Genomic DNA, 54,631 nt, shown 5'->3' on the forward strand with positions numbered 1-54,631 from the left:
GTAGAACAGGATGGCCAGGCTGAAGATTTCGATCGGCCACCAGCCGAACGGGGCGAACGCGAACACGGCGGCCGCGCCGGCGGCGGCCGTGATGGTCATCCGGCCGCGGGTGCTGCGCTGGGGTTTGGGCGGGGCGTTGGGATCGGTGCGGCGAAAACGCATGTTACGCGTCTTGCTCCGGCGCGGCCGGCAGTTTTTCCACCAGCAGCACGTGCACCTGGCGTGCGTCGGCGCGCAGCACTTCGAAGCGCAGGCCGTCCAGGTCGAACACGTCGCCCTTGTGCGGCATGCGGGCCAGGTGCTTGGCCACCAGGCCGCCGATGGTGTCGACGTCATCGTCGGGCAGGGCGGTGTCGAGTTCCTCGTTGAACTGGGTGATTTCCGTCAGCGCCTTGATGCGCCAGCGGGGGCCGAACTGGCCTTCCTTGATGGACAGGATGTTGTCCTCTTCCTCGTCGAAATCGTATTCATCCTCGATGTCGCCGACGATCTGTTCCAGCACGTCCTCGATGGTGATCAGGCCGGCCACGCCGCTGTATTCATCGACCACGATGGCCATGTGGTTGTGGTTGGCGCGGAAGTCGCGCAGCAGCACATTGAGGCGCTTCGATTCGGGAATGAAGATGGCCGGGCGCAGCATGTCGCGCACGTCGAACGATTCCTCTGCGTAGTAGCGCAGCAAATCCTTGGCCAGCAGGATGCCGATCACCTTGTCGCGTTCGCCCTCGATGGCGGGGAAGCGCGAGTGGGCCGTCTGCAGCACGGACGGCATCCATTCCTCGATGGGCTTGGAGATGTCGATCACGTCCATCTGGGAACGGGGGATCATGATGTCGCGCGCCGACAGGTCCGACACCTGGAACACGCCTTCGATCATCGACAGGGCGTCGGCGTCGATCAGGTTGCGTTCGTGGGCGTCGTGCAGCACGTCGAGCAGTTCCGCGCGGTTTTCGGGCTCGGGGGAAATGAGGGCGGTCAGGCGTTCAAACAGTGACCGATGGGGCTTGGCGTCAGACTTGACGCCACTAGAGTGCTCTTGCATAGGAGGCGTGAGCCGTTGTTTCGAAGGGATATAGGATACACCAAACGGGATGAGGGGGCCGATTTTGCCATTTGCCATCAAGAAAAATCAGGGACGTACCCCGGTTTTCCCGCATGGGAAAACCGGGGTACGTCCCCGATTTTTCTTGGCGGGAAAACCGTGTTACGTCCCCGATTTTTCGGCGACGTAAGGGTCGGCGATGCCCAGCTTGGCCAGGATTTGCGTTTCCAGCCCTTCCATTTCGGCCGCTTCCTCGTCGTCCAGGTGGTCGTAGCCCTGGGCGTGCAGCACGCCATGTACGATCAGGTGGGCCGTGTGCTGTTCCACCGTCTTCTTCTGTTCGGCCGCCTCGCGCTCCAGCACGTCCGTGCACAGGATGATGTCGGCCTGGGTGGGCGCGTCGTCGGGCAGTTCTTCTTCCCCTTCGTTGTAGGCGAAGGTCAGCACGTTGGTGGCGTAGTCCTTGCCGCGGTAGTCGCGGTTCAACACGCGGCCTTCTTCGGCGTCGACAAAGCGGATGGTCAGTTCGGCCGGCGCCAGCAGCGCGGCCTGGACCCAGCGCCGTACCTTGGGACGGGTGATGCTCTGTTGCAGGCGGGGATCGGGATATTGCACCGACAGGCTCAGTTTATTTTTTTCGGACATTTTTGATGGCGGTGGCTTTGAGTAAAGGGGCGATTTCGGCGTGGTGCGCGTGCGCCGTCTCGTAGGCGTCGACGATGCGCGCCACCAGCGGATGACGCACCACGTCCTCGCTGGTGAACTGGGTGAAGGCGATGCCGCGTACGTCCTTGAGCACCTGCACGGCGTCCACCAGGCCGCTTTTCAGGGTCTTGTGCAGGTCGACCTGGGTCACGTCGCCCGTGACCACGGCCTTGCTGCCAAAGCCGATGCGGGTCAGGAACATCTTCATCTGTTCCACCGTCGTATTCTGGGCTTCGTCCAGGATCACGAACGCGTGGTTGAGCGTGCGGCCGCGCATGTAGGCCAGCGGGGCGATCTCGATCACCTGTTTTTCGAACATTTTTTGCGTGCGGTCAAAGCCCAGCAAATCGTACAGCGCGTCGTACAGGGGGCGCAGGTAGGGATCGACTTTCTGCGTCAGGTCGCCCGGCAGGAAGCCCAGCCGTTCGCCCGCTTCCACGGCCGGACGGGTCAGGATGATGCGCTTGACGGCGTCGCGTTCGAGCGCGTCCACGGCGCAGGCCACGGCCAGGTAAGTCTTGCCGGTGCCGGCCGGGCCGATGCCGAAGCTGATGTCATGCTCGAGCACGTTGCGCAGGTAGCGGATCTGGTGCGGCGTGCGCCCGCGCAGGTCACTGCGGCGGGTCTTGAGCACGGGGCTGGCGATGTCCGGTTCCACGAACGGCGCTTCCGGATGTTCCTCGACCACGCCAGCCAGGCCGGCCCGTTGTTCGACCAGGGCCAGCTGCACTTCCTCGATCGGCACCACCTTGTTGGCGACGGCGTAGAACTGTTCCAGGATCTGCACGGCCCGTTCGGCGTTGCTGCCGCTGACGATGAATTTTTCGCCGCGGCGGAAAATGGTGACGTCCAGCGCGGCCGAGATCTGGCGCAGGTTCTCGTCGAGCGGGCCGCACAGGTGGGCCAGCCGGGCGTTATCGAGCGGCTCGGGAATGAAATAGAAGGGCTGGACGGGGGTCTTGGTTTTCAATGGCTTGCTTGGTTGTGTTGCGGGATGGCGGGCCGGCGCGCGCCGGACATACAGGTGCTAGTTTACAGTAAATGCGCGTCCCATCGCGCAGCAAATCGCACCGCACGTGACGGCCCCCGGGTTCGATCCGGCCGTCAACTTTGCGTGCGCCGCAATTTTGCTTTGTGTGATGAAATGGCCATGTTGCTAAGTTTTTCGGCCGATGGTTGAGGTCAAACAATCTTCGCGCCGTCCACGACGGCTGAAACGTTGGGATTTAGGCATAAGATATTGCATGAAAGGCAAGCGCTCTGATGCCTTTGGAACCGGCGGCGCGCTAAGCGTGCCTTAAGTTCGTAGCAGCACCATTTCATCATCACCACAGACGAGGAACATCATGGCACACCACGCTCTCGCTTCCCAGGACAGCTACAACCCCAACCATCTGCTCGACATCCTGCTGGGCAAAATGCAGCTGAAGAACGATGCCGCATTGTCGCGCCTGCTGGAAGTGGCGCCGCCCGTCATCAGCAAGATCCGCCACCACCGGCTGCCGGTGGGCGCCTCGCTGCTGATCCGCATGCATGAAGTGACGGGCATGAGCATCCGCGACCTGCGCGACTTGATGGGCGATCGCCGCACCAAGTACCGTTTGTCCGACGCCCAGGGCCGCCCCAAGCCAGAGGACCGCGGCGACCGCCCCGACTCCAGCGGCTATGCGCGCCACTGATGGCGCCGCGCTTGCCTGCCGCGCCTGAACGGCGCCGGCAGGCCTGAGGCGGGCCGTCCGCGCCGACCCGGCACGGCCGCGTCGCTGCGCCTCATCGCGCCTTGACCGATCCCGCGGCCACCCGGCCGGCCCCGGACGGATCAGGACAGCAGCACCATCGCGATCTCCCCGAACTGCAGTTCCGTCTCGCGGAACAGCTGCAAACACGTTTCCTCATTCAGCGCCAGCGCCGTCCAGGCCACCGTCGACACGGGCGGCACCAGGCCGTCCGGCACCTGGGCCAGGTCCAGCGCGTGCACCATGGCGTCGGCCACGTGGATGATGGCGGCCAGGAAGCCGGCGCCCGGCGTTTCCGGGTCGTGGTGGCCGCCGATGGCCAGCCGCATGGTGTCGGAAAAATTCCAGTGTTCGGCCAGCGCCATGCCCGCGTCCACGTGGTCGATGCCCAGCACCGCCCGTTCCGCCTCCAGCAGCGTGCTGTCGTGCGCGGCGCGGTGCACGATCACCTGCGCGTACTGCTGCGGGAAGCAGGCCACCAGTACCAGCCGGCCGATGTCGTGCAGCAGGCCGGCCGTAAACGCATAGTCCTGGTTGAAGCGCATCTGGCGCGCCAGCACCTTGGCGCAGGCGGCCGTGGCGATCGAGTGGCGCCAGAAGCGTTTGTGGTCGAAGCCTTCGCAGCGGCCCTCGGCGAAGCAGCCCGTGACGGCGGCGGCCGTGATCAGGTTGCGCGTGGTCTGGAAACCGAGGAAGGTGATGGCCTGCTGGATGGTGGTCACCTTGACCTGCAAGCCGTACAGCGAGGAATTGGCCAGCCGCAGCGTCTTGGCCGTGAGCGCCGAGTCATGCGACACTTTTTTGGCCAGCACGGAGATATCCACCTCCTCCTGGTCTATGCTGTTGAGCAGCTCCATCACGACCGCCGGCAGCGAGGGCAGGTCGTCCAGGTTCTTGACGATGTCGTCGTAGGTCAGGGGCGTGCTCATTCGGGTATGTCCTCCATGCCCAACCGGAAGTCCGTCACGTAATGGCGCAGCAGGCCGGTGGCCCAGTCGGCGTCGTTGTCCGGGTCGTGCTTGCGGAACAGGTGGGCTATGCGTTGCTGGTAATGTTGGCGGGTGGCGGCCAGTTCGTCCTGCGACACGGGCGGGGTGGCGATGGGCAGCACGGCGATGCCGTGGCGCGGCATCAGCTCGAGCATGGCCTCGGTCAGCACGGTCCCCTGCGGCAGCAGCACATGGCCCTGCACGTCGAGCAGTTCGTCTGATAGCACCATGCCCGGTTCGACCTGGGCCAGCGGGATGTGATGGTAAGTGGCAGTCATGGCGCCTCCGGCGTTCTGTTGTCCCGATCTTACCATCGTCGCGGCGCGCTGTGTGCCGCTGGCCCGGCGGGCCACGCTGGTGGCGCCAGCCGTGCGCCCGAGACGTGAAAACGGCGTAAAACGACGTAAAAACGGAACCAAACGGGGCCGGCGGCGGGCAGTTCTTGCCAAGTTGCATGTCATACCGTACATTGGGGCGTTGCCGTCAAATCCACGTTTTGGTTCCGCCACGGGCGGAGCCCGGTGTTCCGGGGAGGTGTGTAGATGTTTGGTATCCAAGGTCGGCTGACGGCGCTGTTCGTGGTCATCGTCACGCTGGTGCTGGCTATTTCCGGCACGTATGCCCAATACAGCCTTGGCCATGAACTGGAAGTGAGCAACCAGCGCCTGCGCCAGGGCGTGCTGACGCGCTTGCAGACGAGCTTGCCATCGGCCCTGTGGGACTTGGACAAGGCCAAGGTCGACAACATCGTGGCGGCCGAGATGCTGCCGCCGGAACTGGTGGCCATCCGCGTCTATGACACGTCCGTCGGCCTGTTCTCCGGTAAATTGCGCAACGACGCCGGCGGTGTCGTCTCGATCGAGAACGACGCTCCCGTGGCCGGTGCGCCCGTGGTGGCCGACCTGGCCTACCGCGATTCAGGCGCGGCCGGCGCCTCGCTCAAGCCCGTCATCGTGGGTCGGGTGGTGGTCAACTTCAGCCGGGCCCAGATCGACGCCACGCTGGCGGCCGAAGTGCGGCGCAAGGTGACGGAAGTGCTGCTGCTGGACCTGATCCTGGTGGCGGCGCTGGCGCTGTCGCTGCGTATCGTGTTCGAGCCGCTCAAGCAGCTGCGCGACGGCTTGTTCGACCTGGCCACGCGCGGCAGCGACGAAGTGGAGGAACTGGCCGACAACCGCCACGACGAACTGGGCGAAGTGATCCGCGGCTTCAACGCCATCCAGCGCCGCGTGAAATCCATCATCGCCCGCATCCGCGAAGCCGAGGACGAGGCCCGCAAGTCGGCCCAGGAAACGGCCCGCGCGCTCGACGACTTGCGCCGCACCCAGGAATCGCTGCTGCAGGCCGAGCGCCTGGCGTCGCTGGGCGGGCTGGTGGCCGGGGTGGCGCACGAGATCAACACGCCCGTCGGCATCGCCCTCACCAGCGCCTCGGTGCTGATGGAAGCGACCGAGAAGGTGCACCAGGCCATCGAAGGTGGCAACATCAAGAAGTCCGACATCGTGCGCTACGTGGAGACGGCCGGCGAGAGCACGCGCCTGATCATGAACAACGCCTACCGCGCCGCGCACCTGATCCACAGCTTCAAGCAGATCGCGGTGGACCAGGTGAGCGAGGCGCGGCGCCGCTTCGAGCTGCGCGACTACATCACGGAAGTGGTGGCCAGCCTGCAGCCCAAGCTGAAGAAGACCCACATCCACGTCACCATCGCCTGCCCGCCCGACATCGTGCTCGACAGTTATCCGGGCGCGCTGGCCCAGGTCATCACCAACCTCACGCTCAACTGCGTGGAGCACGCGTTCGAGCCGGATGCGGAAGGCACCATCGCCATCAACGTGGTGCAGGATGGCGAGTGGATCGAGATGCAGGTGGTCGACAACGGCAAGGGCATCGCGCCCGACATGATCGACAAGGTGTTCGACCCGTTCGTCACCACGCGGCGCGGGCAGGGCGGCACGGGGCTGGGCCTGAACATCGTGTTCAACCTGATCGCCAAGCAGTTCGGCGGCAACATCACGGTCAGCAGCACGCTGGGCCACGGCGCCAGCTTCGTGTTGCGCATCCCGGTGGTGACGCCGGTGGACGAAGCCCATCCGGCCGCGCCGGCCCATCCGGACGGCCAGTTGCACGCCTGACGGTGCCGTGGTGGCGGCCATTGCGCGCCCGCGCCGGCGCGCGCTAGAATGGCCTCCCTCATCCACCAGGCCTGGCCCGCTCCATGAACAAAGACCTGATCAAAGGCATCCTGATCGTCGTTGGCGTATTGCTGGCGCTGGCCGTCTTCGCCACGGCCGCCACCGAAGATGGCGTCCAGAAGCTCAGCTGCATGGGCCGGGCCGCGCTGCACGGCGTCGCGCTGACCAATATTCACTCCGTCTGCGGCTTATAAGTGCCGGGGTCAGTGTGAGGCACCCCGGGTTTCACGAGGCGGGATGCAATTGACTGGCTGGGTTCTCAGGCGGAGAATTTGTCGCACTTTTCCTGCCGGGCCGAACGCAGTCCGAGCAGGACCACGCCGGCCAGCAGCATCAGGAATGGCGCGGGCTCGGGCACGGGGGCCGCATCAGCCGCCGGGATTGGCACCGCAGCGGGCGCGGGGACGTAGTCGTCCAGCGCCTGCAAGTCGTCACCGGGCAGATGGAACGGGTCATCGAGGGCATCACCGACATGGCTGGCCGGCGGCGCCAGGCTGGCGCTGCGGCATGGGCCGGCTTGCACGGCCGCGTGACATTGGGGCGCCGCGATCGTCACCACCGGCACGGCGGCTGCCTGTGCGGCGCCGCCCGCGCCAGCCAGCGACATGGCGAGCAGGATGGGCAGGTGGATCTTCATGTCAGCTCCCGGTTATACGGCCAGTCCGCTGCCGCTTGCTTGGGCGGCTAAAATTGTGAAACTTGGCCGTCCTCTCTGTTTACCATTAAAGCACAGGTAGTTTCAAAATAACACCAAAAATTGCAAGATAACACCATATATTTTTTCTATGCAACAATATCCGCCCCATGGTTGTGGCTATGCCGGGGGCGGGCCGGAGAGTGAAAATGGAAACCCAGTATCGGACGCAGGCCCCCACGCGGGATCAGATCGACGCCCTGCCAGGGGCCGTGCTGCTGGAATTTGGCGCCAACTGGTGCGGCCATTGCATGGCGGCGCAGCCGGCGCTGGCGGAAGCGTTCGCTGGCCATGGCGCGCTGACCCATATCAAGGTCGAGGATGGACCGGGGCGGCCGCTGGGCCGCTCGTTCCGGGTCAAGCTGTGGCCCACCCTGATCTTCCTGCGCGACGGCCAGGAGGTGGCGCGGCTGGTGCGGCCACTGGCGGCCGCGCCGATCGCGGACGCGCTGGCCCGCATAGCCGCGCCGCCGCCGTGAAGTTGTAAGAAAACGTATCAAAATGACCGTGGCGTCATGGCAGCTCCTGGCCGTGCAGGCGCACTGTCTTCGTCGCTGCGCCCAGCCACGCTCATTTTGAAACGCCCTCTAAGCGAATGTAACGGCGGCCGTGCGGAACGGGCGCCGCCGCCCCCGCGTTACACGCAACACAGTGCGTTACAAATCAGTCCGTTGGCACCCAGCGGAAATGGGAAACTGCGCCGTTAATCACTCTACCCCACCCAATTTTGCGAGGAGAACGGCATGGCAATCGATAGCGTGAGCGGCAGTGTGGCGGCCAGCTACACCCAATTTTCCAGCACCGGCGCCGTGGCGCCGCGTGGCCAGGACAGCGACGGCGACAACGACGGCAGCACCGGCAGGACGCGCGGTGTGGGCGGGGGTGTGGGCGGGGGCCGCATCGCCAATGCGATCGCCCAGGCACTGTCGCAACTGGGCGGCACCGCGTCCACCAGCGCAACGGGCGCGACGGGTGCAACGGACGCCACCGGCGCCAGCGGGGACACCAAACAGGCCGAGTCGGCGTTCGCGCAAAGCCTGTTCGCGGCCCTGCACGCGCAGTCGGCCAGCGCGGGCAACGGGCCGGGCGCCGCGCCAGGCGGCGCGCATCACCAGCATGGCGGCGGGGGCGGCCGGCTGGCGGCCGGCCTGCAAAGCCTGGCGCAGCAATTGTCGTCGTCCACCTCGTCCACCTCGGGCACGTCCGGCAGCGGCAGCTCGCAGGCGCTGAGCGACTTGCAGACCAGTTTCGACAAGCTGCTGGCGGCCAATGGGCAGTCCGGCTCCGGTGCAACGCTGTCGCAGTTCCTGCAGTCGCTGTCGCAGAACCTGCAGGGGGCGGCCAGTTCCGGCAACGTCGTCAGCACCAAGGCCTGAGGGCTGCGCCGCGGCCGGCTCGTTCGGTCAGAACAGGGCGCTGACGTCGGGCCGGTTGGCCAGCGCGCGCTGCACGATGGCCGTCACGCGCTCGCGCTCGGCCCCTTGCAGCGGCTGGCGCGGGCGGCGCACGTTCTCGTTGCCCACGCCGGCCAGGGTTTCGACCAGCTTGAGGTTCTGTACCAGCTTGTTCGACACGTCCAGGTGCATCAGCGGCATGAACCACTGGTACAGGGCCAGCGCCTCATCCCAGCGCCTGGCCTTCATCAGCTTGTACAGGGCCACCGTCTCTTTCGGGAACGCCACCACCAGGCCCGCCAGCAGGCCGTCCGCACCCACCGCCAGGCCTTCGAACGACAGGTCGTCCACGCCCATGAACAACTGGTAGCGGTGGCCGACGGCGTTGCGCAGGTCGGTGATGCGGCGCACATTGTCGGTCGATTCCTTGATCGCCACGATCCACTCGCAGTCGGCCAGTTCCTTGAAGTCGTCCGGCGTCAGGTCCACCTTGTATGAGACGGGATTGTTGTAGACCATGATGGGCAGCTGGGCCGCCTGGGCGATGGTGCGCAGGTTGTCGCGTGCCTCGCGCGCGTCGGCCGCGTACAGCACGGACGGCATCACCATCAGGCCCTGCACGCCCAGTTCGTGCGCCTGTTCGGCGAAGCGGCAGGCCGTCAGCGTGCGCGTCTCGCTCACGTTGACCAGCACCGGCACGCGGCCATCGGCCACCCGCAGCGCCGTGCGCGTCACGTCCAGCTTTTCCTCGAACGAGAGGGTGCTGGCCTCGCCCAGCGAGCCGCAGGTGAGCAGCGCGTGCACGCCGCTGTCGATCTGGAACGCGAAGTGGCGCTCCATGGCGGCGTGGTCCAGCTCCTCGTTCGGCTTGAATTTGGTGGTAACGGCGGGGAATACCCCTTCCCATTTTGCTGCGGCCATGCTGATCTCCTTGGTTAAAAACGGACGACGTGTCCCTTTATGCTTCGATGAAGCTGCTGATCCGGGCCGGCGACAGCGGCACCCGCACGGCGTCCGGCCGCCAGCCGTACAACAGGCCCGTGGCGCCGCCGCACACGCGGCCCTGGCAAGGGCCCATGCCGCAGCGCGTGTGCAGCTTGGCGCTGCGCCAGCTGGCGTGCCCGCGCAGCTCGCCGTGCCGCACATCCTCGCAGCGGCACACGATGGTGTCGTCGTCGGCCAGCCGCGCCAGTTCGGGGCGCGGCGCGAACGCACGGGCCAGGCGCGCGGCGAACTGGCGCCAGCGGGCCCGTTCGGCGAACAGCGCCGGCGCCGCTTGCGTGTGGCCGGCGGCGGCCAGCCCGGCGATGCGGCCCTCGGCCAGCGCCAGGTCCACGCCGCCCACGCCCGTGCCTTCGCCGGCGCACAGCACGTCCGGCACGCTGGTGCGCTGCCATGGGTCCACTTGCACGGCTTGCGGCGCCATGCCGTCGCTATCGACGGCGCAGCCCAGGGCCAGCGCCAGTTCCACGTTGGGCAGCAGGCCGTAGCCGCAGGCCAGCAGGTCGCAGTCCCATGGTTCGGTGCGGCCGCCGCGCTGCAGTACGACTGCGCGCAGCGTCTCGTCGCCGTGCGCGGACAGCACGTAGCTGTCGCGCAGATAGGGCACATCGCGCAACCGGCAAGCCAGTTGCAGCGCCTGTGTGACCTTGGATGGCGTGGCCAGCAGGCCCAGCGCGAATCGCGCCAGGCGTGGCCACGCCGCTTGTTCGATGATGGCGGCGATGTGCGCGCCCTGTTGTTTCAGCGTGGCGGCGGCGGCCAGCAGCAGCGGCCCGGAACCGGCCACGATCACGCGTTTGCCGGCCACGGGATAGCCACCCTTGGCCAGCGCCTGCAGGCCGCCCGCGCCCGTCACGCCCGGCAGGGTCCAGCCGGGGAAGGGCAGCAGCAGCTCGCGCGCGCCGGTGGCGATCACCAGCTTGCCGTAGTCGAGTTCGATGGCGCCGGCGGGCGTTTGCGCCAGCAGCCGCTTGCCCTCCAGCGGACAGAGGACGCGGCACTGGTGCAGCAACGTGATGTTGGGCGCGTTGGTCAACGCATGCCACAGGTCGCGCGCGCGTCCGTCCGCCTGCTGCGCGGGGCCGCCGCGCCAGATCTGGCCGCCCGCTTGCGGGTTATCGTCCACTACGCCCACGCTGATGCCGTGGGCCGCCGCCGCGTGCGCAGCGGCGAGGCCGGCCGGGCCGGCGCCGATCACGAGCACGTCGAAGGCGCGCTTCATGGCTGGCCTCCATCGCGTGCCGTGCGTACTTGCATGCCGGGCGCGCACGGGGTCTGGCATGACAGCTGGTGCGGGTGGCCGTCGATGGTTACCCGGCACTCCTGGCAGATGCCCATGCCGCACAGGGGCGCGCGCGCCATGCCGGTGACGGAGCGGCGGGTGACCATGCTGCCGGCCAGCGCGACGGCGGCCGCCACGCTGGCGCCGGGGGCCACGCTGACGGACTGGCCGTCGATAGTGAGGACGATGGCGTCAGGCATGGGCGCGGGCCGGCTTGTCGAAGCGGCTGGGCAGGTAGGGTTGGCAGGGAATGGCGCTGTGGGCGCCGACGATCTGGTCAGCCAGCAGCTGGGCCGTGGCCAGCGAGGTGGTGATGCCCAGCCCCTCGTGGCCGGTGGCCAGCCACAGGCCGCGCCGCACCGGGTAGGGGCCGATCAGGGGCAGGCCGTCGCTGCTGGCGGCGCGCAGGCCGGTCCAGCAGCGCAGCAGATTCAGTTGGGCCAGCCCGGGGGTAAAGCTGGCGGCATGGCGCAGCATACGCCGCATCATGCGTGGCTCCACGGCCAGGTCGATGGTGTCGAACTGGCGCGAGGAGCCGATCAGGATTTGTCCGGTTGGACGGGGTTGCAGGTTGAACGCCACCGATTCGCCGCTGGCCGCGTGGGCGCTCTTGATATAGCCCAGTTCCACCAGCTGGTGGCGGATGAAGCCGGGATAGCGGTCGGTGACGGCCACATGGCCTTTCTTGGGCTGCACCGGCAGTTCCGGCAGCAGGGTGGTGGAGCGCGAACCAGCCGCCAGCACCACGATGCTGGCCTGGTGGCGGCTGCCGTCGGCCAGCAGCACGCCGTTGTCCTCGATGCGCACCACGCTGCCGGCCACCAGCGTGGCGCCGTTGGTGCGGGCGCGCCCGAGCAGGATGTGGGCGCTCTTGGGCGGATAGACCAGGCCGTCGCCGGCCACCAGCAGGCCCCCGGCCAGGCCAGGGCGCAGTGCCGGTTCGCGGGCGTACAGGGCGGCCGGGTCCAGCAGCTCACAGGCCAGGCCGTGGCTGGCCAGGGTGTGCGCCTTGGCGCGCGCGGCGGCCAGTTCTTCCTCGTCGGCCGCGATCCAGATCGTGCCGCAGTTGCTGTATTCGTGGCGTTGCGCCTGGCCGGCGGCCAGTTCCCGCCACAGTGCCAGCGACCATGCCGTGAGCGCCAGTTCGGCCTCGTTGTCGTCCATGACCACCAGGTGGCCCATGCCGGCGGCGGTGGCGCCGCTGCCGATGGCGTCCTGCTCGATCACTGTCACGCGCAGGCCACGGGCGGCCAGCGCGTCGGCGCAGGCCGCGCCGACGATGCCGGCACCGATCACGATGGCGCTCTCGCGGGACGAAGTGGACATCAGCGTATGCCCCACACCAGCGGATCGCTGGGATCGAGGATCAGGGTGGATTGGGCGTTGACCCAGGCCTGGCCACGGATGCTGGGCAGCACGCGGCCATCCGCCGCACGGCGGTAGCTGCCTTCGAACACGCTGCCCACGATACTTTCCTGGCGCCACAGCGCGCCTTCGGCCAGCTTGCCGTCGGCCGCCAGGCAGGCCAGCTTGGCGCTGGTGCCGGTGCCGCAGGGGGAGCGGTCGTAGGCCTTGCCGGGGCAGAGCACGAAGTTCTGGCTGTCGGCGCCCGTGCGCGACGGGGCGAACAGTTCGATATGGTCGATCTCGGCGCCGTCGTCGCCCGTCACGCCGGCCTGTGCCAGCGCGGCGCGCACGGCCACCGTGTAGGCCGTCAGCTGGTCCACGTTGTCCACGCGCAGTTGCTGGCCATGCCCGGCCACCAGGAAGAACCAGTTGCCGCCCCAGGCTACGTCGCCCGTCACGGGGCCGTGGCCTGGCACGTCCACCGTCACCGCATGATGGCTGCGCCAGGCCGGTACGTTGTCGACCGTGACGCTGCCGTCTTCATGCAATTGCGCCTCCACCACGCCAACGGGGGTGTCGATGCGGTGGCGGCCGGCGCCGATGCGGCCCAGATAAGCCAGCGAAGCCACCAGGCCGATGGTGCCGTGGCCGCACATGCCGAGGTAGCCGACGTTGTTGAAGAAGATGACGCCGGCCGCACAATCGGGGGCGTGCGGGGCGCACAGCAGCGCGCCCACCAGCACATCCGACCCGCGCGGCTCGCAGACGACGGCGGAACGGAAGTTGTCGTGCTCGCGGCGCAGGATGGCGAGCCGCTCGTTGAGCGGGCCGGTGCCCAGTTCTGGGCCGCCGGCCGTCACCAGCCGGGTCGGTTCGCCGCCCGTGTGGGAATCGATGATGGAGATGGTTTTCATGGACTGAATGGTATGCCTGGCGTTGCCGCCTGTCTTGCACAAGCTGCGCATCGAAGATGACGAAATCTGCACAATTGCCGATGCGGCGCCGGGCCCTGTCCTGTGCGAGAATTGGCGGGCGGCCGCATGGGGCGGGGCGCACGGTAACGGATCAACGGAGCACAGGGGACGGCGGGCATGGCGGGAACGACGGCAACGGGAGGCGAGGCAGGACCAGGTGGGGCGGGGGGAGCGGCCGATGGCGGCCGCGCGGCGTTGGGCGCCCGTATCGCCGATGTGTTCTTCGCCGAGCCCCTGTTCGATGCGCTGCCGGACGTGGTGTTCTTCGTCAAGGACGTGGCGGGCCGCTACGTGGTGGTCAACCAGACCCTGGTCCAGCGCTGCGGCGTGAAGCACAAGGCGGCGCTGATCGGGCGCACCCCGGCCGACGTGTTCGCCCATCCGTTCGGCCAGACCTATTTGGCGCAGGACCTGGCGGTGCTGGCCGGCGGCGGCCAGATCGAGGACCAGCTGGAGCTGCACCTGTACCCCACGCGCGACCCCGGTTGGTGCCTGACCCGCAAGACGGCCCTGCGCGACGCCGATGGCACCATCGTCGGCCTGACCGGCGTGTCGCGCGACCTGGCCATGGCCGACCAGAAGAACCCCGCTTACGGCAAGGTGGCCGACGCCGTGCGCATGATCCATGAGCACTATGACCAGCCGCTGCACCTGCCGGCGCTGGCCCGCACGGCCCACATGTCGGTGGCCCAGATCGAGCGTTATTTTTTGCGCATCTTCCACCTCACGCCGCGCCAGATGATCATCAAGACCCGGCTCGACGCGGCCTCGCGCCTGCTGGCCGGGCCCGACAGCGTGGCCGACATCGCCCAGGCTTGCGGCTACGGCGACCATAGCGCCTTCACGCGCCAGTTCAAGGCCACGGTGGGTGTCACGCCCAGCCAGTACCGCCACCTGCTGCTGGCGTAAGGAAGCGGGGTCAGGTCCGGCAACCTGCCAACTTCATGGCGCGATGCCGGACCTGACCCCGCTTTTCGCACGGCATCAAGCCTGGCGCAAAAAATTTTGTTGTAATGGCGCGTCAGCGGCGGCCGCCAAAACCATCTTGCGGGCCGCTGGTCCGACCAATTCCGGCCGTCAGATGGTTCCTTGCGCCACGTGCACACGCACGAAATCGATATGGGTCTGCATGGCCGTGCGGGCTTCCTCCGGCTGGCTGGCGCAGATGGCCAGGCACACGCTGCGGTGCTGTTGCAACAACTGGTCCGAGGTGGCCGGGCTGATTTCGCGCAGGCCCGTGCCGTTGAGCGTGATGTGCTCGCGCAGCATGCTGATGATGCTCGTGTGCAGATGCAGGAACATGGAATTGTGCGAGGCCAGCGCGATCTGTTCGTGCAGTTGCGCGTCGACGGCCGCCTCCACCACCTTGTCGTCCACGGCGCGCGCCTGCTCCAGCTGCGCCATCAGTTCGGCGATGCGGGCCCGTTCGTCCGGGTCGGCCCGCAGGGCCGCGAAATAGGCCGTGGCCCCTTCCAGCACGCGGCGAAATTCCAGGATGTCGTCGCGCACGGCCGGGTGGTCGGCCACCAGCTGGCCCCATGGCGACGATGACATGCCCGTGCGCAGCTGGTCCGTCACGTAGACGCCGGCGCCGGGCCGGCTGCGCACCAGCCCCCGCGCGCTCAGGCGCTGGATGGCTTCCCGTATCGTGTTGCGCGATACGTCGTAGCGCTCGGCCAGCACGCGTTCGGCCGGCAGGCGCGCGTTGGCCGGCAGGCTGCCGTCGAGCAGCGCCTGTTCCAGCTTGCGCAGCACCGTCTCCACCCGTCCGCCGGTTTGCTTTTCCCGCATGTTTGCCTCCTCTGCACGTAAAACAGGCACTGGCCCAACCAATTTGTGCGACCCCGCCGTCGCTGGGATTATGGGCGCTATAAAACCAAACCGCAAACCGCGCCGCCAACGAGGAGACATCATGAAGGACCGCGACTACCCCGCCAAACCGGAGCAGGTGTACCTGTTCGGCACCTGCGTGATCGACCTGTTCATGCCCGAAGCCGGGCTCGATGCCGTGCGCCTGCTGGAGCGCGAAGGTTTGACTGTCCACTTCCCCCGCGGCCAGAGCTGCTGCGGCCAGCCCGCCTACAGCAGCGGCAACCCGGAACAGGCGCGCGCCGTGGCGCTGGCCCAGCTCGACCTGTTCGCCCAGCCCTGGCCCGTGATCGTGCCGTCCGGCTCCTGCGCCGGCATGATGCGCCACCACTGGCCCACCCTGTTCGAGGACGACCCGGTGGCCCACGCCAAGGCGCTCGACTTGTCCAACCGCGTCTTCGAGTTGACCGAATTCCTGTTGCTGGTGCTGAAGCTGTCCATCCCGACGCAAGCCCCGGCCGGCCAGTCGCCGGAGCGCGTGGTGCTGCACACATCCTGCGGCGCGCGCCGCGAGATGGGCACCCGTGCCCACGGCGTGGCCATGGTGGACGCACTGCCCGGCGTCACGCGCGCCGAACATGAACACGAGTCGGAGTGCTGCGGTTTCGGCGGCACCTTCTCGCTCAAGCATCCCGACATTTCCGGCGCCATGGTGCGCGACAAGGTGGCCGCCGCCTGCGCCACGGGCTGCGACCGGCTGGTGTCGGCCGACTGCGGCTGCCTGCTCAACATCGGCCACGCGGCCCGCCACATGGACGCGCCGCTGCCGGTCGAACACCTGGCCAGCTTCCTGTGGCGCCGCACGGGCGGCGACGAGGCGGCCGCACTGGAACCCGCACAAGCAGCGCAAGGAGCCGCCCAATGAGCACCATGAACGCCCGCGAACTGATGCTGGGCCGCCTGCGCGCGGCCGCTCCCGCCACGGCGCAACTGCATGCCGATGAACTGGACCAGCGCATCCGCGCCCATTATGAACAGCGCCGCGCCGAACAGACGCCCGCCGAACGGGTGGCCGCCATGCAGGCCGCGCTGACGGCTTCCCACGCCGACGTGTGGTGCGCCACCAGCGCCGAATGGCCGGCGCAACTGGCCAGCCGGCTGGCCACGCAAGGCGTGCGGCGCCTGCTGCTGGACCCGGCCGCCGCCGAAGGGGCGGCCTTGAAGCACATGCTGCCGCCGGCCGTGGAAGCGCTGCCGTTCGCGCGTCCGCTGGAAGCGTGGAAGGCCGAGCTGTTCGACAGCGTGGACGCCGGATTCACGGTGGCCCGTTCCGGCATCGCCGCCACCGGCACGCTGGTGCTGGCGCCGGACGCGGGCACGCCGCGCACCGTGTCGCTGGTGCCGCCGCTGCACGTGGCGCTGGTGTACGCCGACACGCTGCACGTGGACCTGCAGGCGGCGGCCCAGGCCGAACGCTGGGGCGAGGGCATGCCCACCAACGTGGTGCTGGCGTCCGGCCCGTCCAAGACTTCCGATATCCAGCAGACGCTGGCCTACGGCGCCCACGGTCCGCGCTGGATGTGGGTCATCATCGTCACCGACCGCCCAGCGCAGGAGTAACGCCATGAGCACCACCGCCCCCCTGCAATTCATGCCGTCGGCCGACTTCCGCGCCCGCGCCCGCGCGGCGCTGGACGACCCCAAGCTGCGCAAGAGCTTCCGCGGCGCCATGGACTTCCTGCAGACCAAGCGCAGCGTCCAGTTCCCCGATGGCGACGAGCTGGAACAGCTGCGCGACCTGGGCGAGGCGATCCGCCAGCACGCGCTGGCCAGGCTGCCCGACCTGCTGGTGCAGCTGGAAGCGAAGCTGACCGAAGCCGGGGTGCAGGTGCACTGGGCCGCCACGGCCGACGAGGCGAATGACATCATCCACCGCATCGCCCAATCGCACCAGGCGCAGCGCGTCATCAAGGGCAAGTCGATGGCCAGCGAGGAGATTGAACTCAATCACTACCTCGAAGAGCGCGGCGTGACGTGCCTGGAGTCGGACATGGGCGAATACATCGTCCAGCTGGCCGGCGAGAAGCCGTCGCACATCGTCATGCCGGCCGTGCACAAGACCAAGGCCGATATTGCCACCCTGTTCGAGCAGCACATCCCCGGCACGCCGTACACGGAAGACGTGGACCAGTTGATCCAGACGGGCCGGCGCGCCATGCGCCAGGCCTTCGTGGAAGCGGACATCGGCCTGTCCGGCGTGAACTTCGCGGCCGCCGACACGGGCACCCTGTGGCTGGTGGAGAACGAGGGCAATGGCCGCCTGAGCACCACGGTGCCGGACGTGCACATCGCCATCATGGGCATGGAAAAAGTGGTGGCCAAGCTGGAGCACATCGTGCCGCTGGCCAGCCTGCTCACGCGCTCGGCCACGGGCCAGGCCATCACCACCTACTTCAACCTGATTTCCGGCCCGCGCCGGCCCGGTGAAATGGACGGCCCGCGCGCCGTGCACCTGGTCCTGCTCGACAACGGCCGCAGCCAGGCTTACGCGGACGAACAACTGCGCGCCACCTTGCAATGCATCCGCTGCGGCGCCTGCATGAACCACTGCCCCGTGTACGCGCGCGTGGGCGGGCACGCCTACGGCACCACCTATCCGGGACCGATCGGCAAGATCATCTCGCCCCACCTGCTGGGACTGGACGCGACGGCCGACCTGGCGACGGCGTCCAGCCTGTGTGGCGCCTGCGGTGAAGTGTGCCCGGTGCGCATCCCCATTCCGCAGCTGCTGATCCGGCTGCGCACGGAAGCGAACCGCGATCCGGCGCAGCAGGTGGACCACCCGCTGCGCGGCCAGGGCGCCCAGTACAGCCGCATGGACAAGATGGTGTGGCGCTTCTGGAGCGGCGCCTACGCCAGCCCCACGGCCTACCGCGCATTCCGCTGGGCCGCCACGCGCCTGCGTGCGTTCACGCCGGCGCAGCAGATGGGCTGGACCCAGCACCGCGCGCCGCTCAAGCCGGCCCCGCGCAGCCTGGCCGATTTGTTGAAGGCGAAGGGCCAGCCCGAGTAGGGCAGCCAGGGCAGCAAAGGCAGCAAAGGCAGGAAGGGCAGCAAGGGCCGGCATGGACAAGCCGGCCCCCAGCGCAGCACCCATAAAAAGATTTTAACGAGTACCACCTTGGAGGAGTCACCATGCAAGCCTGGAATCAGATCTACACGCCGCTAGGCAGCTTGGGCCTGTCGGCCCTGGTCGCCGCGGTCCCCATCATTTTCTTCTTTGTCGCGCTGGCCGTATTGCGCATCAAGGGTCATATCGCGGCCGCCGTCACGCTGTTGCTGGCGCTGGTCGTCGCCATTTTCGCCTACGGTATGCCGGTGCAGCAGGCACTGGCCGCCGCCGGCTTCGGTTTCGCCTACGGCCTGTGGCCGGTGGCGTGGATCATCATCACGGCCGTGTTCCTGTACAAGATCGTCGACAAGACGGGCCAGCTCGACATCATCCGCGCCTCCGTGCTGTCGATCACGGACGACCAGCGGCTGCAGATGCTGTTGATCGGCTTCGCCTTCGGCGCCTTCCTGGAAGGGGCGGCCGGCTTCGGCGCGCCGGTGGCCATCACGGCCGCGCTGCTGGTGGGCCTGGGCTTCAACCCGCTGTACGCGGCCGGCATGTGCCTGATCGCCAACACGGCGCCGGTGGCGTTCGGCGCCATGGGCATTCCCATCATCGTGGCCGGCCAGGTGACGGGCATCGACCCGATGCTGATCGGCGCCATGGCCGGCCGCCAGCTGCCGCTGCTGTCGCTGCTGGTGCCGTTCTGGCTGGTGTTCATGATGGACGGTGTGCGCGGCATCCGCGAAGTGTGGCCGGCCGCGCTGGTCACGGGCGGCAGCTTCGCCTTCACCCAGTACTTCACCTCCAACTTCATTGGCCCTGAACTGCCCGATATCACCTCGGCCCTGGTGTGCCTGATTTCGCTGACCGTGTTCCTGAAGGTGTGGCAGCCAGCCAGCGCCAAGGCCACCGTGCGCGTGGGCGGCGGCGCTGCCGCCATGACCGGCTTCGGTGGCGTGGCCACGGGCGGCGCCAAGCAGCATGCCCGCGCCGCGTCGCCCTACACGCTGGGCCAGACGGTGCGCGCCTGGGCCCCGTTCCTGATCCTGACGGCCATCGTGACCGTGTGGAGCCTGCCGCAGTTCAAGGCCATGTTCGGCCCCAAGGGCGCGCTGGCGTCCACCATCATCAAGGTCCACGTGCCGTTCCTGGACCAGCTGGTGATCAAGACCACCCCGATCGTGACGGCGCCCAAGGCGTACGAAGCGCTGTTCAAGCTGGACCTGCTGTCGGCCGTCGGTACGGCCATCCTGCTGACGGCCATCATCTCGGCCGTGCTGCTGCGCATGAAGCCACGCGCGGCCGTCGCCGCCTTCGGCCAGACGGTGCTGGAACTGCGCCGCCCCATCCTGTCGATCGGCCTGGTGCTGGCGTTCGCCTTCGTGGCCAATTACTCGGGCATGTCGTCCACGCTGGCCCTGGTGCTGGCCGGCACGGGCGCGGCGTTCCCGTTCTTCTCGCCGTTCCTGGGCTGGCTGGGCGTGTTCCTGACCGGTTCGGATACGTCGTCCAACGCCCTGTTCTGCTCCCTGCAGAACACGACGGCGCACCAGATCGGCGTGTCCGACACGCTGCTGGTGTCGGCCAACACGACCGGCGGGGTGACGGGCAAGATGATTTCGCCGCAGTCGATCGCCGTGGCTTGCGCGGCCACTGGCCTGGTGGGCAAGGAGTCGGAACTGTTCCGCTTCACGCTCAAGCATAGCCTGCTGTTCGCGACGGTGGTGGGGGTGATCACCACGCTGCAAGCCTATGTGCTGGCAGGGATGATCCCCCGTTGAGATGGCGGGCCGGGATCGCCGGCCCCCATCCCGCGGCTTATGGCCGGTACTCGATGTGCACGTCGTTGATGGTGCCGCCGTGGAAGGTGAACGGTGCCTGCTCGAAGTAGTCGAGCGACACGGGCGAGCCGCGGTCCGTACCCACGTCGAACGTCTCGACGGCGCTGAAGGTGATGGCGGCCGTGTACGGCGCCGTGCCGGTGGCCACTTCGGCGCCGTTGACCGACAGCGTCAGGTCGGCCGGGCCGCCGCGGCGCCACGACGTCATTTTCGTATCGACCGTGATCACGACGTGGCCGGCCGGCAGCTTGCCCTTGGTTTGCAGCTTGGTGCGCGCCAGGTTGAAGCTGTTGTATTCATAGGTCAGCACCCCCTCCTTGATGTACAGCGACAGGCCGCCGCCGGCGCCGCCCAGCGCGTACAGCACGCCGTTGGCGTTCTCCGGCAAGTCCACGTCCACCGTCACGCGGTTGTTGTGGGCCTTGATGTTGGGCGCGGCCAGTTCCGGAATGCGGGGCGTGGCCTGGTTGTAGTGCCACTGGGCGTGCTCGTCGTACTTGCGGGGCCGGACCATGATGTCGAAGCTGGCGCCGATGGGGTAGACCTTGTTGGCCTTGGCGTCCTCGTCGAACTTGCGCTGGAGTTCAGCCAGCTTTTCCGGATACTGGGCCGCCAGGTCGTGTGCCTGGCTGTAGTCCTCGTTCAGGTTGAACAAGCCCCACTGGTCGTCCTCCGGCTTCCATTTGAGCCAGCCGAAGTGGTCGCCCAGCCAGCTGGTGCCCGTCACCATGGACAGCTTGCCGGCCAGCGACACCAGGCCGCTCTGGTCGGCCACCCACGGCTTGCGCGGCCCCATGGCCGAGGCCATCCAGCCGTTTGAATATTCGCCGCGGCTGCCCATGATCTCGAAATACTGCTGGCGCTTGTGCTCGGGCGCCTTGGCGTTGTCGAAGGTGTCGGCCAGGCTGGCGCCGTCCAGCGGTTCCTGTTTCTGGCCATTGAGTTCGGCCGGCGGCGTGATGCCGGCCACGTCGTAGATGGTGGGCGCGATGTCGTTTACGTGCAGGAACTGGCTGCGCACGGCCGCATCGGGCTTGATGCGGGCCGGCCACGAGACGGCCATGGGCGTGCGCGTGCCGCCCAGGTAGCCGGCCACCAGCTTGGTGCCCACGAACGGGCTTTCGCTGGCCCAGGCCGCGTGGTAGTGGCCTTCGACCTTCGGGCCGCCCAGCGCGGCCAGGCCGCCGTAGTTGTCGTTCAGTGCCTTGATCTGCTGCTGGGGCGTGGTGTTGATGCCGTTCAGGCCCGTGAGCGAGGCGATCGAGCCTTGCATGCCTTCGGCCGAGGCGCCGTTGTCCGAGAAGATGTAGAAGATCAGCGTGTTCTCGCGCAAGCCCAGGCGTTCCAGTTCATCGACGATCTTGCCGGCCTGGGCATCCGTGTGCTCCAGGTAGCCGGCGAATACTTCCATCAGCCGGGCCTGGAAGCGCTTTTCCTCGGCGCTCAGGCTGTCCCAGGCCGGCATTTCGGCCGGGCGCGGGGTGTCGGCCGTGTTGGCCGGAATCCAGCCGATCGCTTTCTGGCGCGCGAAGGCGCGGGCCCGGTAGGCATCCCAGCCGCTGTCAAACTTGCCCTTGTACTTGTCGCTCCATTCCTGGAACACCTGGTGCGGCGCGTGCACGGCGCCCGGCGTCCAGTACAGGAAGAAGGGCTGCTCCGGGTGGCTGGCGTGCTGCTGGTCGATCCACGCGATGGCCTTGTGCGCGATGTCTTCCGTGAAGTGGTACTTGGGATCGTGCGGCGGCTCGACCAGCGTGGTGTCGTTGACCAGGCTGGGGCTGTACTGGTCCGATTCGCCGCCCAGGAAGCCGTAGAAGTGGTCGAAGCCATAGCCGGTGGGCCAGTGGTTGAATGGCCCTTGCGCGCCCGCCTCGTGGGCCGGGGTGTTGTGCCATTTGCCGAAGGCGGCGCTGGCGTAATGGTGCTGGTGCAGCACCTGCGGCAGGGTGGCCGTGCTGGCCGGGATGATGCCCGTGTAGCCGTCGCTGTCGGTGGCCGCCTCAGTCACGGTGCCATTGCCCACGTGGTGGTGGTTGCGGCCCGTGAGCAGGGCGGCGCGGGTGGCCGAGCTGATGGCCGTGGTGTGGAAGGCGTTGTATTCGATGCCGGTGCGGGCGATGCGGCTCAGGGTGGGGGTGTGGATTTCGCCGCCCACCGTGTCGGCCTGGGCGAAGCCGGCGTCGTCGAGCATGATGACGACGATGTTGGGCGGCTGGCCTGGGCGCGCCGTGGCGGGGCGGGGCGCGCTGGCACCGGCCGCATCATGCGCGGGCGCGGCCGGCTGCTGGGCGTGCGCCGGCAGCAGGCCGCCCAGGGCCAGCAAGCCCAGTGACAGCGAGGTGCGGTTGGCAAGCGGGGACGGCGAAATTGTCATGTAAGCTCCAAGGATGTTGCTGTCGAATAGTCAGTGGCCCGGATCGCTGGATTGCCCGATCGCGGCGGGCGGCGGCGCGGCGCTAGCTGCGCAGCGCCTCTGGCGCGGCGCAGCGCCGGTAGGCACTGGGTGGCACGCCGTTCAGGCGCTTGAAGCTGCGGCTGAAATTGGCCACGTCCGAGTAGCCGAGCTGGTAGGCGATCTCGGACACGGCGTACTTGCCGCAGCCCAGCAGGCGCTTGGCCCGTTCGTTGCGGGTGCGCGTGGCCAGTTCGCGGTAGCTGGCCCCTTCCTGTTCCAGATAGCGGTCCAGCGTGCGGGCCGAGACGTTGAGCTGGCGCGCCATCTCGTCCAGCGTGGGCTGGCAGTCATGCGCCTCGCGCAGCATCATTTCGATCCAGCTGCGGTATTCGCCGGGCGCGCGGCACTCCTGGATCATCTGCTTGCAGCGGGCCTCGGCCTGGCGGAACGCGCGCTGGTCGTGCATGGGCAGCGGCTGATCCAGCAGGTCGGTGGGCATGACGATGCGCACGGTGGGCACGCCATCCTCGTGGAAGTGCAGGCGGGCCGGCAGCAAGCCGCGGTAGCGCTGCACGTGCTCCGGTTCGGGCATGGCCATGTGGATGTCGTAGGGGCCCATGCGGCCCTGGGATAGCGCCATCAGCTGCATATGGGCCGACACGGCCAGCATCTCCAGGTAGAAGCTGACGGTGCCGCTCGCCATCGCCGTCACGGGCTGGAACAGCACTTCGGCCACGCGCTCGCGGCGCTGGTAGCGCAGCGTAAACAGCGGCATCATCAGGCGGTAGTAGCGGGCCGCGAAGTGCAGCGCCTGGTCGATGGTGGCGCAGCTCATCAGGCCATAGCCCACCACGTCGTGCGAATTGAGCTTGATCTGGCGCCCCAGTTCGAAACCGAGGTCGCCCCGTCCCGTCAGGCGCGCCACTTCCGTCAGCAGGGTGTCGATCTGGCCGCGCGTCAGCTTGGCCTGCAGGTCGTTCAGGGAGCGGATCTGGGCCGCGCTGAGGGCGTCGCGGCACGGCGTGCCGTGCGCCTCCAGGTAGTCGATGAGCTGGGCGAAATACCGGGCCGGGACGAAATGTTCTGCGTTGTGCATGGAACCTCCTGGTGACGGGTGCGATTGCGTCGATTGCGTCGATTGCGTCGATTGTGGCACGCTTTACAGCCAGCCCATCTTTTTCGAATCGATCAAAATCAGTTTCATCAGCGCCGTGCGCGAGAGGCGGCGCAAGTGGTAGATCAGGCGCGCGTAGGGACCGGGCAGGGCCATGCCTTTGCCGCGCCGCACGGCGTCCACGATGGCGTGGGCCACCACGTCCGGCGAAGCGCCCTTGTCGCGGTAATACTGGCCCAGGCGTTCGACCTGGCCGGCGCTGATCACGCGCGCCACGTTCCCGCCTTGCATGGCGGCGATGGGGGTGTTGATCACGCCGGGGCAGATCACGGAAAAGCCCACCTGGGATTGCGCGTGTTCCAGCGCCAGGCTGTCCGACAGTCCCAGCACGGCGTGCTTGGAGGCGGCGTAGGCGCTCATGTTGCAGGCCGGCGCCAGCGCGGCGGCCGAGGCCACGTTGACCACGTGGCGCGGGCCCGGCGCGCCCAGCATGGCCGGCAGGAAGAAGTGGCAGCCGTGCACCACGCCCATCAGGTTCACCTGCATCACCTTGTGCCACCAGTCGAGCGGGGTGTGCACGAACGGGCCCAGGTAGGCGATGCCGGCGTTGTTGACCAGGACGTCGAGCGGTCCCACCGCCGCGTGCACGTCCGCCGCGAAACGGGCCATGGCGCCGGCGTCCGTCACGTCCACGATGAAGGTGCGGCAGCGGACGCCCAGCGCGCGCACCTGCTGCGCCGTCAGTTCCAGGGCAGCGGCGTTGATGTCGGACAGCAGCAGGTTGGCGCCCTGGTGGGCGAACGCCAGCGCCGTCGCCTGGCCGATGCCGGTGGCGGCGCCGGTCACCAGCACGTGTTTGTTGCTCAGGTCGGGAATGGCCATGCTTACCTCGTTGTCGGATGAGACGATTATGTGGCCGCCGGACGGGAAAAACTTGTGATTTCCGGCCATCCACGCCAGAACGTTGTTTACTTGAATACGCACCGATCGGCGGCCCCGCAATTGCTTGTGTCTGGCGCCGGGAGCGACGCTATAATCGGTCGTGGTAGCACCGCCGCGTATCCCGGGCGGCGCACTTGCCCAAGTGAAAAGGCGGCCATGTCCCGGTTTGTTTGTCGTATCGTCAGTCGTCTAGCCTGTCCCTTGCTGTTGTCGGCTCACCTGGCAGGCGTCGCCGCGCCCATCGAACTGATGGTGGAGGACGCCGCCGCGCCCTGGTCCAATAACGACGGCACCGGGTACGCCAACGAGGTGGTGCTGGCCGCCTACGCCGCCGCGCACGCGGAAGTGAAGCTGACCGTGGTGCCTTATGCGCGCTGCAAGACCTATGTGATGGCCGGCGCCGTGGCCGGCTGCTTCAGCATGGCCGACGCGCCCGAACTGCACGGCAAGGTGCGCTTCGCCGACGTGCCTCTGTTCATGGCCTATCCACGGTTTTTTCAGAACACGGCCCATCCCGTGAACGCGCGCGGACTGCTCGACCTGCCGCCCGGCACGCGGGTGGCCATCGTCAACGGCTACGAATATCCGCCCGAGGTGATGCGGCTCGAGCAGCGCGGGGTGCGGCTGGTGGCGGCCCGTTCGGAAGCGGTCAACCTCAAGAAGCTGGCGGCCGGGCGGGTGGACCTGGTGCTGGCCATGATGGACGATCTCAAGACCGACCAGGTGCTGCTGTACGAGGCGCAAGTGGAGGGCGTGGCGTTCGCGTTCCAGGCCGCGCCGCAGGGATCGTTCCTGGGCTTTTCCGTCACCCATCCGGATGGCGAGCGAGCCCGCGCGCTATTTAACAGCGGCTACGCCACCATCATGGCCAACGGCGTCAAGCGCGCCATCGACCGCAAGTGGAACCTGCCTGCCACGCCGCCACGGTGATTGCGGCGGTGGCGCGTTTGGGCTGGCGCGGCGTTTCGCCATGGCCATGGCGATCCAGTCTATACTTGTGATTTTCAGCCACGCGCATTCCCGCCATGCCGTTGTACGAACCTATCCTGCCGTCGCGCTACCTGGCGCTGCTGTTGCCTCTGCTCGAGGCGCCCGAACGGGCCTGGCTGGAAACCCAGCTGGCCGAGCAGGGCTTGAGCGTGGCCAGGCTGGCCGAACCGGGCAACCGGGTGACCATGGCCGCCTTCGAGCGCATGCTGGCCGGCCTGGCGCAACGTACCGGGCGCACCGACCTGGGCTTCGGCCTGGGCCTGGGCATGCGGCCGGACGACCACGGCCCGCTGGTGCCGCTGATGCGCCGCTGCACCACGCTGGAGCAGGTATTCCAGGTGGTGATGCGCTACTTCCGCCTGATGTCGCCCATTTTCTCCATCAGCTTCCAGCGTTACGCCGACCGCGGTGAACTGGTCTACCGTCCCGCCGCGCCCATGGCCGCCGACATCATGGTGATGATGATGGAAGTGTACGTGGTCTCCGTCCATCCCTATCTGCGCGCCACGCTGGGCGAGCGCTTGCCGCCGTACGACGTGTACCTGTCAATCGCCGCGCCGGCGCACGTGCGGCGCTACGGGGAACTGAAGCCGGCCCGCTTCCACTTTTGCGATGGCAGCCTGCCACAGGCGCGGGTGGTGCTGCCGGACGCCACTCTCAAGCTGCCGCTGCGCTGGCAGGATGCGCCCGGCGCCATGCAGGAAGTGCCTGACCTGGACACCCTGCTGGCCGACATCGGCCGCGCCGGCGATTGCAGCGGCTGGATACGGCTGATGCTGGAGGCGGCCGAAGGCTACCAGCCCACCATCGCCGATTTCGCGACCCTGCTCAACGTGAGCACGCGCACGCTGGCGCGCACGCTGGAGCAGGAGGGCACCTCGTTGCGCATGCTGGCCAAGGAAGTGCGCCACCAGCGCGCCTGTGCGCTGCTGCGTGACCCGCTGCAGCCGGTGTCGCAGATCGCCTACCGCCTGGGCTACAGCGACGTGGCCAATTTCAGCCACGCCTTCAAGGCCGAAGCGGGCTGCAGCCCGCGCGCCTGGCGCCAAGGGGGAATCCAACCCCTGGCCTTCGAACCAAGTTAGCACGATTGTCGTCCCCCATGCCCACCCAGTCCGTCCACCACACGCCCGATACGTCCGCCGCCGTGCGCCAGCACGCCATGCGCGCCCTGTTCGACCAGTTCGACAGCCTGTACGAGGGCGCCATCGCCGTCGATTGCCAGGGCCGCATCAGCTGGATCGATGACAAGTACATGTCCATGCTGGGCCTGCGCGATCCGCAGCAGGTGCTGGGGCGCGACATCGAGCAGGTCATCCCCAACAGCCTGCTGCGCGAAGTGATCCGCACGGCCCAGCCCATCCTGCTCGATATCATGGAATTCGGCCAGCAATCGTTCGTCGTCACGCGCCTGCCGCTGCGCGACGCGGGCGGCGAGGTGGTGGGCGCCGTCGGCTTCGTGCTGTACGAGCGGCTGGCCCACCTCAAGCCGCTGGTGGCCAAATTCGCCACCTTGCAGCAGGAGCTGGACGCGGCCCGGCGCGGCCTGGCCGAGCACCGCCGCGCCAAGTACACGCTGGACCAGTTCGTGGGCGAGGCGCCGGCCACGGTGGAGATCAAGCGCCAGGCCAGGCGCGCCGCGCAGCAGGACGTGAGCGTGCTGCTGCTGGGCGAGACGGGCACCGGCAAGGAAATCCTGGCCAATGCCATCCACGCCATGTCGGCCCGCGCCGGCGCGCCGTTCATCGGCGTGAACATGGCGGCTGTGCCGGAGTCACTGCTGGAGGCGGAATTTTTCGGCGTGGCGCCGGGCGCCTACACGGGCGCGGACAAGAAGGCGCGCGAGGGCAAGTTCAAGCTGGCCGATGGCGGCACCCTGTTCCTCGACGAGATCGGCGACATGCCGCTGCCGGTGCAGGGCAAGCTGCTGCGCGTGCTGCAGGAGCAGGAGATCGAGCTGCTAGGCTCGAACAAGGTGCTCAAGATCGACGTGCGCGTGATCGCCGCCACCAGCGTGGACCTGCCGGCGCTGGTGGCGCAGGGCCGCTTCCGCTCCGACCTGTACTACCGCCTCAACGTGTTGCCGATCCAGCTGCCGCCGCTGCGCGCGCGGCTGGCCGACCTGGCGTCCCTGTGCGACGCGCTGCTGCAGCAGATTTTCGAGCGCAACGGCACGCGGCGTCGTGCCGTCACGCCGGCCGCCTGCGCCCTGCTGGCGCGCTACCCGTGGCCGGGCAATGTGCGCGAGCTGCGCAACGTGCTGGAGCGGGCCTGCATCCTGAGCGACCGGGCGCGGCTCGACGTGGACGATTTCGCCGCCATGTTGCCGGCGGAAGTGAACGCCGACTTGGCCGCCGGGGAGCGCGCCATGGCCGGCCACGATGGCGCGGGGGCCACATCGCCTGCGTCGCCCGCCGTGCGCCCGTACGCCGAGGCGCTGGCGGCGTTCGACCGCGCCATCGTCGAGAACGCGCTGGCCGCCGCCAACGGCAACGTGCCGGCCGCCGCCAGGTTGCTGGGTCTGTCGCGCGCGGCCATGTACAAGCGGGTGGCGGCGCTGTCCCGGCGTGCGTAGCCAGCCTGGCCTGGACTGAGTCTCGCGCGATGGGCGGCGCGGGAGACCGTCCCTGTCGGGCGCTCAGGGACCATGTGGGGAAGCTTCTATTTTCGCTTCTATTTGCTTCTGCTTTTTTCGGTTTGGGCCTGTTTCGCATTTGCCGATCGAAAGAGAAGGATGCAGAAGATTCCAGAAGGGGAAATCGAATGGAATCCACACGGAGCCTGCGGCTCCATGGTGCGACTCTTTGCCGCCTGGCCGCACGACGGACGGGCTGAGTCTCGCGGACAAGACGGGTGTCTCGTTGGCGAGACTGTCGCATTGGTGCGGCGCACAAGGCCCCTGCCGCCGTCCCGGACCTCGGTTTTGTCTCGGCAACGAGACAAAAGCCCTACCCGTGCCCTCCGCGCCCCCGCCTTTTCTTGCCATCGCGATAAATTTCACTTTTGAAACAAGCACTTGGCGCACGTGGCACGATCATTGCAATTGTCCGCAGCACGCATGCCCGACCGCAGCGGCCAGCAGAGCCGTCGGCGGCATGACCCGACCTACGAACCACCTGTACTGGAGACTACCCTTGAGTTTCATCATCGTCCTGGCCGCCCTGGCCCTGCTGATGCTGGTCGCCTATCGCGGCTACAGCGTCATCCTGTTCGCCCCCGTGTGCGCCTTGCTGGCCGTACTGTTTACGGACCCGTCCTACGTGCTGCCCATGTTCAGCGGCATCTTCATGGAAAAAATGGTCGGCTTCGTCAAGCTGTACTTCCCCGTGTTCATGCTGGGCGCCGTGTTCGGCAAGCTGATTGAATTGTCGGGCTATTCGCAAGCCATCGTGTCGGCCGTGATCCGCGTGCTGGGACGCGAGCGCGCCATGCTGTCCATCGTCATGGTGTGCGCCATCCTCACCTATGGCGGCGTGTCGCTGTTCGTGGTGGTGTTCGCCGTCTACCCGTTCGCGGCCGAGATGTTCCGCCAGAGCGATATCCCCAAGCGCCTGATTCCCGGCACCATCGCCCTCGGCGCGTTCACCTTCACCATGGATTCGCTGCCGGGCAGCCCGCAGATCCAGAACATCATCCCCACCACCTTCTTCAAGACCGACACCTGGGCCGCGCCGTGGCTGGGCGTGATCGGTTCCGTATTCATCCTGATCGTGGGCCTCAGCTACCTGTCGTGGCGCCGCCGCCAGGCCGCCGCCGCCGGCGAAGGCTATGGCACGGGCCACCACAACGAACCGGCCACCGTGGCGCTGGACCGCTTGCCCCATCCCTTGCTGGCGCTGCTGCCGCTGGTGCTGGTGGGCGTGCTCAATAAAGTGTTCACGCTGGCCATTCCCAAGGTGTTCGGCGCCAGCTTCACGGCCAACCTGCCGGGCCATCCGCTGGTGGTGGACGTGAGCAAGCTGGTCGCCATCTGGGCCGTCGAAGGGGCGCTGCTGGCCGGTATCCTGGTGGTGCTGGCTTTCGCCTGGCGGCGCGTGATCGCGCACCTGGCCGACGGCTCGCGCGCGGCCATCAGCGGCGCGCTGCTGGCGTCCATGAACACGGCGTCGGAATACGGCTTCGGTGGCGTGATCGCCGCGCTGCCCGGCTTCCTCGTCGTGTCGGACGCGCTCAAGAGCGTGCCCAATCCGCTGCTCAACGAAGCCGTCACCGTCACCGCGCTGGCCGGCATCACCGGTTCCGCGTCGGGTGGCATGAGCATCGCGCTGGCCGCCATGGCCGACAGCTTTATCCAGGCCGCGCAGGCCGCCCACATTCCGATGGAAGTGCTGCACCGCGTGGCCTCCATGGCCAGCGGCGGCATGGACACCTTGCCGCACAACGGTGCAGTGATCACGCTGCTGGCCGTCACCGGCCTGACGCACCGCGTGTCCTATCGCGACATATTCGCCATCACCCTGATCAAGACGGCCGCCGTGTTCGTCGTGATCGCCGCCTTCCTGCTCACCGGGATCTACTGACATGACCACTACTATGCTCAAAGACAAAGTCGCCCTCGTCACGGGCTCCACCTCCGGCATCGGCCTGGGCATCGCGCAGGCGCTGGCCGCCAGCGGCGCGCACGTCGTGCTCAACGGCTTCGGCGACGCGGGCCAGATCGAAGCGCTGCGCGCCGGTATCGAACAACGCTACGGCGTGCAGGCCGCATACCAGCCGGCCGACATGGCGCGCGCGGCCGACATCGAAGCGATGATGGCGGCCGTGCTGGCGCGCTTTGGCCGCATCGACATCGTCGTCAACAACGCCGGCATCCAGCACGTGGCCGACGTGGACGCGTTCCCGGTCGAGAAATGGGACGCCATCATCGCCATCAACCTCAGTTCCGCCTTCCACACCACGCGCCTGGCGCTGCCGTCGATGAAGCGCCACAACTGGGGCCGCATCATCAACGTGGCCTCGGTGCACGGGCTGGTGGGCTCGGCCCAGAAGTCGGCCTACGTGGCGGCCAAGCACGGTGTGGTGGGCCTGACCAAGGCGGTGGCGCTGGAACTGGCGCAGACGGGCATCACCTGCAACGCCATCTGCCCCGGCTGGGTGCTCACGCCGCTGGTGCAGCATCAGGTGGACGCGCTGGCGGCCCAGCGCGGCATCAGCGGCGACGAGGCCAGCGCGGCGCTGCTGGCGCAAAAGCAGCCATCGGGCCAGTTCGTCACGCCCGAACAACTGGGCACGCTGGCCGTGTTCTTCTGCGGCGACGCGGCCAGTCAGGTGCGAGGCGTGGCGTGGAACATGGATGGCGGCTGGGTGGCACAATAGCGGAGCGGGCGCTTGCTGGTCCCCGCAATTGGCGGTACAGTCAGGGCTTGAACAGGGAGAGGGCCATGCAATCGCAGTTTGACATCCTGGCGGCCCAGGCGTTGAAGCTCACTCAGGACGAGCGGGAGGCTTTCATGCAATTGCTGGCCGCCAGCCTGGAGCAGGATACTGCCGAAGATGATGCGCTGGCGGCCGAGGTGGAACGCCGCATCGCCGCGCTGGAAAGTGGTGCGGCACAAGCCATCCCACTGCATGACGCCCTGGCGTCGGTGCGCGCTGGACTGAAGTGAAGTTGGTCATCGTTCCTGCGGCGCTCGCTGAGCTGCAGGACGCCGCCGCTTACTACGCGGCACAGGTGAATGTGGATCTGGCGCGCGCATTTGTGGACGAATTTGAGCGGGTCGCCAAGCTCGTATCATCTTCTCCGCAGCTGGGTGCCGTATTTCGCGGCAACCAGCGCCGATATTTTTTTCGCAGATTTCCCTACAGTGTCATTTATCAAGTGGCCCAGCATGAACTGCGGGTACTGGCGATCGCACATCAAAGGCGTCGCCCCGGCTATTGGTCGGGCCGGAAGTAGCCTTGCGGTTTGCGGCCCGCGAATTAACCCCGACAACAAATCCAAGGAGTAGTGACATGGACCAGCAATTCAACGACGGCCTGCAAATGCGCAAGCAGGTGATGGGCGACGATTTCGTCGAGCGCGCGTTCGCCAATGCCGACACCTTCACCCAGCCGCTACAGGAATTCATCACCCGCAACGCGTGGGGCACGGTGTGGTGCCGCGATGGCCTGGATTTGAAAACCCGCAGCCTGCTGACGCTGTCGATGCTGACGGCGCTGGGCCGCGCGCACGAGATCAAGGGCCACGTGCGCGGCGCCATCAACAACGGCGCCACCATCAAGGAAATCCAGGAAGTGCTGCTGCACGCGGCCGTCTACTGCGGCGCGCCGCTGGCGGTGGACGCGTTCCGGGCCGCCCAGGAAGCCCTGCAGGCGATGGCAACACCTAAGGATTGACGCCGGACCGTCCACCTGTGAAGATAAGGAAAAACTGGAAAGGTGGACAACGATGGTGAAACAGACGGGTTCTATTTCTGGCGTGCGCGAACTGGCGCGCGAGCCGGTGCCCATGCGCCAAGCGGGCACGGTCCGGCCCATGGCCGCGGCGGCCGTCGCCGTGCTGGTGCTGGTGGCGGGCGCGGGGCTGTACTACGCCAAGTTCCGCCCGGCCGCGCAGGAAACGGCTGATGACGCGGCTAGCCATCCGGCGCCGCCACCGGAGGCGGGCCCGGTTCTGACCGGCAGTAAGACCGTCAACGAGTTGATGAACCTGGCCATCGGCCACATCGAACAGGGCAACCTTGACGAAGCCGAGAAGGATCTGCAGGCGGCCCGCGCCCACGCGCCCCAGCAGCCGCTGGTGGCCTACAACACGGCCATCCTGCGCGTGAAGCAGCACCGCAAGGACGACGCGCTGCGCGAACTGGAAGCCAGTTTCGCGGCCGGCTTCAGCTACTTCGACCAGCTCGACATGGACAATGACCTGGACCCCTTGCGCGACGATCCCCGTTTCGTGGCGCTGGTGGCCAAGTACCGCAAGGCCCCGGCCAAGTAAGCGGGGCAATGCAAAAAGGCCGTCAATCACGTTTCCATGACTGACGGCCTTTGCAGAATTCTGGTGGTGATAGATGGACTTGAACCATCGACCCCAGCATTATGAATGCTGTGCTCTAACCAACTGAGCTATATCACCGAAACAAAAATGGCCTGATCACGATCAGACCATCTTTTAAGAAATCTTGGTGGTGATAGATGGACTTGAACCATCGACCCCAGCATTATGAATGCTGTGCTCTAACCAACTGAGCTATATCACCGACAACGCCCAGCATTATCAAGGCTGGGCGCCAGCCTGTCAAGACTGGCCCCAAAAAATTCCGTGTTTTTCTTGGCCGCGCGGGGCGCGGATTGTCACATTGTTACGAAGTTTGCGGACAGCGCTCAGCCGCGCCGGGCTTCGATCTGGGCCAGCATGGCGGCGGCCGGGTTGGGCGCCAGGCAGTCCAGCACCACCCGCTGCGGCATGGCGCGCAGCCAGGTCAGCTGGCGCTTGGCCAGCTGGCGCGTGGCCACGATGCCCGTCTCGCGCAAGGTGGCGAAGTCGATATAGCCATCCAGGTATTCCCACGCCTGGCGGTAGCCCACGCAGCGCATCGAGGGCAGGCCGGGATGCAGGTCGCCGCGGCGGCGCAGCAGCTCCACTTCCGTCAGCAGGCTGCCATCCTCGCCTTCCTTGAGCATCAGGTCGAAGCGGCGCGCGATGCGCTCGTGCAGCACGGCGCGGTCGGATGGTTCGAGCGCGAACGATAGCAGCTCGAACGGCAGTTCCGTCTTCTCGCGCTGGGCCAGCAGTTCAGACATGGGACGGCCGGCCAGCGTGCAGATCTCCAGCGCGCGCTGGATGCGCTGGGCGTCGTTGGGCGCCAGCCGCGCGGCCGTGGCCGGGTCCAGCGTGTGCAGGCGCGCGTGCAGGGCGGGCCAGCCATGGCGGGCCGCCTCGTCCTCCAGTTCCGCGCGCAGGGCGGGATCGGCGCCGGGCAGGTCGTCCAGGCCATCGGTCAGGCCCTTGAAGTACAACATGGTGCCGCCCACCAGCAGCGGCAGCTTGCCGCGCGCCGTGATGTCGGCCACCAGGCGCAGCGTCGCGTCGCGGAACTGGGCCACGGAGTAGGCGTCCAGCGGGTCGATGATGTCGATCAGGTGGTGCGGCACGGCGGCCTGCTCGGCGCGCGTGGGCTTGGCCGTGCCGATGTCCATGCCCCGGTACACCAGCGCCGAATCGACGGAGATGATTTCACAGTCGATGCGCTCGGCGATGGCCAGCGCGGCGGCCGTCTTGCCGGAGGCGGTGGGGCCCATGATGGCGACGGCCAGCGGGCGTGATTCGTGATGGGTCATGAGGTCTTGTACTTGTAGGCGCGGGATGGACGCGCTTATTGGCCGCGCAGGAACAACTTGTCGAGCGCGCCGATTTCCACCTGCACCCAGGTCGGGCGGCCATGGTTGCACTGGTCGGCACGCTCGGTGCTTTCCATCTGGCGCAGCAGCGCGTTCATTTCCTGGGTCGACAGGATGCGGTTGGCGCGTACGGCCGTGTGGCAGGCCAGGGTGCCCAGCAGCTCGTTGCGGCGCTCGATCAGCACGCGCGAGCCGCCGAATTCGCGCACGTCGCGCAGCACGTCGCGCGCCAGCGTCTGAGCGTCGGCGTTCTTGAGCAGTACCGGCACCGAACGCACGGCCAGCGTGGTCGGCGACAGGGCCGCGATGTCGAAGCCCAGCGCCTGCAGCGTTTCCTGGTGTTCCTGGGCCGTGCCCACTTCCACCTCCTCGGCGTAGAAGGTGACGGGGATCAAGAGCGGCTGCACCTGCATCTGCTGGCCGGCCACCTGGTCGTCGAGCGCGTTCTTGAGCTGCTCGTACAGGATGCGTTCATGGGCCGCGTGCATGTCCACCAGCACCAGGCCCTTGCTGTTCTGGGCCAGGATGTAGATGCCGTGCAGCTGGGCCAGCGCGAAGCCGAGCGGGAATTCTTCCTGCGCCATGGCCGCCGGCGAGGCCACGTAAGGCGCGGCGGACGCGATCATCGCCGCGGAGGCGGCCGAGGTGGCCGAACCGGCCGAACCGGCCGCCGCAGCCCAGGCGCCCGTGCTGGCCGGGAACGCCCCGCCGGCTGACGTGTCGCCACCGGCGCCCGCCCCTTGTTCGCCGCTGAACAGGGCGCCGTAGCGCTCCGTGCTTTGCGCCACGCCGGCGCCGGCCTGGCGCGCCGGGCCGTACGGCGACGGCGAGAACGTGGGCGTGTAGCCGGGCGCCAGCAATGGGCCAAACGACGCCTGCTGCACCTGGCCGCGCCAGTTGTCGCCTGCGTTCAGCGATTCGGCCGCCGGCAGCGGCGATGGCACGCTGCCGTGTGCCGTGGCCGAGGTCTGGGCCAGCGCCCGCTGCACGGCGTGGAACACGAACTGGTGCACGGCGCGGCTGTCGCGGAAGCGCACTTCGATCTTGGACGGATGGACGTTCACGTCCACCAGCGCCGGGTCGATCTCCAGGGCCAGCACGTAGGACGGGAAACGGTCGCCGTGCAGCACGTCGGCGTAGGCCGCCTTGACGGCGTGCACCAGCAGCTTGTCGCGCACGAAGCGCCCGTTGACGTAGAAGAACTGGCCGTCGGCGCGCGCCTTGGAGGCCGTGGGCAGGCCGGCGTAGCCGTGCAGGCGCAACGGGCCGGCCGTCTCGTCGATGGGCAGGCGCGCCTCGGCGAAGCCTTCGCCCAGGATGTGGACGCTGCGTTTGGCCATCTCCGTCACGTTCCAGTGGTCGATGGTGCGGCCGTTGTGACTGAGCGAGAACGACACGTCCGGCCGCGCCAGCGCGATACGGCGCACCACCTCGGCGCAGTGGCCGAATTCCGTCTGCTCGGACTTGAGGAATTTGCGCCGGGCCGGCGTGTTGTAGTACAGGTCCTTCACGTCCACCGTGGTGCCGTGGGCGCCCGACGAGGGCGACACGGCGCCCAGGTGCGAGCCGACGATCTCCCACGCATGGGGCGCGTCCGCCGTGCGGGTGGTGACGGTGATGGCGGCCACGGACGCGATCGACGCGAGCGCCTCGCCCCGGAAGCCCAGCGTGCCCACGTTTTCCAGGTCGTCGAGGGTGGCGATCTTGGAGGTGGCGTGGCGGGCCAGGGCCAGCGGCAGCTGGTCGGGCGGGATGCCGCGGCCGTTGTCGGTGATGGCGATGCGTTTCACGCCGCCTTCCTCGAGCCGCACCGTGATCTGGGTGGCGCCCGAGTCGAGCGCGTTCTCCAGCAATTCCTTGACGACGGCAGATGGCCGCTCCACCACCTCGCCGGCGGCGATCTGGGAAATCAGCTTGTCCGGCAGGGCCTGGATGGGGCGGAGAGGGCGTTGGGTCGGGTCGGGCGCGTTCATGGCGCGATTATACCGGCTGCCGGTCCGGGCCGATCTTGCCGTGCCCCAAAATCGGGGACGTACCCCGATTTTTCTGCCTGGAAAAATAGGGGTACGTCCCCGATTTTTGGGGCTATTTGGCTTGCTCGCGCACGGGGAGGGGGACGTTGCACAGCTCGACGTAGCCGGCCGCGTATTTGTTCCACGGGCCGCCCCGGTTGCGCTGGGCTTCCACGGCGGCCTGGTAGGTGGCCGTGTCCGTGCGCATCACTTCCAGGTGGCTGCGCTCGGCCTCGGGCACGTCGGCCGCCAGCCGCACGGAGGTGATGGGCGGATGGACTTCATTGGCGCCATAAAATCCCATCGCTTCATGCCCGCGCGGCAGCGTCGACAGCAGCGCCATGCCCGACACGACCCGCCCCACCACCGTGATGTTGCGGTCCAGATGGCGCGGCGCGTGGCCCGTCACGGCATACAGCGAAGTGCCGTTGCCGCTGTCGTTCTCGACGTCGCGGCCCACGCCCACCATGCCGTAGCAGTGCGCCAGCCAGGTGCGGCCGGCCTTGGGATCGCGCCCGGCCGGGAAGCCGTGCGCGATGCCCACCTGCGGCGCGTAGCCGTCGCGCTCGGGCAGGGCCGTGAAGTGGCGCACGTTCTTGATCGGCACCGTGAATTCACCGGGCACCTTGTCCCTGGCCGTCTTGAGCGGCTTGGGATGGGCCTCGTCCGCATCGCCCCACTGGGCCACGTAGTTGTCCTGCGAGCGCACCACGGACTGGCCGTCGTAATAGTGCTCGCGCGCCAGCAGCTTGATGTTGGCCACGTTCTGCGGCGCGAAGTCGGGCGCCAGTTCGATCACCACGCGCCCGCCGGGCAATTCCATGTACAGCGTATTGTCCGGGTCCAGCGGGCGCCAGTCGGCCGGGCTGGACGCCTTGACGATGTCGGCCACGGTGGGCTTGACGGGCAGGCCGGCATCGGCGTCGGCCTTGGTCTTGGCCGCCAGCGCGGGCACGGTGGCCAGGGCCAGCGCCAGCGCGGCGGCGCGGCGGACCGTGATGGGAAATGGGGTGTGCATCCAGGCTCTCCTCGGATAGTGGCGATGTGGTGGCGTGGTGGCGCGGCGGGTGGCGCGCGCTGCGCCGATTGTAATCGGAAAGATGATTAAATTGGAAACACAAATATCCGTCCACGATCGCGGCAGGAGTGCAGCCGGTGGTGTATGATTCCGGCGCAACCTTTATGGGACGAATATGGATTTGATGCAATTTTTCGGCATGCTGCTGCATGTCGACAAGACGCTGGAAGTGTTGATACAGCAATACGGCACCCTCGTGTACGCCGTGCTGTTCGCCATCATCTTTTGCGAGACGGGCCTGGTGGTGCTGTTCTTCTTCCCTGGCGACACCTTGCTGTTCATCGCCGGCGCCCTGTGCGCGGTGGGCGAGATGAATCTGGCGTTGCTGATGCTGCTGCTGATCACGGCGGCCGTGACGGGCAACACGCTCAATTACTGGATAGGCGAGGCCATCGGCCATCGCGTGTTCACCCATGATTACCGCTGGATCAACAAGCAGGCCCTGCGCCGCACCCACGTGTTCTTCGAAAAACATGGCGGCAAGACCATCGTGCTGGCCCGCTTCGTGCCAGTGGTGCGCACCTTCGCCCCGTTCGTGGCCGGCGTGTCGGACATGACGCACGCCCGCTTCCAGCTCTACAACATCACGGGCGCCTCGCTGTGGGTGCTGCTGTTGACGACGGCCGGCTACTTCTTCGGCAACATCACCGTCGTGCGCGAACACTTGACGGAGATCGTGCTGTTCGGCGTGGGCGTGGCCGTGGTGCCGATGGCGCTCGGTGGCATGTGGAAGCTGTCGCGCCGCATGCTGGGCCGCTGACGATACGCGCAACGCGCCGCGGCCGTGCCGCGGCGTGTTGTATCGCAAATAATTCTCTCGCGCATGGCCGGCGCGGCTCAAGTTTTGCCGTACTGCATCCGTATACAGGATAGTAACTTTCATTTTCCTCGAAACCCATGCGTACACTGATCGCCCTGATAGCCTGCAGCATCGTCGCCGCGACAGCCAGCGCCGCCGATCCGGGCATCACGCCATCGACCAAGAATTCCGTCCCCAAGCCGATCGAATCGATCCGTCCGCACTCGCCGGCCGCGGCCAGTGGGGGATCGGGCGCGGGCGCAGCATCGGCGTCAGCGTCGGCATCAGCGTCAGCCTCGGCGCCGGCCAAATCGGGCGCGCCCGTGCGCGCGCGCGCCATGTCCGAGCGCGAGCGCGAGGAGCAGGCCGAAGCCGACCTGTCGGCCAAGATCGCGGCCCGCCTTGCCATCATGCGCGCCAACCAGGCCGCGCGCGTGGCGCAGCAGGCCAAGGCCAAAAAGGCCGCCGTCGCTGCCGCCGCCGTGGCAGCCGCCCCCAAGGTCTACAGCAACCACTGGTCGTATGAGGGCGAGAGCGGCCCGGCCAACTGGGGCCGCATCAATCCCGAATGGGCCAAGTGCAGTACCGGCAACCGCCAGTCGCCGATCGATATCCGCGACGGCATGAAGGTGGACCTGGAGCAGATCACCTTCGACTACAAGCCATCTTCGTTCAACGTGACGGACAACGGCCACACGGTGCAGGTGATGGTCAGCGGCGGTAATTTCATCACGGTGGGCAACCGCATGTATGAGCTGATGCAGTTCCATTTCCACCGGCCTTCCGAGGAGCGCATCAACGGCAAGGGCTATGAGATGGTGGTGCACCTGGTGCACAAGGACGCGGAAGGCCACCTGGCCGTGCTGGCGCTCTTGCTGGAACGGGGCAAGCCGCAGCCGACCATCCAGACCGTGTGGAACAACCTGCCGCTGGAGAAATTCGACACGGTGTCGCCCTCGATCGTGCTCGATCCGATGGACCTGATCCCGGCCCGGCGCGACTACTACACGTTCATGGGTTCGCTGACCACGCCGCCGTGCACGGAAGGCGTGTTGTGGCTGGTGATGAAGGAGCCGGTGCAGGCCTCGCCGGCGCAGATGGCGCTGTTCAGCCGCCTGTATCCGCTCAACGCCCGTCCCGTGCAGCCCGCGTCGGGCCGCATCGTCAAGGAATCGAACTGACGGCTTTGCCCCGCTGGCGCTGCATCAGCAGCTGATCCGGTGCCGGCCCACCCACTGCGCGTCCGGTGCCAGCACCTGCTGGTCCACCCGGGCCGGTTCGATGCAGACAAAGCGCAGGTATTCATCGTCAGCCAGGTCGGCCAGCGCCGCCGCGTCGGCCGCGCCCGGATTCCACACCACCCATTCGCGGTAACCCTGCTGCTCCAGGCGTAGCGCGCCATCGGCCGTGTGCAGCGTGAGCGCGGGCGGGGCCTGGTACAGGCGGTCCGTCTTTTCCGGGAAGCGCAGCACCGCTTCCTGCTGCTCGTGCGTGGCCAGGTGATGGTCCGTGTAGCGGCAGTGCTGCAAGCCTTCGATGGCGGCCGCCGCCAGCTGTCCCACGTTGAAGTAGGTATGCAGGGCCACGCCGAACGGGAACGCATGCGCGCCCGTGTTGCGCACCGTGCAGAGCAGGTCCAGCGCCGGGCCGCCCACCGTGAAGCGCAGGCGCAGTTCGAACGCATGGGGCCAGGCTTGCGCCACCGGCGCGGCCAGGTCCGATTGCGTCAGCACGAACTCGGCCCAGACCTGCCCGTCCTCGCTGCCGCTGCCGTCCAGGCGCCAGGTGCTGGTGCGGGCGAAGCCGTGGCGCTGGCCGTCGCCGCGCGCATTAAACTGGGGGAAGATGACGGGCACGCCGCCCCGTATGGCCTTGCTGCCATCGAGCGCGGACAGGGCGCTGCAGAACAGGTGTTCCTTGCCATCGGCCGTCTGCCAGGACAGCAGGTGGGCGCCGAACAGCGCCACCGTCGCTTGCGCGCCGTCCGGCGCGCTCAGGCGCACGGCCGGCAATTGGCCGTGCTTCACCATCGTTACCACTGTCATTGCTTGTTTCCTTGCGTGTGAAATCAGGTCAGGCGGTTCTTGGACAGCGGCGGATTCTTGGCGAAGTAGCGCCGTATGCCCTTGACGATGGCGCTGGCCAGCTGGTCCTGGTAGGCGTCGTCGAGCAGCTTGGCTTCCTCCTCCGGATTGGAGATGAAGGCCGTCTCGACCAGGATGGACGGGATGTCCGGCGCCTTCAGCACGGCGAAGCCGGCCTGCTCGACGGCGCCCCGGTGCAGGCGGTTGATGCCGCCGATCTCGCCCAGCACGGCCTTGCCCAGCTTGAGGCTGTCGTTGATCTGGGCCGTGGTGGACAGGTCGAACAGCACGCTGGCCAGTTGCCTGTCGTGGTTCTTGACGTTGACGCCGCCGATGGTGTCGGCCAGGTTTTCCTTGTTGGCCAGCCAGCGCGCGGCGCTGGAGCTGGCGCCTTTTTCCGACAGCACGAACACGGACGAGCCGCGCGCCGTCGGTTCCACGAAGGCGTCGGCGTGGATGGAAACGAACAGGTCGGCCTGCACCTTGCGCGCCTTTTCCACCCGCGTGCCCAGCGGCACGAAGTAGTCGGCGTCGCGCGTGAGCATCACGCGCATGTTGGGGTGTTCCTCGATCTTGCCCTTGAGGCGCTTGGCGATGGCCAGCACGATATCCTTTTCGTGGCTGCCATTGCTGCCGGACGCGCCGGGGTCTTCGCCGCCGTGGCCGGGATCGAGCGCGATGGTCAGCATGCGCACCATCTTCTGGCCTGGCCCGGCCTTGGCCTCGCTGCGCGCTTCGAAACGGTCTTCCGGCTTGATGACGGCTTTGCTGTCGGCGCGGTTGTCAAACTTGCCGTCGGCCTTCTGCGTTTGCGCGAGGTCCGGGTCGCTGGCGGGCGCGTTCGGCGATGGCGTGCCCGCGGTGCCCGGTGCGGCGCTGTCGCGCCCGGTCTCGGTTCCGGCCGTGGCCTGCGGTGCCTTGGCCGCGTCGTCTGACCAGTTACCCTTTTCGATCATGGCGGCGATCGGGTCGACGGCCTTGACGGGATACAGGTCGAAGATCAGGCGGTGCTTGTAATTGCCCACGGGCGCCAGCGTGAATACCTGGGGCGTCACTTCCTCCTTCAGGTCGAACACCAGCCGCACCACGTTGGGCCGGTTCTGGCCCACGCGCACCTGCTTGATGTAGGGATCGTTGGACTGGATCTTGGCCACCAGGCTCTTGAGGGTGGGACTGAGTTCCAGGCCTTCGATGTCGACCACCAGCCGGTCCGGGTCCTTGACCAGGAAATGGGTGGCCTTCAGGCTGGAATCGTTCTCCAGCGTCACGCGCGTGTAGTCGTCGGCCGGCCACACGCGCACGGCCAGGATTTGCGCGGCGCGTGCCGGCAGCGGCGCGAGCACGGACAGCAGCAGCGTGCCGCCGGCTTTCAGGATGGTGCGCCGAATGACCCGCGGAGCGGCGCCGCTCACAGGTTGGGCGCGAAATGGAGGCGTTCGAGGCATGAGTTACCCAGGGCGGTGGTTGCCTGCAATTCTACATCACGGCCGTCGCCGGCGACGGACAGGAACAGGTTCAGATCGGGCGGGGGCAGCACGGTGTCGGCCTTTTCCGGCCATTCGACGATGCAGATATTGTCACCGTTGAAATCCTCGCGGAAGCCCGCGTCGAGGAATTCCTCCGGGCTGCCCATGCGGTACAGGTCGAAATGGATCACGTTCACGGCGCGCCCGTCCAATTGCACGCGGTATGGCTCGGACAGCGTGTAGGTGGGGCTCTTGACCGTGCCTTCGTAGCCGGCCGCGTGCAGCAGGGCGCGGGTGAGGGCGGTCTTGCCGGCGCCAAGGTCGCCGTGCAGGTAGATGGTCAGGCCGGGCGCGAGCGCGCGCGCCAGCGAGGCGCCCAGCGCGCAGGTGCCGGCTTCGTCGTGGAGATGGGCTTGAAAATGCTGCATCAATTAAAATAGCGTTTGAGATTTCATCGTGGGCCGCATGGCCCGCCTGCCTGCATTGTAACCGCCTGCCCGTCGCCATGTCCCTGTCCGAAGCCAATTTAGCCGAACTTGCCGCCAGCATCAAGCAATGGGGCCGTGAACTGGGCTTTGCCGAAGTGCGCATCACCGACATCGACCTGACCGCGTCCGAAGCGGGCCTGCAGGCGTGGCTGGACGCGGGCATGCACGGCGAAATGGACTACATGGCCAGCCACGGCATGAAGCGCGCGCGGCCCGCCGAGCTGGTGCCGGGCACGGTGCGCGTGGTGACGGCCCGCATGGACTATCTGCCGCAGGCCACGCCCGAGGACTGGCGCGAACGGGAAACGGCGCGTTTGGCCGAACCCGGCGCGGCGGTCGTCTCGCTGTATGCGCGCGGACGCGATTACCACAAGGTGCTGCGGGCCCGCCTGCAGCAACTGGCGGACCGCATCCGCGCCGGCACGGGCGAATTCGGCTACCGCGTGTTCACAGATTCGGCGCCCGTGATGGAACTGCCGCTGGCCGAGAAGGCGGGACTGGGCTGGCGCGGCAAGCACACACTGCTCATCAGCCGCACGGCCGGCTCCACCTTCTTCATGGGCGAAATCCTCGTCGACCTGCCGCTGCCGGTGGACCCGCCCACGGGCGCCCACTGCGGCCAGTGCAGCGCGTGCCTGGACGTGTGCCCCACCCAAGCCATCGTCGGCCCCGGCAAGCTCGATGCGCGGCGCTGCATTTCGTATCTGACCATCGAACTGAAGAGCGCCATCCCGGAGGCGATGCGGCCGTTGATCGGCAACCGCGTGTATGGCTGCGACGATTGCCAGACCGTCTGCCCATGGAACAAGTTCGCCCAGCGCGCCGCGCTGCCGGACTTCGACGAGCGCAACGGGCTGGGCGGGGCGGACATGGTGGAGCTGTTCGCGTGGAGCGAGGAAGAATTCAACCGGCGGCTGGAGGGCAGCCCGATCCGCCGTATCGGCCATGAGCGCTGGCTGCGCAATATCGCCGTTGGCCTGGGCAATGCCGCGGCGGCCGGGGCGCGTGGTGACGCGCGCATCGTGGCGGCGCTGTCGGCGCGCAGCGAACATCCGTCGGCGCTGGTGCGCGAGCATGTGGCGTGGGCGCTGGCGCGGCATGGGGATGCGGCTTAACGGTCATTCATCCAAGCGGGGCGATGCGCTTGCCGACGTGGCAGAGGAAAACCGGGCCGAGATCGACCAGCACCGCCGGCGCGCCAGTGACCATGACTATGGTGCCGCCGAATCGATCCATATATATGCTTAGGCGATTGCGTGTTCTCATGCTATGGTCAGTGGCTGCTCTGATGACATCTATTTCAGTCGGCCGCAGTACAACCACTGAAGCGGAGGCTATATGCAAGATTTCACCCGACCCGACGAAGGCATGGCCTTGGCCGTCGATGCAGCAATCGAAATGGAGTCATTTTCCGGATGCATACTCGCATTGCAATACATGCATTCGTATGCCGTGCCACCCAGTGTAGCGATGAGGGTACTCTCGCAAACTGGCCCACGGCGCGCGCCGAATCCCCATGGCCAGGGCACATTTCTGGAACGATACCCTGTCAACCGCGAACAAGTTGCCGAAGCTGCGACGGGATTTCGTGCAGCAGGATTGGGAACCATCCTGAAGTTCCGCGTACCCAGGATAAACAATGCGCTTTCCGAGACGATCGATCAGGCCATCACGATGATGGGGGTCCACAATCGGTTCTACGCTGAAGCGCTCCTGCGCATCCATGCCGTCAAAACACCAGTGATCATGCGGGTTTTATTTGACGTGGTCCGCCGCAGGAGCATTGCCCCTCCAACCACGCCTCTTGCGCTGCCACGTGGCACTCGATTGTTGTACTCTGTCTGAAGCAGCCTCACCACAACGTGACGTGATGGCCCTATGGCACCCATCAGTGGTTGGCTCTCCTGGTGGCGGAAATGGAACCGTTGTACTTCACTATGTTTCCGCTTGTCGCCGGCTACGCGCATCACGTACTTTCAAGCGCTTTTCCCACCAGCCATAGTCCGACAATGTTTCCTTCGCCAGCGCCACGCAATGTTCATAATCAGATGACATCTTGGCGCATGGAGGAATGGGCGGTTCTATCCCTTGCTCCACACAATAGCGTATTGCATCCTCCAGCTCCCCATCATTGAGCAGTTCACGGCACGCGGTCGAATGAATTAGTGCGAGATTCATGTCAGTTACCCATAGCTGGCCAGTCGCTCCGCGCGACCCTAGTGCAGGCGGCGGCGCTTGTGCTCGTACATGGCGTCGTCGGCCTGTTGGATGTAATCGCTCAAGGTCGTGCTTGCCGCAGGATCACATGACACCATCCCCGCGCTGAGCGAGAGTAAATAAGGACGCTGCCGCAAGCGATTGAACGCGTCCAATGCCTGTTGCAGGCGGGACAGCAAAGCGTGAGGCTGGGCCTCATCGAGCGCATAAGCAACGAATTCGTCCCCACCCATGCGCGCCAGCACGTCGGCGTCACGCAGCGACGCTCTCAGTACTGCGGCGGCGTCGCGGATCATCTGGTCCCCGACCGCATGGCCGAGCGTGTCGTTGACCACCTTTAGCGCATCGATGTCGACATAAACCAACGCACTGCCACGATGTTGGCGCTGGGCCAGGCGGAAGAGCGGTTCTGTCCGCACAAAAAAACCGCGCCTGTTGTTCAGGCCCGTGAGTACATCGGTCAGCGACAGGGACAGCATGTCACGTGCGGCCAGATCGCGGCGCGCTAGCTCATCGGCGTGTTCCTGCGTTCTTTCGGCGAGCTGAGTGTACTGAGTGGTAACCAGTTGCTCAAGCGAGCTGCGGACCTGGATGCGACCCAGTGTTGCGGCAGTCAACTCGAGCGCAGTCTCAAGGGTAGCGGCCTGGCGCCGGGCAATCTCCGGCGTGGAGCCAACCGGACAAGCAGCCAGCAAGACCGCGATGGGTTGCGCTTGCGGCACCGCGACCATCAACGTCCCCGTTGGCGCCGGTACGCTGGGGCCGCCAGTCATGCGAGCGTGAGCAGCGGCGTACCAAGGGTGCTGAACGTGTGCTGAGCTTGCCGTCCCGTCGCATCCGAAGGCCACGCCAAGCGGTGACTCACCACCGATCAGCAACAGCGCCTCTGTTGCGCCCGACAGTTCGACGATTGCGCGCCCAGCCAGACGCAACACTGCGCTCGGTTCGTCGATCTGCAACAATTCCCTGGCCATCGTCAGCAGGCCCTGCAGCCGCTCGCTATCGCTGAGAGGTTCTGTTCGGTGTGACACGCGCTTATCCTTTCGCATTGGCATCACTGCTTGATACATGGTGCACGTAAGCAAGTGCCTGCTCAAGAAAATCATGGTGGAACACTCTGTACCGATATGTCCCGCGCTCGTGGACGATACCAAAAGTTGCCATGATCTCGCGGCGCTGGTCCGCTTTAGCGTCAGCAACAGCGCCCGCCCTTCAGACTATACTCCTTCCCGCCAACGGGGACGTTCTTTTCCGGCAAGATGCATTCTTCAGTGGCGCTACCGCTTCCTGCATGCTCAATGACCGCGTCGAAGACCTCGACGGTTTGCGTCTAGCCCTGCGCGAAGCAGGCGGCGACGTTCTCGACAATATCCAGGAATCCGACGATGGCAAGTTTGCCGGGGGCGTGGACCGCGAGGGAAATAGGGGCGAGCTAGGGCGGCCGCCAGTTGGGTCGTGAGGGCGTCGATGGCGGCGAGGGCCACGTGATCGCGTCCTGCCGTTGCCGCGTGGTCGCGGATGGTGTCGCGTTGGTGATCGGTCTGTTGCCTGGCGCCACCCTGGCGCCAGGCCGGCCTCACTTGAGCAACCCCGCCCCGGGGGGCGCGGTGGGTATTGCCTGACCGTCTGCCCATGGAACAAGTTCGCCCAGCGCGCCGCGCTGCCGGACTTCGACGAGTGCAACGGGCTGGGTGGGGCGGACATGGTGGAGCTGCTGGCTTGGACGGAGGAGGAATTCAACGAGCGCCCCAGCGGCAGCCCGATTCGCCGCATCGGCCATGTGCGCTGGCTGCGCAATATCGCCGTCGGCCTGGGCAACGCGGCGGTGGCTGGCGAGCGTGGCGATGCGCGCATCGTGGCCGCGCTAGTGGCGCGCCGCGATCATTCGTCGGCACTGGTGCGCGAGCATGTGGCATGGGCGCTGGGGCAGCACGTGGATGGGGATGGCCGGTAAGTTGTTCTGTACTGGGCAATGGGTTTGCCACGTGTGACAACGGGCGAAGTGATGTGATCATTTGATAACAAAGAATGACATTGGTCTTCCTTGCTGAATCGCAAGACTTGGTCACGGGAGGAGGATAAGGTTGGAGGGCGGCTAATTCACGTTGGGCAAGATAATGCGGTGAAACGATAGGGTCATATTGGTTGCCGAATTCGTGATGCCATTCATCGGTACGCTGCCGACATTGGATCGGGCGGACTGCGCAATAGGGGAGGGGCTCATATGCAAGGCACGATTTTTCAAATTCTTGTTCTTGTCACCCACGGGAACATGGTTCTTTCAGGGCAAGCCATAGCCGACTTCTACCCTCAACACAATGCGTTCAAGTTCGATGAGTTCGTAAAGTTCGTAGACCTCGAACGTGTCGGAAACACATGGAACGAGAAGCCGTTCGCCGAAGACCCCAATGTCTGGCTGACGAAGCTCAAGACTAGGCGCTGCTCCGGGCTACGGGTGGAGCGGATATCCACTGACAAGAAGGATTTCTCCGACCGAATGTCAGTCGCCTTCGTTGGCGGTGGAGGCAGATGGATCATCGAGGCTGTATGTCCTGGCGGTTCCGACTATTGGGAAGCCAAGTGGGAGGTCGGCGACCAGAATCGCGCAGACCAGAAAATATGGCAAGTTACATATGGGCGAATAGCACGAAATGAAAAAGCCGCAAGTTCGAACGCACCATCAGTCGATAGCTTATCTGCGGAAATGAGCCGGACGTTACAGGATGCCATCGTCTTTTCCAGGAAGCACAAGCTAGATTGGTTTGCAGAGGCGTTCGAGTCAGGACGTTCGGCACTAAAAGGGAAGTCCGAGCCGGACCTCAATGGCATTGCTCTCAGGGGCCAACTTCCACTCCATGCCTCTCGCCTGCTCGCCGCTTCTCAGGCAGCATGGGTGTTCGGTGGTATGGGGTCATGGAACGATCTTGGTTTCGACGGCGAAGACCAACGGCAATATGAGGCTATTTCAGACAACCTCTTCCGGCTCATCAATTCATCGTTAATCGTTACAGCCAATCTCTCCTATCCACATGCTGAAAAGCCCAGGTGAAGGTTCTGGTAGAAGTGCCAAAGCCATCATTCCACCGGACCTTGCGCACGAAACTGTTCAAGACCGTTGCATTCATACGTTTAGCACCTCCGCAAACCCCCGAGCAAACACGTTAGGCGTCATACATGCGAATAGACTTCGCTTGATTTGTGTATCTAGTCGGATACAATAAAGTGTATGTTTTTGGTACATCAAACGCAGGAGTTCCAAGACTGGCTTGATGGCCTTAAAGACATCAAAGCCCAGTTGCGCATAGTTGCGAGGTTGCGCCTGGCTGAGGCAGGAAATCTTGGCGACTGGAGGGCGGTTGGAGGAGAGATCTCGGAAATGCGCGTTGCGTTCGGTCCAGGCTATCGCCTGTATTTCACAAAGCGCCAGAACATTCTCATCGTCATGCTCGCTGGCGGTGACAAATCAACCCAGGCAAGAGATATCAAGCGGGCACAAAAGATCTTGCGACAATTGGAGCTTGAAGGATGAGCACTCCCAAGACCAAGCTAAAGTTAATTCCATTGGATGCGACTCGTTACCTCCAGAACGAAGGTGCTATCGCCGAGTACATGACCGCAGTTCTCGAAACCGAGGATACAGACCTCTTTATCCTTGCGCTCGGCGACGTTGCACGAGCCAAGGGAATGGCGCAGGTTGCAAAGGATGCGGGACTGGGCCGAGAGAGTCTTTACAAGGCGCTCGCCCCTGGCGCTAAGCCGCGTCTCGACACCATCCTCAAAGTGGTCCGTGCACTCGGCGTCAGGTTATCAGCACATGCGGCATGATGCTGAGGTTGGTCAGTGCTTGGTTTTCTTCCGGGGGAGGCCGCGTTTAATGCAGATGACAATTCAATTCGCTGGCGGTGCACCGCACGGCGTTACGTTAGGCTGATCTATTGATGTCGACCTTTTTTTCTCGGTGCCAGCGTGGCGGTGATCGTTCTGGTCGTGGTGGCAGGTGTTTCTGGGCTTACCTTCTACCTGTGGCCGACTTTTGTGGGCGACGAGTTGCTCGTCGTTTCACCGCAAACCATGCTGGCGCTAACGCGCCTGCGGGCAGAGCCGAAGTTCGTTCCGGATCCATCCAGCTTTTACCCCGGTGCTCCGAATGAGAACATGCGCCTGTCTGCGCAGCGGTCGGTTGATGGCCTGCTGGATGCGTTGTGCGCGGATCTGCCTAAGCATCCCAAGCGCTCCCTGGTGCTGGCGAAATTCAAGGAAGCGATGGCATCGTTTTCAACTGCGGAATCCGAGGAACGAGATCAGTTCCTGGTCTACTTGCAGCGCATCATGAAGGCGCTGGGGATGCAAAGTTCTGGTGAACTGCTGAATGTCTGGCGCTACGGCTTTCCCTACGGCTGGTTTATCTGAGCAAACCGCACCCTGACGCTCTATCCGCGCGCCGTCGTTGCTTGCCTCACTTGAGCAACCCGGCCAGCTCCACGGCCGTCTTGACCTGCATCTTGTCGAAGATATGGGCGCGGTGCACTTCCACCGTGCGCATGCTGATGCCCAGCTGGTCGGCCACCACCTTGTTCATCTTGCCCGCCAAAATCAGGTCCAGCACTTCGCGCTCGCGCGCCGACAGCGTGGCCAGGCGCGCCTGGACGGCCGCGCTGGCACCTGCCTGGCGCGAGCCGGCCAAGCCTTCCTGCACCCGGTCCATCAACTCGTTGTCGTTGAACGGCTTTTCGAAAAAGTCGAAGGCGCCGCGCTTGAGCGTGTCGACCGCCATCGGCACGTCGCCGTGGCCGGTCAGGAAGATCACGGGCAGGCGCCGCGTCCATCCCTTGGCGGCCAGCTGGTCGAACACGGCCACCCCGTTCATGTCGGGCATGCGCACGTCGAGCAGCACGCAGTCGCCATCGGCGTCGAACTGGCCGCGTGCCACTTCGGCCAGGAAGGCTTGGGCGCTGTCGTAGGCGCGCGCCGCGATCCCGCGCGAGCTGGCCAGCCAGGACAGCGCGTCGCGCACCACCACTTCATCGTCGACTATGTGCAGCATGGTTCAGGTTTCTCCTGTGAGCGTGGCCACCGGCGCGGCCGGCAAGGTGAATGTGAAGATGGTACCGCCTTCCGGGTTGGCGCGGTGGGTCAGCGCGCCGCCGTGAAACTCGATGGCGGTGCGGCAAATGTTCAGGCCCATGCCCATGCCTTCGGCCTTGGTGGAAAAGAACGGCGAGAACAGCCGTTCGGCCACGTCCGGTGGAATACCGTGGCCCTGGTCGATCACGGCCACGCTGACCTGGCCGGCCGCTGCGTCGTAGGCCGCGCGCAGGGTCAGCACGCGGCGCTGGGGCGGGATGTGGGCCATGGCCTCGATGGCGTTGCGGGTCAGGTTCAGCAGCACCTGTTCGATCATCATGCGGTCGATGCGCAGCGGCGGCAAGTCGGGCGCCAACTCCGTGTGGAGGATGACATAGAAGCGGCGCGCCTGCAGTTCGATCAGCGCCCGTATGCCGTCGAGCAGCGCCGGCAGCGCCACCTCCTCGCGCAGCGGTTCGCGCTTCTTGACGAAGGCGTGCACGCTGCGGATGATCTGGCCGGCCCGCTGGGCCTGCGCTGAAGCCTGTTCCAGCGCCGGCTTGAGCATGGCGCCATCGACGGGCGCGCCGCTGGCTGCGGCCCGCTCCAGCACGTTGAGCGCGCCCGTCGTGTAGCTGGAGATGGCCGCCAGCGGCTGGTTCAGCTCATGGGCCAGCATGGAGGCGATTTCGCCCATGGTGGCCAGGCGGGCGCTGGTCTGCAGCTTTTCCTGCTGCTGGCGGTTCAGTTCCTCGATGCGCTTGCGGTCGGAGATGTCGAGGATGGAGCCCATCCAGCCCGTCTGGCGCCCGTCCTTGTCCACCAGCGGCGCCTCGAAGATCAGCACCGGCACGCGGGTGCCGTCCGAGCGCTGGAAGATGGTCTCGAACTGGGGCGTGACGGTGCCGGCCAGCACGGCGGCGAAGCGGTGCTGGTATTCGGCCATCGCTTCCGGCGCCCAGTAGGGCATGGGCGGCAGCTTGCCGATCAGTTCCTCGGGCGGGTAGCCCACCATCTGGCAGAACGCGGGGTTGACGTAGGTGACGCGGCCTTCCAGGTCGCGCGCGCGCAAGCCCGTGACGAGGGAATTTTCCATCGCCGTGCGAAACGCCATCTGCTGGCGCAGCGCGCCCTCGGCCGCCAGCCGGCGCGTGATGTGGCCCCACAGCGCCAACAGGCTCCACAGCAGGCCCAGCGACAGCACGATGACGGAGCCCACCAGCAGGTTGGGCAGCAGGCGCGGCGCGCTCTTGACGCTGTCCGTCACCAGCGTGATGTTCGCGCCCGGCAGGTCCAGCGCCCGCTTGTGGGTGTACACGCCGTGGCCGGGGCCGGCGGCGGCGCGCCGCGCCAGCACGCGGTCGTCGCGGTCGATCAGGGTGATCTGGTTTTCCTGGGCGAACCACCATGGCACCATTTCCTCCAGCAGCGCGCTGGCCTGGTAGGTCGCCACCAGGCTGCCCAGGTAGCTGGCGCCCCGGTACAGCGGCACGTGGTAATCCATCAGCACGGCCGCCGGTGGCGCGCGTGGGTCCGGGTTCTGGGCTTCGGGCTGGGCGTACAGCGCGTTGTGGGTGCGGCGGGCGATGTCGGCCGTGGTGCGCGAGGCTTCCGACAACGGCGCGCCGTCGTCGCTGGCGGCCACCAGCCGGCCTTGCGGATCGAACCACTGCACGCGCAGCAGTTCGTGCCCGTTGCTGAGCAGTTGCGCCATGCGCTCGCGCAGCTGCGCTTGCGTCAGGCGGCCGCTATCGATGTCGTTGGCCAGGCCGCGCAGGCTTTCCTCGTCGCGTCCGAGCTGGAAGCGGATGGTCTGCTCCACCCATAGCGTGTCGGCGATCAGTTGTTCCTGGCGCTCGTTGCTCTCCATCTCGCGCGCCTGCCAGGGCAGCCAGATCAGGATGGTGAGAAACAGCAGCACCAGCACCACCGGCAACAGCCAGCGCAGCGTGTTGCTGAACTGCGGACGGCGCGCGGAGGTGGGAACAGGGCTCATTGCCGGCAAGGTTATCCAGTTAGGCGGGCGATGCCATTGTGGTTTTCCACAGTTGCATGGCCCGATATGACTGTTGAGAATCGGATACAAGCACAATCATAGTGTATTTTGGACCAACCACTTCCCTGGAGACAGCATGCGATTGAAAGCTACCCTGGCCGCCTTGTGCGCCGCCCTGAGCGTGAACGCCTACGCCCAAGCCCCCATCATCATCAAGTTCAGCCACGTGGTGGCCACCGACACGCCCAAGGGCCAGGCGGCCGAGCGCTTCAAGCAGCTGGCGGAGAAGGCCACCAATGGCCGCGTCAAGGTCGAGGTCTATCCGAACAGCCAGCTGTACAAGGACAAGGAGGAGCTGGAAGCGTTGCAGCTGGGCGCCGTGCAGATGCTGGCGCCGTCGCTGGCCAAGTTCGGCCCGCTGGGCGTGAAGGAATTCGAAGCGTTCGACCTGCCTTACATCTTCCCCAGCAAGACGGCCCTGTACAACGTGACCGAGGGCGAGATCGGCAAGGGCATGCTGAAGAAGCTCGAACCGAAGGGCATCACGGGGCTGGCGTTCTGGGACAACGGATTCAAGGTCATGTCGGCCAACAAGCCGCTGCACGTGCCGGCCGACTTCAAGGGCCTGAAGATGCGCATCCAGTCGTCCAAGGTGCTCGACGCGCAGATGCGGGCGCTGGGCGCCAACCCGCAGGTGCTGGCCTTCTCCGAGGTGTACCAGGCCTTGCAGACGGGGGTGGTGGACGGCACCGAGAATCCGCCATCGAATATGTACACCCAGAAGATGCATGAGGTGCAGAAGTACGTGACCGTGTCCAACCACGGCTACCTGGGCTACGCCGTGATCGTCAACAAGAAGTTCTGGGACGGCCTGCCGGCCGACATCCGCGCCGCGCTGGAGAAGGCGATGCGCGAGGCCACCACGTTCGAGAAGGCCATCGCCCAGCGAGACAACGACATGGCGCTGGACGCCATCAAGAAGACCGGCAAGACCACCATCTACACGCTCAGCGTGCAGGAGCAGGCCGAGTGGCGCCGCGTGCTGCTGCCTGTGCAGCGCGAGATGGAAGGACGCATCGGCAAGGACCTGATCTCGGCCATCAACAAGGAAGCGGCCAAGTAAGGACTGGCCACTAGCCACGCCATCGCCGGGCCCCATCGGACAATCGCCGGGGTCCGGGTTCGCGGGGCGGCCAGCTGCCGTCCCGCCACTTCCTCGTTTGAAAGACCGCCATGAAATATCTCGACAAGCTCGAAGAATGGCTGATCGCGTCGCTGATGGCCGCCGCGACCGTCATCATCTTCCTGGCCGTGATCCACCGCTATTTGTCCGGCCTGCCCATCCCCTGGCTGCAGGACACGCTGATCCAGATTAACACCAGCTGGGCCCAGGAACTGTGCATCTACATGTTCGTGTGGATGGCCAAGTTCGGCGCCGCCTATGGCGTGCGCACCGGCATCCACGTGGGGGTGGACGTGGCCATCAACCGCATGAACGCGGCCTGGTACCGGCGCTTCGTGGTCATCGGCCTGCTGGCCGGCGCCCTGTTTACGGGCGTGATCTGCGCGCTGGGCGCCAACTACGTGTACAAGATATCGCAAACCACCCAGACCTCGCCGGACATGGAACTGCCCATGTGGATCGTCTACCTGGGCGTGCCGCTGGCGTCGGGCCTGATGTGCTTCCGCTTCCTGCAGGTGGCGTACCAGTTCCTGCGCACGGGCCAGTTGCCCAAGCATGACGTGGCCCACGTGGAAGGCCTGGACGACCTGGCCGCGCCGCAAGGAGGCCAGGTATGAACGCCGCCATCATCTTCGTGCTGCTGATCGTGCTGATGTTGACCGGCATGCCGATCTCCATCTCGCTCGGCCTGACGGTGCTGACCTTCCTGTTCACCATGACCAGCGTGCCACCCGAGATCGTGGCCCAGAAGCTGTTCTCGGGCATCGACAACTTCGAAGTCATGTCGATCCCGTTCTTCATCCTGGCCGGTAACTTCCTCACCCACGGCGGGGTGGCGCGGCGCATGATCAATTTCGCCAGCTCCATGGTGGGCCACTTCCACGGCGGCCTGGCGCTGGCCGGCGTGATGGCGTGCGCGCTGTTCGCCGCCGTGTCCGGTTCCAGCCCGGCCACGGTGGTGGCGATCGGCTCCATCATCCTGCCGGCCATGGTCAAGCAGGGTTATCCGAAAAAGTTCGGCGCCGGCGTCATCACCACCTCGGGCGCGCTGGGCATCCTGATTCCGCCGTCGATCGTGATGGTGATGTATTCGGTCACCACCAACACCTCGGTCGGCAAGCTGTTTACGGCCGGCGTGGTGCCCGGCCTGCTGCTGGCCACGCTGCTGGGCCTGACGACGTGGTTCCTGGCGCGCAAGCACAACTATCCACGCCTGCCGCGCGCCACATGGGGGCAACGGTTTGCGGCCTTCCGCAAGAGCGCCTGGGGGCTGCTGCTGATCGTGATCGTGATGGGCGGCATCTACAGCGGCAAGTTCACGCCCACGGAAGCGGCCGCCGTGGCCGCCGTGTACGCGTTCTTCATCGCCGTGTTCGTCTACAAGGATCTCAAGCTGGCGCAGGTGGGCAAGGTGCTGCTGGACTCGGCTTCGATGTCGGCCATGCTGCTCTACATCATCACCAACGCCGTGCTGTTCTCCTTCCTCATGACGAGCGAGAACATCCCGCAGGCGATGGCCGAGTGGATCACGGGGCAGGGCCTGGGCATGGTCAGCTTCCTGCTGGTGGTCAACGTGCTGCTGCTATTGGCCGGCAACATCATGGAACCGTCGTCCATCGTGCTGATCATGGCGCCCATCCTGTTCCCGGTGGCCATGAAGCTGGGCATCGATCCCGTGCACTTCGGTATCCTGATCGTCGTCAACATGGAAGTGGGCATGTGCCATCCGCCCGTGGGCCTGAACCTGTATGTGGCGTCCGGCATCACCAAGATGGGCATTTCCGAGCTGACGGTGGCGGTGCTGCCGTGGCTGCTTACCATGCTCGGTTTCCTGGCGCTCATCACCTACGTGCCGCAGATTACGTTGTGGCTGCCTGATTTGATTTATTAATAAAATATTAGGACCTCATGTCTTTTTCTTGCGACAAAAAAAATGGGAAAAAGCCATTCAGATACGTTATGATGGCGTCGCTGTCGGACATATAACTGATAACGAAATGCGTCCGGGTAGCAAAGAACATGCAAGACGCGCAAGATTAGTTGTGGGGAGTGGGTATAACAACGGCGAACCAGAGCCGGACATATTTTGAGGAGACACACGTTTTACAGAATGCTGTTGGTATCACTGCTGCAAGCCGCCACAAGCGCGCTACGGCGGGAACCAAACGGCCGGGAACGTGAAGCAGGATTCAAGCGCACCTTCGGGTGCGCTTTTTTTTGGTGCGCCCAGCATGGGCGCACTCCTGTGGGTGCAAGTCCCGCCGCGAGCTGACCACAGTGAGCGAAGTGAAGCGCAACTGCGGAAGGGTAACTGACTGTGGGAAGGAAGCGTGGAGCATAA

Annotated in this window: 56 protein-coding genes, 2 tRNA genes and 1 pseudogene (1 of these 59 running past the window's edge); 31 read left to right on the plus strand and 28 right to left on the minus strand. The window is 66.1% G+C overall.

Translation table 11 applies throughout. The features are described 5' to 3' along the window. The 4 genes from lnt to H3H36_RS20170 form a co-directional block, all read right to left on the minus strand. On the minus strand, nt 1-162 hold the 5' end (the start) of the coding sequence (lnt, locus tag H3H36_RS20155; protein ID WP_182219875.1) for an apolipoprotein N-acyltransferase. It extends 1,422 nt beyond the left edge of the window; only the first 162 of its 1,584 coding nucleotides appear in the window; the start codon lies at nt 160-162; its stop codon lies beyond the left edge, outside the window. 1 nt (nt 163) lies between these two features. Then, nucleotides 164-1,042 carry a CorC family transporter gene (locus H3H36_RS20160; protein ID WP_182219876.1) on the minus strand — a complete coding sequence of 293 codons (879 nt, stop codon included), beginning with the start codon at nt 1,040-1,042 and terminating at the stop codon, nt 164-166. A 162-nt stretch (nt 1,043-1,204) separates the two neighbouring features. Then, on the minus strand, nt 1,205-1,687 hold the full coding sequence (gene ybeY / locus H3H36_RS20165) for an rRNA maturation RNase YbeY (RefSeq protein WP_182219877.1): 483 nt from the start codon (nt 1,685-1,687) through the stop codon (nt 1,205-1,207). After that, nucleotides 1,671-2,717 carry a PhoH family protein gene (locus H3H36_RS20170; protein WP_182219878.1) on the minus strand — a complete coding sequence of 349 codons (1,047 nt, stop codon included), beginning with the start codon at nt 2,715-2,717 and terminating at the stop codon, nt 1,671-1,673. Before H3H36_RS20170 ends, ybeY begins: the two co-directional genes overlap by 17 nt. Before the next feature lie 376 nt (nt 2,718-3,093). Here H3H36_RS20170 and H3H36_RS20175 point away from each other — a divergent pair, with 376 nt between their 5' ends. Further along, a complete protein-coding gene (locus H3H36_RS20175; RefSeq protein ID WP_182219879.1) occupies nt 3,094-3,426 on the plus strand; it encodes a hypothetical protein in 333 nt (110 codons plus the stop codon). 140 nt (nt 3,427-3,566) lie between these two features. Here H3H36_RS20175 and H3H36_RS20180 read toward each other — a convergent pair whose 3' ends face one another. Together H3H36_RS20180 and H3H36_RS20185 are read right to left on the minus strand one after the other, a co-directional pair. Then, a complete protein-coding gene (locus H3H36_RS20180) occupies nt 3,567-4,412 on the minus strand; it encodes an HDOD domain-containing protein (protein WP_182219880.1) in 846 nt (281 codons plus the stop codon). Beyond that, complete coding sequence (locus tag H3H36_RS20185; RefSeq protein ID WP_182219881.1) at nt 4,409-4,750, minus strand: hypothetical protein; 342 nt, start codon at nt 4,748-4,750, stop codon at nt 4,409-4,411. The genes H3H36_RS20180 and H3H36_RS20185 overlap by 4 nt, the downstream gene beginning before the upstream one ends. 264 nt (nt 4,751-5,014) lie before the next feature. On the opposite strand from H3H36_RS20185, the gene H3H36_RS20190 reads away from it, so the two are divergent. Then, nucleotides 5,015-6,607, plus strand: a complete 1,593-nt coding sequence (locus H3H36_RS20190; protein WP_182219882.1) for a sensor histidine kinase — start codon at nt 5,015-5,017, stop codon at nt 6,605-6,607. An 83-nt stretch (nt 6,608-6,690) separates the two neighbouring features. Beyond that, complete coding sequence (locus tag H3H36_RS20195) at nt 6,691-6,861, plus strand: hypothetical protein (RefSeq protein WP_182219883.1); 171 nt, start codon at nt 6,691-6,693, stop codon at nt 6,859-6,861. 65 nt (nt 6,862-6,926) lie between these two features. Here the strand turns inward: H3H36_RS20195 and H3H36_RS20200 are convergent, their stop codons facing one another. Then, the gene (locus H3H36_RS20200; protein ID WP_182219884.1) at nt 6,927-7,304 is read right to left on the minus strand and encodes a PEP-CTERM sorting domain-containing protein; all 378 of its coding nucleotides are present in this window, start codon (nt 7,302-7,304) and stop codon (nt 6,927-6,929) included. Between the two features lie 206 nt (nt 7,305-7,510). Here H3H36_RS20200 and H3H36_RS20205 point away from each other — a divergent pair, with 206 nt between their 5' ends. Together H3H36_RS20205 and H3H36_RS20210 are read left to right on the plus strand one after the other, a co-directional pair. Then, nucleotides 7,511-7,840, plus strand: coding sequence for a thioredoxin family protein (locus H3H36_RS20205; protein WP_182219885.1), 330 nt, complete (start codon nt 7,511-7,513; stop codon nt 7,838-7,840). Between the two features lie 264 nt (nt 7,841-8,104). Then, complete coding sequence (locus tag H3H36_RS20210; RefSeq protein ID WP_182219886.1) at nt 8,105-8,737, plus strand: hypothetical protein; 633 nt, start codon at nt 8,105-8,107, stop codon at nt 8,735-8,737. Between the two features lie 27 nt (nt 8,738-8,764). On the opposite strand, the gene H3H36_RS20215 is transcribed toward H3H36_RS20210, so the two are convergent. Genes H3H36_RS20215 through H3H36_RS20235 form a run of 5 tightly spaced genes read right to left on the minus strand, consistent with a single transcriptional unit; the run spans nt 8,765 to nt 13,300 of the window. Beyond that, nucleotides 8,765-9,676, minus strand: a complete 912-nt coding sequence (locus tag H3H36_RS20215; protein ID WP_182219887.1) for a dihydrodipicolinate synthase family protein — start codon at nt 9,674-9,676, stop codon at nt 8,765-8,767. Nucleotides 9,677-9,713: 37 nt separating this feature from the next. Further along, entirely contained in the window at nt 9,714-10,979 is a 1,266-nt protein-coding gene (locus H3H36_RS20220) for an NAD(P)/FAD-dependent oxidoreductase (protein WP_182219888.1), read from the minus strand. Then, on the minus strand, nt 10,976-11,239 hold the full coding sequence (locus tag H3H36_RS20225) for a 2Fe-2S iron-sulfur cluster-binding protein (protein WP_182219889.1): 264 nt from the start codon (nt 11,237-11,239) through the stop codon (nt 10,976-10,978). The genes H3H36_RS20220 and H3H36_RS20225 overlap by 4 nt, the downstream gene beginning before the upstream one ends. After that, nucleotides 11,232-12,365, minus strand: coding sequence for an NAD(P)/FAD-dependent oxidoreductase (locus H3H36_RS20230; protein WP_182219890.1), 1,134 nt, complete (start codon nt 12,363-12,365; stop codon nt 11,232-11,234). Before H3H36_RS20230 ends, H3H36_RS20225 begins: the two co-directional genes overlap by 8 nt. Beyond that, a complete protein-coding gene (locus H3H36_RS20235; RefSeq protein WP_182219891.1) occupies nt 12,365-13,300 on the minus strand; it encodes a 4-hydroxyproline epimerase in 936 nt (311 codons plus the stop codon). Before H3H36_RS20235 ends, H3H36_RS20230 begins: the two co-directional genes overlap by 1 nt. Nucleotides 13,301-13,477: 177 nt before the next feature. On the opposite strand from H3H36_RS20235, the gene H3H36_RS20240 reads away from it, so the two are divergent. Next, nucleotides 13,478-14,269 carry an AraC family transcriptional regulator gene (locus tag H3H36_RS20240; protein ID WP_182219892.1) on the plus strand — a complete coding sequence of 264 codons (792 nt, stop codon included), beginning with the start codon at nt 13,478-13,480 and terminating at the stop codon, nt 14,267-14,269. A gap of 168 nt (nt 14,270-14,437) precedes the next feature. On the opposite strand, the gene H3H36_RS20245 is transcribed toward H3H36_RS20240, so the two are convergent. Beyond that, on the minus strand, nt 14,438-15,151 hold the full coding sequence (locus H3H36_RS20245; RefSeq protein WP_182219893.1) for a FadR/GntR family transcriptional regulator: 714 nt from the start codon (nt 15,149-15,151) through the stop codon (nt 14,438-14,440). A gap of 121 nt (nt 15,152-15,272) precedes the next feature. On the opposite strand from H3H36_RS20245, the gene H3H36_RS20250 reads away from it, so the two are divergent. From H3H36_RS20250 to H3H36_RS20265, 4 genes are all read left to right on the plus strand, one after another. Beyond that, entirely contained in the window at nt 15,273-16,094 is an 822-nt protein-coding gene (locus tag H3H36_RS20250) for a (Fe-S)-binding protein (protein WP_182219894.1), read from the plus strand. Between the two features lie 5 nt (nt 16,095-16,099). After that, nucleotides 16,100-16,789, plus strand: a complete 690-nt coding sequence (locus H3H36_RS20255; RefSeq protein WP_182219935.1) for a LutC/YkgG family protein — start codon at nt 16,100-16,102, stop codon at nt 16,787-16,789. Between the two features lie 4 nt (nt 16,790-16,793). Next, nucleotides 16,794-18,242, plus strand: coding sequence for a LutB/LldF family L-lactate oxidation iron-sulfur protein (locus H3H36_RS20260; protein ID WP_182219895.1), 1,449 nt, complete (start codon nt 16,794-16,796; stop codon nt 18,240-18,242). A 122-nt stretch (nt 18,243-18,364) separates the two neighbouring features. Continuing rightward, nucleotides 18,365-20,065, plus strand: coding sequence for a lactate permease LctP family transporter (locus H3H36_RS20265; RefSeq protein ID WP_182219896.1), 1,701 nt, complete (start codon nt 18,365-18,367; stop codon nt 20,063-20,065). Between the two features lie 37 nt (nt 20,066-20,102). Here H3H36_RS20265 and H3H36_RS20270 read toward each other — a convergent pair whose 3' ends face one another. The 3 genes from H3H36_RS20270 to H3H36_RS20280 form a co-directional block, all read right to left on the minus strand. Then, the gene (locus H3H36_RS20270) at nt 20,103-22,499 is read right to left on the minus strand and encodes a sulfatase family protein (protein WP_182219897.1); all 2,397 of its coding nucleotides are present in this window, start codon (nt 22,497-22,499) and stop codon (nt 20,103-20,105) included. Between the two features lie 82 nt (nt 22,500-22,581). After that, the gene (locus H3H36_RS20275; RefSeq protein ID WP_182219898.1) at nt 22,582-23,616 is read right to left on the minus strand and encodes a helix-turn-helix domain-containing protein; all 1,035 of its coding nucleotides are present in this window, start codon (nt 23,614-23,616) and stop codon (nt 22,582-22,584) included. A 63-nt stretch (nt 23,617-23,679) separates the two neighbouring features. Then, nucleotides 23,680-24,516 (minus strand): SDR family NAD(P)-dependent oxidoreductase, encoded by an 837-nt coding sequence (locus tag H3H36_RS20280; protein WP_182219899.1) that lies wholly within the window; start codon nt 24,514-24,516, stop codon nt 23,680-23,682. A gap of 261 nt (nt 24,517-24,777) precedes the next feature. On the opposite strand from H3H36_RS20280, the gene H3H36_RS20285 reads away from it, so the two are divergent. From H3H36_RS20285 to H3H36_RS20325, 9 genes are all read left to right on the plus strand, one after another. Further along, nucleotides 24,778-25,506 (plus strand): substrate-binding periplasmic protein, encoded by a 729-nt coding sequence (locus H3H36_RS20285; RefSeq protein ID WP_182219900.1) that lies wholly within the window; start codon nt 24,778-24,780, stop codon nt 25,504-25,506. Nucleotides 25,507-25,601: 95 nt separating this feature from the next. Beyond that, the gene (locus tag H3H36_RS20290) at nt 25,602-26,651 is read left to right on the plus strand and encodes a helix-turn-helix domain-containing protein (RefSeq protein WP_182219901.1); all 1,050 of its coding nucleotides are present in this window, start codon (nt 25,602-25,604) and stop codon (nt 26,649-26,651) included. 17 nt (nt 26,652-26,668) lie between these two features. Next, nucleotides 26,669-28,141 carry a sigma-54 interaction domain-containing protein gene (locus H3H36_RS20295; protein ID WP_182219902.1) on the plus strand — a complete coding sequence of 491 codons (1,473 nt, stop codon included), beginning with the start codon at nt 26,669-26,671 and terminating at the stop codon, nt 28,139-28,141. A 559-nt stretch (nt 28,142-28,700) separates the two neighbouring features. After that, entirely contained in the window at nt 28,701-30,086 is a 1,386-nt protein-coding gene (locus H3H36_RS20300) for a GntP family permease (RefSeq protein ID WP_182219936.1), read from the plus strand. Nucleotide 30,087: 1 nt separating this feature from the next. Then, entirely contained in the window at nt 30,088-30,882 is a 795-nt protein-coding gene (locus H3H36_RS20305) for a 3-hydroxybutyrate dehydrogenase (RefSeq protein WP_311196665.1), read from the plus strand. A 65-nt stretch (nt 30,883-30,947) separates the two neighbouring features. Then, the gene (locus H3H36_RS20310; protein WP_182219903.1) at nt 30,948-31,172 is read left to right on the plus strand and encodes an addiction module protein; all 225 of its coding nucleotides are present in this window, start codon (nt 30,948-30,950) and stop codon (nt 31,170-31,172) included. Then, nucleotides 31,169-31,462: a type II toxin-antitoxin system RelE/ParE family toxin gene (locus tag H3H36_RS20315; protein ID WP_182219904.1), complete on the plus strand. Its 294-nt coding sequence runs from the start codon at nt 31,169-31,171 to the stop codon at nt 31,460-31,462. The genes H3H36_RS20310 and H3H36_RS20315 overlap by 4 nt, the downstream gene beginning before the upstream one ends. A 56-nt stretch (nt 31,463-31,518) precedes the next feature. Further along, the gene (gene pcaC / locus H3H36_RS20320; protein WP_182219905.1) at nt 31,519-31,902 is read left to right on the plus strand and encodes a 4-carboxymuconolactone decarboxylase; all 384 of its coding nucleotides are present in this window, start codon (nt 31,519-31,521) and stop codon (nt 31,900-31,902) included. Nucleotides 31,903-31,954: 52 nt separating this feature from the next. Next, nucleotides 31,955-32,500, plus strand: a complete 546-nt coding sequence (locus H3H36_RS20325) for a TPR end-of-group domain-containing protein (RefSeq protein WP_182219906.1) — start codon at nt 31,955-31,957, stop codon at nt 32,498-32,500. Nucleotides 32,501-32,561: 61 nt separating this feature from the next. On the opposite strand, the gene H3H36_RS20330 is transcribed toward H3H36_RS20325, so the two are convergent. The 5 genes from H3H36_RS20330 to H3H36_RS20350 all read right to left on the minus strand — a co-directional run bounded on the left by H3H36_RS20330 (nt 32,562) and on the right by H3H36_RS20350 (nt 36,933). Then, a tRNA-Met gene (locus tag H3H36_RS20330) sits at nt 32,562-32,638 on the minus strand. Nucleotides 32,639-32,685: 47 nt separating this feature from the next. Continuing rightward, nucleotides 32,686-32,762 (minus strand) — tRNA-Met (locus H3H36_RS20335). A gap of 124 nt (nt 32,763-32,886) precedes the next feature. Next, nucleotides 32,887-33,843, minus strand: coding sequence for a tRNA (adenosine(37)-N6)-dimethylallyltransferase MiaA (gene miaA, locus H3H36_RS20340; protein WP_182219907.1), 957 nt, complete (start codon nt 33,841-33,843; stop codon nt 32,887-32,889). Between the two features lie 35 nt (nt 33,844-33,878). After that, on the minus strand, nt 33,879-35,876 hold the full coding sequence (gene mutL / locus H3H36_RS20345; protein ID WP_182219908.1) for a DNA mismatch repair endonuclease MutL: 1,998 nt from the start codon (nt 35,874-35,876) through the stop codon (nt 33,879-33,881). Nucleotides 35,877-35,988: 112 nt separating this feature from the next. Next, nucleotides 35,989-36,933 carry a peptidylprolyl isomerase gene (locus H3H36_RS20350; RefSeq protein ID WP_182219909.1) on the minus strand — a complete coding sequence of 315 codons (945 nt, stop codon included), beginning with the start codon at nt 36,931-36,933 and terminating at the stop codon, nt 35,989-35,991. Between the two features lie 175 nt (nt 36,934-37,108). On the opposite strand from H3H36_RS20350, the gene H3H36_RS20355 reads away from it, so the two are divergent. Together H3H36_RS20355 and H3H36_RS20360 are read left to right on the plus strand one after the other, a co-directional pair. Beyond that, nucleotides 37,109-37,753: a VTT domain-containing protein gene (locus H3H36_RS20355; protein WP_182219910.1), complete on the plus strand. Its 645-nt coding sequence runs from the start codon at nt 37,109-37,111 to the stop codon at nt 37,751-37,753. A gap of 137 nt (nt 37,754-37,890) precedes the next feature. Continuing rightward, nucleotides 37,891-38,973: a carbonic anhydrase gene (locus H3H36_RS20360; protein ID WP_182219911.1), complete on the plus strand. Its 1,083-nt coding sequence runs from the start codon at nt 37,891-37,893 to the stop codon at nt 38,971-38,973. A gap of 24 nt (nt 38,974-38,997) precedes the next feature. On the opposite strand, the gene H3H36_RS20365 is transcribed toward H3H36_RS20360, so the two are convergent. Genes H3H36_RS20365 through tsaE form a run of 3 tightly spaced genes read right to left on the minus strand, consistent with a single transcriptional unit; the run spans nt 38,998 to nt 41,770 of the window. After that, nucleotides 38,998-39,837 (minus strand): D-hexose-6-phosphate mutarotase, encoded by an 840-nt coding sequence (locus H3H36_RS20365; protein ID WP_182219912.1) that lies wholly within the window; start codon nt 39,835-39,837, stop codon nt 38,998-39,000. 23 nt (nt 39,838-39,860) lie between these two features. Next, nucleotides 39,861-41,321: an N-acetylmuramoyl-L-alanine amidase gene (locus H3H36_RS20370; RefSeq protein WP_182219913.1), complete on the minus strand. Its 1,461-nt coding sequence runs from the start codon at nt 41,319-41,321 to the stop codon at nt 39,861-39,863. Further along, nucleotides 41,285-41,770 (minus strand): tRNA (adenosine(37)-N6)-threonylcarbamoyltransferase complex ATPase subunit type 1 TsaE, encoded by a 486-nt coding sequence (gene tsaE, locus H3H36_RS20375; RefSeq protein WP_182219914.1) that lies wholly within the window; start codon nt 41,768-41,770, stop codon nt 41,285-41,287. The genes H3H36_RS20370 and tsaE overlap by 37 nt, the downstream gene beginning before the upstream one ends. Nucleotides 41,771-41,847: 77 nt before the next feature. Between tsaE and queG the strand changes: the two genes are divergently transcribed. Together queG and H3H36_RS20385 are read left to right on the plus strand one after the other, a co-directional pair. Further along, nucleotides 41,848-42,945, plus strand: coding sequence for a tRNA epoxyqueuosine(34) reductase QueG (gene queG, locus H3H36_RS20380; protein WP_182219915.1), 1,098 nt, complete (start codon nt 41,848-41,850; stop codon nt 42,943-42,945). Between the two features lie 223 nt (nt 42,946-43,168). Further along, complete coding sequence (locus H3H36_RS20385; protein WP_182219916.1) at nt 43,169-43,675, plus strand: hypothetical protein; 507 nt, start codon at nt 43,169-43,171, stop codon at nt 43,673-43,675. 90 nt (nt 43,676-43,765) lie between these two features. Here the strand turns inward: H3H36_RS20385 and H3H36_RS20390 are convergent, their stop codons facing one another. Continuing rightward, complete coding sequence (locus H3H36_RS20390; protein ID WP_182219917.1) at nt 43,766-44,008, minus strand: hypothetical protein; 243 nt, start codon at nt 44,006-44,008, stop codon at nt 43,766-43,768. Between the two features lie 38 nt (nt 44,009-44,046). Then, entirely contained in the window at nt 44,047-45,096 is a 1,050-nt protein-coding gene (locus H3H36_RS20395; protein ID WP_220459810.1) for a GGDEF domain-containing protein, read from the minus strand. 566 nt (nt 45,097-45,662) lie between these two features. Between H3H36_RS20395 and H3H36_RS20400 the strand changes: the two are divergent. From H3H36_RS20400 to H3H36_RS20420, 5 genes and pseudogenes are all read left to right on the plus strand, one after another. Further along, nucleotides 45,663-46,001, plus strand: a pseudogene (locus H3H36_RS20400) (tRNA epoxyqueuosine(34) reductase QueG); the annotation flags it as partial. Between the two features lie 270 nt (nt 46,002-46,271). Further along, nucleotides 46,272-47,096 (plus strand): hypothetical protein, encoded by an 825-nt coding sequence (locus H3H36_RS20405; RefSeq protein WP_182219918.1) that lies wholly within the window; start codon nt 46,272-46,274, stop codon nt 47,094-47,096. Nucleotides 47,097-47,273: 177 nt separating this feature from the next. Continuing rightward, nucleotides 47,274-47,576, plus strand: coding sequence for a type II toxin-antitoxin system RelE/ParE family toxin (locus tag H3H36_RS20410; protein ID WP_182219919.1), 303 nt, complete (start codon nt 47,274-47,276; stop codon nt 47,574-47,576). Further along, on the plus strand, nt 47,573-47,872 hold the full coding sequence (locus H3H36_RS20415; protein WP_182219920.1) for an addiction module antidote protein: 300 nt from the start codon (nt 47,573-47,575) through the stop codon (nt 47,870-47,872). Before H3H36_RS20410 ends, H3H36_RS20415 begins: the two co-directional genes overlap by 4 nt. A gap of 141 nt (nt 47,873-48,013) precedes the next feature. Then, nucleotides 48,014-48,457, plus strand: coding sequence for a DUF4844 domain-containing protein (locus H3H36_RS20420; protein ID WP_182219921.1), 444 nt, complete (start codon nt 48,014-48,016; stop codon nt 48,455-48,457). A 46-nt stretch (nt 48,458-48,503) separates the two neighbouring features. On the opposite strand, the gene H3H36_RS20425 is transcribed toward H3H36_RS20420, so the two are convergent. Both H3H36_RS20425 and H3H36_RS20430 read right to left on the minus strand, forming a co-directional pair. Further along, nucleotides 48,504-49,091: a response regulator transcription factor gene (locus tag H3H36_RS20425; RefSeq protein ID WP_182219922.1), complete on the minus strand. Its 588-nt coding sequence runs from the start codon at nt 49,089-49,091 to the stop codon at nt 48,504-48,506. Nucleotides 49,092-49,094: 3 nt separating this feature from the next. Continuing rightward, nucleotides 49,095-51,107, minus strand: a complete 2,013-nt coding sequence (locus H3H36_RS20430; protein WP_182219923.1) for a sensor histidine kinase — start codon at nt 51,105-51,107, stop codon at nt 49,095-49,097. A gap of 136 nt (nt 51,108-51,243) precedes the next feature. On the opposite strand from H3H36_RS20430, the gene H3H36_RS20435 reads away from it, so the two are divergent. The 3 genes from H3H36_RS20435 to H3H36_RS20445 all read left to right on the plus strand — a co-directional run bounded on the left by H3H36_RS20435 (nt 51,244) and on the right by H3H36_RS20445 (nt 54,181). After that, a complete protein-coding gene (locus H3H36_RS20435; protein ID WP_182219924.1) occupies nt 51,244-52,230 on the plus strand; it encodes a TRAP transporter substrate-binding protein in 987 nt (328 codons plus the stop codon). Between the two features lie 110 nt (nt 52,231-52,340). Continuing rightward, entirely contained in the window at nt 52,341-52,907 is a 567-nt protein-coding gene (locus H3H36_RS20440) for a TRAP transporter small permease (RefSeq protein ID WP_182219925.1), read from the plus strand. Then, on the plus strand, nt 52,904-54,181 hold the full coding sequence (locus H3H36_RS20445) for a TRAP transporter large permease (protein ID WP_182219926.1): 1,278 nt from the start codon (nt 52,904-52,906) through the stop codon (nt 54,179-54,181). Before H3H36_RS20440 ends, H3H36_RS20445 begins: the two co-directional genes overlap by 4 nt. The last annotated feature ends 450 nt before the right edge of the window (nt 54,182-54,631 follow it).

Origin of the sequence: Rugamonas fusca (assembly GCF_014042365.1) — a bacterium.
GTDB classification, from domain to species: Bacteria; Pseudomonadota; Gammaproteobacteria; order Burkholderiales; family Burkholderiaceae_D; genus Rugamonas; species Rugamonas fusca.

Excerpts from the sequence above, each read along its gene's own strand:
- H3H36_RS20350 (WP_182219909.1), bottom strand. The coding sequence starts at position 36,933 with ATGCACACCCCATTTCCCATCACGGTCCGCCGCGCCGCCGCGCTGGCG.
- H3H36_RS20360 (WP_182219911.1), top strand. The coding sequence starts at position 37,891 with ATGCGTACACTGATCGCCCTGATAGCCTGCAGCATCGTCGCCGCGACA.
- H3H36_RS20235 (WP_182219891.1), bottom strand. The coding sequence starts at position 13,300 with ATGAAAACCATCTCCATCATCGATTCCCACACGGGCGGCGAACCGACC.
- H3H36_RS20440 (WP_182219925.1), top strand. The coding sequence starts at position 52,341 with ATGAAATATCTCGACAAGCTCGAAGAATGGCTGATCGCGTCGCTGATG.
- H3H36_RS20405 (WP_182219918.1), top strand. The coding sequence starts at position 46,272 with ATGCAAGGCACGATTTTTCAAATTCTTGTTCTTGTCACCCACGGGAAC.
- H3H36_RS20355 (WP_182219910.1), top strand. The coding sequence starts at position 37,109 with ATGGATTTGATGCAATTTTTCGGCATGCTGCTGCATGTCGACAAGACG.
- H3H36_RS20430 (WP_182219923.1), bottom strand. The coding sequence starts at position 51,107 with ATGAGCCCTGTTCCCACCTCCGCGCGCCGTCCGCAGTTCAGCAACACG.
- H3H36_RS20265 (WP_182219896.1), top strand. The coding sequence starts at position 18,365 with ATGCAAGCCTGGAATCAGATCTACACGCCGCTAGGCAGCTTGGGCCTG.
- H3H36_RS20305 (WP_311196665.1), top strand. The coding sequence starts at position 30,088 with ATGACCACTACTATGCTCAAAGACAAAGTCGCCCTCGTCACGGGCTCC.
- H3H36_RS20195 (WP_182219883.1), top strand. The coding sequence starts at position 6,691 with ATGAACAAAGACCTGATCAAAGGCATCCTGATCGTCGTTGGCGTATTG.
- H3H36_RS20210 (WP_182219886.1), top strand. The coding sequence starts at position 8,105 with ATGGCAATCGATAGCGTGAGCGGCAGTGTGGCGGCCAGCTACACCCAA.
- H3H36_RS20365 (WP_182219912.1), bottom strand. The coding sequence starts at position 39,837 with ATGACAGTGGTAACGATGGTGAAGCACGGCCAATTGCCGGCCGTGCGC.
- H3H36_RS20275 (WP_182219898.1), bottom strand. The coding sequence starts at position 23,616 with ATGCACAACGCAGAACATTTCGTCCCGGCCCGGTATTTCGCCCAGCTC.
- H3H36_RS20180 (WP_182219880.1), bottom strand. The coding sequence starts at position 4,412 with ATGAGCACGCCCCTGACCTACGACGACATCGTCAAGAACCTGGACGAC.
- H3H36_RS20445 (WP_182219926.1), top strand. The coding sequence starts at position 52,904 with ATGAACGCCGCCATCATCTTCGTGCTGCTGATCGTGCTGATGTTGACC.
- H3H36_RS20245 (WP_182219893.1), bottom strand. The coding sequence starts at position 15,151 with ATGCGGGAAAAGCAAACCGGCGGACGGGTGGAGACGGTGCTGCGCAAG.
- H3H36_RS20250 (WP_182219894.1), top strand. The coding sequence starts at position 15,273 with ATGAAGGACCGCGACTACCCCGCCAAACCGGAGCAGGTGTACCTGTTC.
- H3H36_RS20200 (WP_182219884.1), bottom strand. The coding sequence starts at position 7,304 with ATGAAGATCCACCTGCCCATCCTGCTCGCCATGTCGCTGGCTGGCGCG.
- H3H36_RS20215 (WP_182219887.1), bottom strand. The coding sequence starts at position 9,676 with ATGGCCGCAGCAAAATGGGAAGGGGTATTCCCCGCCGTTACCACCAAA.
- H3H36_RS20410 (WP_182219919.1), top strand. The coding sequence starts at position 47,274 with ATGTTTTTGGTACATCAAACGCAGGAGTTCCAAGACTGGCTTGATGGC.
- H3H36_RS20370 (WP_182219913.1), bottom strand. The coding sequence starts at position 41,321 with ATGCCTCGAACGCCTCCATTTCGCGCCCAACCTGTGAGCGGCGCCGCT.
- H3H36_RS20280 (WP_182219899.1), bottom strand. The coding sequence starts at position 24,516 with ATGGCCATTCCCGACCTGAGCAACAAACACGTGCTGGTGACCGGCGCC.
- H3H36_RS20295 (WP_182219902.1), top strand. The coding sequence starts at position 26,669 with ATGCCCACCCAGTCCGTCCACCACACGCCCGATACGTCCGCCGCCGTG.
- H3H36_RS20290 (WP_182219901.1), top strand. The coding sequence starts at position 25,602 with ATGCCGTTGTACGAACCTATCCTGCCGTCGCGCTACCTGGCGCTGCTG.
- H3H36_RS20415 (WP_182219920.1), top strand. The coding sequence starts at position 47,573 with ATGAGCACTCCCAAGACCAAGCTAAAGTTAATTCCATTGGATGCGACT.
- ybeY (WP_182219877.1), bottom strand. The coding sequence starts at position 1,687 with ATGTCCGAAAAAAATAAACTGAGCCTGTCGGTGCAATATCCCGATCCC.
- H3H36_RS20190 (WP_182219882.1), top strand. The coding sequence starts at position 5,015 with ATGTTTGGTATCCAAGGTCGGCTGACGGCGCTGTTCGTGGTCATCGTC.
- H3H36_RS20425 (WP_182219922.1), bottom strand. The coding sequence starts at position 49,091 with ATGCTGCACATAGTCGACGATGAAGTGGTGGTGCGCGACGCGCTGTCC.
- H3H36_RS20220 (WP_182219888.1), bottom strand. The coding sequence starts at position 10,979 with ATGAAGCGCGCCTTCGACGTGCTCGTGATCGGCGCCGGCCCGGCCGGC.
- H3H36_RS20160 (WP_182219876.1), bottom strand. The coding sequence starts at position 1,042 with ATGCAAGAGCACTCTAGTGGCGTCAAGTCTGACGCCAAGCCCCATCGG.
- H3H36_RS20310 (WP_182219903.1), top strand. The coding sequence starts at position 30,948 with ATGCAATCGCAGTTTGACATCCTGGCGGCCCAGGCGTTGAAGCTCACT.
- H3H36_RS20205 (WP_182219885.1), top strand. The coding sequence starts at position 7,511 with ATGGAAACCCAGTATCGGACGCAGGCCCCCACGCGGGATCAGATCGAC.
- tsaE (WP_182219914.1), bottom strand. The coding sequence starts at position 41,770 with ATGCAGCATTTTCAAGCCCATCTCCACGACGAAGCCGGCACCTGCGCG.
- H3H36_RS20230 (WP_182219890.1), bottom strand. The coding sequence starts at position 12,365 with ATGTCCACTTCGTCCCGCGAGAGCGCCATCGTGATCGGTGCCGGCATC.
- H3H36_RS20270 (WP_182219897.1), bottom strand. The coding sequence starts at position 22,499 with ATGACAATTTCGCCGTCCCCGCTTGCCAACCGCACCTCGCTGTCACTG.
- H3H36_RS20435 (WP_182219924.1), top strand. The coding sequence starts at position 51,244 with ATGCGATTGAAAGCTACCCTGGCCGCCTTGTGCGCCGCCCTGAGCGTG.
- queG (WP_182219915.1), top strand. The coding sequence starts at position 41,848 with ATGTCCCTGTCCGAAGCCAATTTAGCCGAACTTGCCGCCAGCATCAAG.
- H3H36_RS20385 (WP_182219916.1), top strand. The coding sequence starts at position 43,169 with ATGCAAGATTTCACCCGACCCGACGAAGGCATGGCCTTGGCCGTCGAT.
- H3H36_RS20395 (WP_220459810.1), bottom strand. The coding sequence starts at position 45,096 with ATGCGAAAGGATAAGCGCGTGTCACACCGAACAGAACCTCTCAGCGAT.
- H3H36_RS20185 (WP_182219881.1), bottom strand. The coding sequence starts at position 4,750 with ATGACTGCCACTTACCATCACATCCCGCTGGCCCAGGTCGAACCGGGC.
- H3H36_RS20325 (WP_182219906.1), top strand. The coding sequence starts at position 31,955 with ATGGTGAAACAGACGGGTTCTATTTCTGGCGTGCGCGAACTGGCGCGC.
- H3H36_RS20260 (WP_182219895.1), top strand. The coding sequence starts at position 16,794 with ATGAGCACCACCGCCCCCCTGCAATTCATGCCGTCGGCCGACTTCCGC.
- miaA (WP_182219907.1), bottom strand. The coding sequence starts at position 33,843 with ATGACCCATCACGAATCACGCCCGCTGGCCGTCGCCATCATGGGCCCC.
- pcaC (WP_182219905.1), top strand. The coding sequence starts at position 31,519 with ATGGACCAGCAATTCAACGACGGCCTGCAAATGCGCAAGCAGGTGATG.
- H3H36_RS20225 (WP_182219889.1), bottom strand. The coding sequence starts at position 11,239 with ATGCCTGACGCCATCGTCCTCACTATCGACGGCCAGTCCGTCAGCGTG.
- H3H36_RS20175 (WP_182219879.1), top strand. The coding sequence starts at position 3,094 with ATGGCACACCACGCTCTCGCTTCCCAGGACAGCTACAACCCCAACCAT.
- H3H36_RS20390 (WP_182219917.1), bottom strand. The coding sequence starts at position 44,008 with ATGAATCTCGCACTAATTCATTCGACCGCGTGCCGTGAACTGCTCAAT.
- H3H36_RS20255 (WP_182219935.1), top strand. The coding sequence starts at position 16,100 with ATGAACGCCCGCGAACTGATGCTGGGCCGCCTGCGCGCGGCCGCTCCC.
- H3H36_RS20240 (WP_182219892.1), top strand. The coding sequence starts at position 13,478 with ATGGCGGGAACGACGGCAACGGGAGGCGAGGCAGGACCAGGTGGGGCG.
- mutL (WP_182219908.1), bottom strand. The coding sequence starts at position 35,876 with ATGAACGCGCCCGACCCGACCCAACGCCCTCTCCGCCCCATCCAGGCC.